The organism is Dyadobacter sp., assembly GCF_017744695.1.
Taxonomy (GTDB): Bacteria; Bacteroidota; Bacteroidia; order Cytophagales; family Spirosomataceae; genus Dyadobacter.
The window spans coordinates 173,014-230,684 of the sequence record NZ_JAGIAS010000002.1 but is presented as its reverse complement, the minus strand read 5'-3'; the positions used below and the strand labels follow the sequence as shown (position 1 = coordinate 230,684).

The 57,671-nt window shown below is 50.0% G+C and carries 47 protein-coding genes and 1 tRNA gene (2 of these 48 only partly in view); 21 read left to right on the top strand and 27 right to left on the bottom strand.

The genetic code is table 11. The features are described from left to right. Together J7619_RS08500 and J7619_RS08495 are read left to right on the top strand one after the other, a co-directional pair. On the top strand, positions 1–43 hold the final stretch of the coding sequence (locus J7619_RS08500) for a SusC/RagA family TonB-linked outer membrane protein (protein WP_291196940.1). The gene continues 3,275 nt to the left of window position 1, outside the view; only the last 43 of its 3,318 coding nucleotides appear in the window; its start codon lies beyond the left edge, outside the window; its stop codon occupies positions 41–43. Between the two features lie 18 nt (positions 44–61). Then, on the top strand, positions 62–1,588 hold the full coding sequence (locus tag J7619_RS08495; RefSeq protein ID WP_291196938.1) for a SusD/RagB family nutrient-binding outer membrane lipoprotein: 1,527 nt from the start codon (positions 62–64) through the stop codon (positions 1,586–1,588). A 154-nt stretch (positions 1,589–1,742) separates the two neighbouring features. On the opposite strand, the gene polA is transcribed toward J7619_RS08495, so the two are convergent. After that, on the bottom strand, positions 1,743–4,649 hold the full coding sequence (gene polA, locus J7619_RS08490) for a DNA polymerase I (protein WP_291196936.1): 2,907 nt from the start codon (positions 4,647–4,649) through the stop codon (positions 1,743–1,745). 476 nt (positions 4,650–5,125) lie between these two features. Between polA and J7619_RS08485 the strand changes: the two genes are divergently transcribed. Next, a complete protein-coding gene (locus tag J7619_RS08485; RefSeq protein WP_409012715.1) occupies positions 5,126–7,270 on the top strand; it encodes a S9 family peptidase in 2,145 nt (714 codons plus the stop codon). A 417-nt stretch (positions 7,271–7,687) separates the two neighbouring features. Here J7619_RS08485 and J7619_RS08480 read toward each other — a convergent pair whose 3' ends face one another. The 6 genes from J7619_RS08480 to J7619_RS08455 form a co-directional block, all read right to left on the bottom strand. Continuing rightward, positions 7,688–8,971: an O-acetylhomoserine aminocarboxypropyltransferase/cysteine synthase family protein gene (locus J7619_RS08480; protein WP_291196934.1), complete on the bottom strand. Its 1,284-nt coding sequence runs from the start codon at positions 8,969–8,971 to the stop codon at positions 7,688–7,690. 117 nt (positions 8,972–9,088) lie between these two features. Then, a complete protein-coding gene (locus J7619_RS08475; protein WP_291196932.1) occupies positions 9,089–9,619 on the bottom strand; it encodes an NADPH-dependent FMN reductase in 531 nt (176 codons plus the stop codon). Positions 9,620–9,667: 48 nt separating this feature from the next. After that, a complete protein-coding gene (locus tag J7619_RS08470) occupies positions 9,668–10,192 on the bottom strand; it encodes a DinB family protein (protein ID WP_291196930.1) in 525 nt (174 codons plus the stop codon). A gap of 68 nt (positions 10,193–10,260) precedes the next feature. Further along, positions 10,261–11,208 (bottom strand): YafY family protein, encoded by a 948-nt coding sequence (locus J7619_RS08465; RefSeq protein ID WP_291196928.1) that lies wholly within the window; start codon positions 11,206–11,208, stop codon positions 10,261–10,263. Positions 11,209–11,244: 36 nt separating this feature from the next. Then, positions 11,245–12,258: an LLM class flavin-dependent oxidoreductase gene (locus J7619_RS08460; protein WP_291196926.1), complete on the bottom strand. Its 1,014-nt coding sequence runs from the start codon at positions 12,256–12,258 to the stop codon at positions 11,245–11,247. Positions 12,259–12,372: 114 nt separating this feature from the next. Next, a complete protein-coding gene (locus J7619_RS08455; protein WP_291196924.1) occupies positions 12,373–12,777 on the bottom strand; it encodes a DUF2147 domain-containing protein in 405 nt (134 codons plus the stop codon). A gap of 549 nt (positions 12,778–13,326) precedes the next feature. Here J7619_RS08455 and J7619_RS08450 point away from each other — a divergent pair. Together J7619_RS08450 and J7619_RS08445 are read left to right on the top strand one after the other, a co-directional pair. Next, positions 13,327–14,556, top strand: a complete 1,230-nt coding sequence (locus J7619_RS08450; RefSeq protein ID WP_291196922.1) for a GAF domain-containing sensor histidine kinase — start codon at positions 13,327–13,329, stop codon at positions 14,554–14,556. A gap of 84 nt (positions 14,557–14,640) precedes the next feature. Continuing rightward, positions 14,641–15,867, top strand: coding sequence for a methyltransferase domain-containing protein (locus J7619_RS08445; protein WP_291198289.1), 1,227 nt, complete (start codon positions 14,641–14,643; stop codon positions 15,865–15,867). A 2-nt stretch (positions 15,868–15,869) separates the two neighbouring features. Here J7619_RS08445 and J7619_RS08440 read toward each other — a convergent pair whose 3' ends face one another. From J7619_RS08440 to J7619_RS08425, 4 genes are all read right to left on the bottom strand, one after another. Continuing rightward, positions 15,870–16,328 (bottom strand): hypothetical protein, encoded by a 459-nt coding sequence (locus tag J7619_RS08440; RefSeq protein ID WP_291196920.1) that lies wholly within the window; start codon positions 16,326–16,328, stop codon positions 15,870–15,872. A gap of 64 nt (positions 16,329–16,392) precedes the next feature. Beyond that, positions 16,393–16,851: an SRPBCC domain-containing protein gene (locus J7619_RS08435; protein WP_291196918.1), complete on the bottom strand. Its 459-nt coding sequence runs from the start codon at positions 16,849–16,851 to the stop codon at positions 16,393–16,395. 314 nt (positions 16,852–17,165) lie between these two features. Continuing rightward, entirely contained in the window at positions 17,166–18,071 is a 906-nt protein-coding gene (locus J7619_RS08430; RefSeq protein WP_291196916.1) for an AraC family transcriptional regulator, read from the bottom strand. Between the two features lie 6 nt (positions 18,072–18,077). Continuing rightward, the gene (locus tag J7619_RS08425) at positions 18,078–18,920 is read right to left on the bottom strand and encodes a ThuA domain-containing protein (RefSeq protein WP_291196914.1); all 843 of its coding nucleotides are present in this window, start codon (positions 18,918–18,920) and stop codon (positions 18,078–18,080) included. 137 nt (positions 18,921–19,057) lie between these two features. Here J7619_RS08425 and J7619_RS08420 point away from each other — a divergent pair, with 137 nt between their 5' ends. Beyond that, on the top strand, positions 19,058–21,175 hold the full coding sequence (locus J7619_RS08420; protein WP_291196912.1) for a Tex family protein: 2,118 nt from the start codon (positions 19,058–19,060) through the stop codon (positions 21,173–21,175). 53 nt (positions 21,176–21,228) lie between these two features. Here the strand turns inward: J7619_RS08420 and J7619_RS08415 are convergent, their stop codons facing one another. From J7619_RS08415 to J7619_RS08380, 8 genes are all read right to left on the bottom strand, one after another. Continuing rightward, complete coding sequence (locus J7619_RS08415; protein WP_291196910.1) at positions 21,229–21,675, bottom strand: SRPBCC domain-containing protein; 447 nt, start codon at positions 21,673–21,675, stop codon at positions 21,229–21,231. A 181-nt stretch (positions 21,676–21,856) separates the two neighbouring features. Further along, positions 21,857–23,179 carry a porin gene (locus J7619_RS08410; RefSeq protein WP_291196908.1) on the bottom strand — a complete coding sequence of 441 codons (1,323 nt, stop codon included), beginning with the start codon at positions 23,177–23,179 and terminating at the stop codon, positions 21,857–21,859. Between the two features lie 43 nt (positions 23,180–23,222). Further along, on the bottom strand, positions 23,223–23,867 hold the full coding sequence (locus tag J7619_RS08405) for an SRPBCC domain-containing protein (RefSeq protein WP_291196906.1): 645 nt from the start codon (positions 23,865–23,867) through the stop codon (positions 23,223–23,225). A gap of 529 nt (positions 23,868–24,396) precedes the next feature. Beyond that, the gene (locus J7619_RS08400; protein ID WP_291196904.1) at positions 24,397–25,050 is read right to left on the bottom strand and encodes an NAD(P)-dependent oxidoreductase; all 654 of its coding nucleotides are present in this window, start codon (positions 25,048–25,050) and stop codon (positions 24,397–24,399) included. Positions 25,051–25,118: 68 nt separating this feature from the next. Next, a complete protein-coding gene (locus J7619_RS08395) occupies positions 25,119–25,529 on the bottom strand; it encodes an Rrf2 family transcriptional regulator (RefSeq protein WP_291196902.1) in 411 nt (136 codons plus the stop codon). 149 nt (positions 25,530–25,678) lie between these two features. Next, on the bottom strand, positions 25,679–27,364 hold the full coding sequence (locus tag J7619_RS08390) for a SusD/RagB family nutrient-binding outer membrane lipoprotein (RefSeq protein WP_291196900.1): 1,686 nt from the start codon (positions 27,362–27,364) through the stop codon (positions 25,679–25,681). 42 nt (positions 27,365–27,406) lie between these two features. Continuing rightward, positions 27,407–30,802, bottom strand: coding sequence for a SusC/RagA family TonB-linked outer membrane protein (locus J7619_RS08385; RefSeq protein WP_291196898.1), 3,396 nt, complete (start codon positions 30,800–30,802; stop codon positions 27,407–27,409). 447 nt (positions 30,803–31,249) lie between these two features. Beyond that, positions 31,250–33,457, bottom strand: a complete 2,208-nt coding sequence (locus J7619_RS08380; RefSeq protein WP_291196896.1) for a gliding motility-associated C-terminal domain-containing protein — start codon at positions 33,455–33,457, stop codon at positions 31,250–31,252. A gap of 64 nt (positions 33,458–33,521) precedes the next feature. Between J7619_RS08380 and rlmD the strand changes: the two genes are divergently transcribed. After that, a complete protein-coding gene (gene rlmD, locus J7619_RS08375; RefSeq protein WP_291196894.1) occupies positions 33,522–34,925 on the top strand; it encodes a 23S rRNA (uracil(1939)-C(5))-methyltransferase RlmD in 1,404 nt (467 codons plus the stop codon). Positions 34,926–35,023: 98 nt separating this feature from the next. Here the strand turns inward: rlmD and dnaB are convergent, their stop codons facing one another. Further along, entirely contained in the window at positions 35,024–36,643 is a 1,620-nt protein-coding gene (gene dnaB / locus J7619_RS08370; protein ID WP_291196892.1) for a replicative DNA helicase, read from the bottom strand. Between the two features lie 247 nt (positions 36,644–36,890). Between dnaB and J7619_RS08365 the strand changes: the two genes are divergently transcribed. The 3 genes from J7619_RS08365 to J7619_RS08355 are packed head-to-tail and all read left to right on the top strand — an operon-like array spanning position 36,891 to position 40,896. Next, positions 36,891–37,838, top strand: coding sequence for a PhoH family protein (locus tag J7619_RS08365; protein WP_291196890.1), 948 nt, complete (start codon positions 36,891–36,893; stop codon positions 37,836–37,838). Then, the gene (locus J7619_RS08360) at positions 37,819–39,096 is read left to right on the top strand and encodes a T9SS type A sorting domain-containing protein (protein ID WP_291196888.1); all 1,278 of its coding nucleotides are present in this window, start codon (positions 37,819–37,821) and stop codon (positions 39,094–39,096) included. Before J7619_RS08365 ends, J7619_RS08360 begins: the two co-directional genes overlap by 20 nt. A 6-nt stretch (positions 39,097–39,102) precedes the next feature. Next, entirely contained in the window at positions 39,103–40,896 is a 1,794-nt protein-coding gene (locus tag J7619_RS08355; protein ID WP_291196886.1) for a ComEC/Rec2 family competence protein, read from the top strand. A 2-nt stretch (positions 40,897–40,898) separates the two neighbouring features. On the opposite strand, the gene J7619_RS08350 is transcribed toward J7619_RS08355, so the two are convergent. Beyond that, positions 40,899–41,984: a hypothetical protein gene (locus tag J7619_RS08350; protein WP_291196885.1), complete on the bottom strand. Its 1,086-nt coding sequence runs from the start codon at positions 41,982–41,984 to the stop codon at positions 40,899–40,901. A 70-nt stretch (positions 41,985–42,054) separates the two neighbouring features. Here J7619_RS08350 and J7619_RS08345 point away from each other — a divergent pair, with 70 nt between their 5' ends. Further along, positions 42,055–42,537 carry a dCMP deaminase family protein gene (locus J7619_RS08345; RefSeq protein WP_291196884.1) on the top strand — a complete coding sequence of 161 codons (483 nt, stop codon included), beginning with the start codon at positions 42,055–42,057 and terminating at the stop codon, positions 42,535–42,537. 76 nt (positions 42,538–42,613) lie between these two features. On the opposite strand, the gene J7619_RS08340 is transcribed toward J7619_RS08345, so the two are convergent. Continuing rightward, on the bottom strand, positions 42,614–43,129 hold the full coding sequence (locus J7619_RS08340) for a peptidylprolyl isomerase (RefSeq protein ID WP_291196883.1): 516 nt from the start codon (positions 43,127–43,129) through the stop codon (positions 42,614–42,616). 97 nt (positions 43,130–43,226) lie between these two features. Between J7619_RS08340 and J7619_RS08335 the strand changes: the two genes are divergently transcribed. The 3 genes from J7619_RS08335 to J7619_RS08325 are packed head-to-tail and all read left to right on the top strand — an operon-like array spanning position 43,227 to position 45,869. Next, complete coding sequence (locus J7619_RS08335) at positions 43,227–43,829, top strand: acyl carrier protein phosphodiesterase (protein ID WP_291196881.1); 603 nt, start codon at positions 43,227–43,229, stop codon at positions 43,827–43,829. 59 nt (positions 43,830–43,888) lie between these two features. Then, positions 43,889–44,908, top strand: a complete 1,020-nt coding sequence (gene holA, locus J7619_RS08330) for a DNA polymerase III subunit delta (RefSeq protein ID WP_291196878.1) — start codon at positions 43,889–43,891, stop codon at positions 44,906–44,908. Between the two features lie 49 nt (positions 44,909–44,957). Continuing rightward, a complete protein-coding gene (locus J7619_RS08325) occupies positions 44,958–45,869 on the top strand; it encodes a DNA-3-methyladenine glycosylase (protein WP_291196874.1) in 912 nt (303 codons plus the stop codon). Here J7619_RS08325 and J7619_RS08320 read toward each other — a convergent pair. The 4 genes from J7619_RS08320 to J7619_RS08305 all read right to left on the bottom strand — a co-directional run bounded on the left by J7619_RS08320 (position 45,861) and on the right by J7619_RS08305 (position 49,065). Next, a complete protein-coding gene (locus tag J7619_RS08320) occupies positions 45,861–46,118 on the bottom strand; it encodes an Ada metal-binding domain-containing protein (RefSeq protein ID WP_291196871.1) in 258 nt (85 codons plus the stop codon). The genes J7619_RS08325 and J7619_RS08320 overlap by 9 nt on opposite strands. Further along, complete coding sequence (locus tag J7619_RS08315; RefSeq protein ID WP_291196868.1) at positions 46,118–46,819, bottom strand: 2OG-Fe(II) oxygenase; 702 nt, start codon at positions 46,817–46,819, stop codon at positions 46,118–46,120. Before J7619_RS08315 ends, J7619_RS08320 begins: the two co-directional genes overlap by 1 nt. A gap of 265 nt (positions 46,820–47,084) precedes the next feature. After that, positions 47,085–48,863, bottom strand: coding sequence for an ABC transporter ATP-binding protein (locus tag J7619_RS08310; RefSeq protein WP_291196865.1), 1,779 nt, complete (start codon positions 48,861–48,863; stop codon positions 47,085–47,087). Positions 48,864–48,991: 128 nt separating this feature from the next. Further along, positions 48,992–49,065: transfer RNA gene (locus J7619_RS08305), tRNA-Met, on the bottom strand. 199 nt (positions 49,066–49,264) lie between these two features. Here J7619_RS08305 and J7619_RS08300 point away from each other — a divergent pair. The 6 genes from J7619_RS08300 to menD all read left to right on the top strand — a co-directional run bounded on the left by J7619_RS08300 (position 49,265) and on the right by menD (position 56,510). Beyond that, entirely contained in the window at positions 49,265–49,657 is a 393-nt protein-coding gene (locus J7619_RS08300) for an START-like domain-containing protein (RefSeq protein ID WP_291196862.1), read from the top strand. Then, positions 49,657–51,153 carry an LptF/LptG family permease gene (locus J7619_RS08295; RefSeq protein WP_291196859.1) on the top strand — a complete coding sequence of 499 codons (1,497 nt, stop codon included), beginning with the start codon at positions 49,657–49,659 and terminating at the stop codon, positions 51,151–51,153. Before J7619_RS08300 ends, J7619_RS08295 begins: the two co-directional genes overlap by 1 nt. A gap of 103 nt (positions 51,154–51,256) precedes the next feature. Further along, positions 51,257–51,532, top strand: coding sequence for a 30S ribosomal protein S15 (rpsO, locus tag J7619_RS08290; protein ID WP_031527901.1), 276 nt, complete (start codon positions 51,257–51,259; stop codon positions 51,530–51,532). A 114-nt stretch (positions 51,533–51,646) separates the two neighbouring features. Then, complete coding sequence (pnp, locus tag J7619_RS08285; RefSeq protein WP_291196856.1) at positions 51,647–53,788, top strand: polyribonucleotide nucleotidyltransferase; 2,142 nt, start codon at positions 51,647–51,649, stop codon at positions 53,786–53,788. Positions 53,789–53,853: 65 nt separating this feature from the next. Continuing rightward, positions 53,854–54,717: an RNA polymerase sigma factor RpoD/SigA gene (locus J7619_RS08280; RefSeq protein WP_015810559.1), complete on the top strand. Its 864-nt coding sequence runs from the start codon at positions 53,854–53,856 to the stop codon at positions 54,715–54,717. Between the two features lie 83 nt (positions 54,718–54,800). After that, positions 54,801–56,510, top strand: a complete 1,710-nt coding sequence (gene menD, locus J7619_RS08275; RefSeq protein WP_291196853.1) for a 2-succinyl-5-enolpyruvyl-6-hydroxy-3-cyclohexene-1-carboxylic-acid synthase — start codon at positions 54,801–54,803, stop codon at positions 56,508–56,510. Here menD and J7619_RS08270 read toward each other — a convergent pair. After that, positions 56,507–57,541 carry a lipopolysaccharide assembly protein LapB gene (locus J7619_RS08270; protein WP_291196850.1) on the bottom strand — a complete coding sequence of 345 codons (1,035 nt, stop codon included), beginning with the start codon at positions 57,539–57,541 and terminating at the stop codon, positions 56,507–56,509. The genes menD and J7619_RS08270 overlap by 4 nt on opposite strands. 28 nt (positions 57,542–57,569) lie before the next feature. Here J7619_RS08270 and J7619_RS08265 point away from each other — a divergent pair, with 28 nt between their 5' ends. Then, a protein-coding gene (locus J7619_RS08265; protein WP_291196847.1) for a hypothetical protein crosses the window boundary here: on the top strand, positions 57,570–57,671 show its start. The gene runs 150 nt beyond the window's last position; only the first 102 of its 252 coding nucleotides appear in the window; its start codon is at positions 57,570–57,572; the stop codon falls past the right edge of the window.

Below are 57,671 nucleotides of genomic sequence, written 5' to 3'. Positions count from 1 at the left end.
TTCCAGCCGCAGCTATGGTTTCAATGTAAGTTTCAAACTGTAAAATCTCAATTGGAAGACAATGAAAAAGCTTATTCCGATATATATCATGGCAGCGCTGACCTTGTCGGCGGGGGCATGTACCAACGACTTTGAGGAAGTTAATACCAACAACAACGTTCCGAACGACGTCACGCCCGATCTGCTCCTGGCAGGCGTGATCCGGAACATGGTGAACAGCCAGGTCAACGACGCCTGGGGCATTGGAAATATCGTGGTGCAGCACCACGCCAAAATCCAGTTCGTAAACGAAGATCGCTACCTGTGGGGCCAGCAAAACAGCATCTGGGACAACGTGTATGGCAATATGCGTAATGTTAAAAACATCCTTGACCGGGTTGGTACCGACGATGCGAATGCCTACAAAGGCATCGCGCTGATCCTGAAATCGTGGATGTTCGCACTGGCAACCGACGCTTACGGCGATATCCCCTACACGGAAGCGACAAAGGGCAAGACCGATGGTGTTTACCTGCCCAAATACGACACGCAGGAAAGCGTTTACGCGGGTGTCCTGGCAGATCTCAAAACAGCCAACGATATTCTCGCTAACAGCTCAACGGCGGTCTCCGGGGACATTCTTTACGGAGGAGGCACCGGTTCATTGATCAAATGGCGGAAACTTGCGAATTCGCTTCGCCTGCGCTACCTGATGCGTATCTCGAAGCAGAAGGATGTGAAGGCCGACATGCAGGCTATCCTGGCAGACCCGGCGAAAAACCCGATTTTTGAAGGTATTCAGGATAATGCGGAACTGAAATACCTCGCCGCTGCCCCGAATCAATGGGCGTTGTATGGCGCACGCGTTGGTTCGTTCGACGAGTTCCGTGTGAGCAAGACGCTGAGCGACCGCCTCACCGCATTGAAAGACCCGCGACTGATGGTTTTTGGTCGTCCTTCGCAATCGTCTGTAACGGCTGGTAAACCGGTGATCGAGGGTGTTCCCAATGGCCTGGGCGATGTGCCTGCGCTGAACTACAATGGCGGCCCGCAAGGTGTTTCGCGTGTGGGTTACACCTTCGCATGCCTCGTGTGCAATGATCCCGGGCAGGCACCGCCGGATCCGGCAGCACCACGCGGAATTATCATGAATTATTCCGAATTGCAGTTCATTCTCGCTGAGGCGAGTGAAAAAGGCTGGATTACGACCGGTACCGCGGAAGGTTATTACACAAAAGGTGTCCAGAGCAATTTCGATTACTGGAAGAGTGTAGTACCGTCGTCGTACGGCATTAACGTAACGCCCGATCCGTCTTATTTTACGCAAACTGCTGTGGCTTACACAGGTACCAGCGCTGAAAAACTGGGCAAAATCGCATTGCAGAAATGGATTGCCTACTACTTCAATGGTCTGGAGGCTTGGTTCGACTGGCGCCGTACAGGCATGCCGGAGATTAAGCCGGGACCCGATAACCTCAATCAGAACCGCGTGCCGGTACGCTTCATTTACCCGCTCTCCGAACAATCGCTGAACGGTGCTAACCGCGAAGAAGCGGTAAAACGTCAGGGAACCGACGATTTGAATACGCGGACGTGGGTGGCTAAGTAAAGGAGAAAGGGAGGAAGGAGGAAAGGGAGTCATGTGTTGTCATGTGTTGTCAGGTGTTGTGCAATTGCTATTGCTTTTGACTGCTTAGAATCACACAATACCTGACCAAACCGGACTACACATGACTAAATCTCCCTTTCCTCCCCTAAAAAAATCAATGCGCTTCCAGCCAATTCGCGCCAACACCGATACCGGTTTCCATTCTCACGGCCATAGGGATCGCATTTCGCATTAATTCGTCTACTTTTTCTTTCAGCAGATCGATCTCGCTTTGGTGCGCGTCGAAGACCAATTCGTCATGCACTTGCAGGATCATGCGGGATTTGAGCTTTTCGCGGATCATCCAGTCGTGGATGTTAATCATCGCAACCTTAATCATATCGGCCGCCGAACCCTGGATCGGGGCGTTAATGGCGTTTCGTTCGGCATAACCGCGGTTGGTCTGGTTACGGGAATTGATATCCGGCAGGTACCGGCGGCGCCCCAGGATGGTTTCAACATACTCACGCTCGCGGGCATCGTTCACGACCTTGTCCATATAACCCTTTACGGCCGGGAATTCCTCGAAATAGGCGCGGATGATCTCGCTCGCTTCCCCGCGCGGGATGCCCAGGCGCTGCGCGAGACCGAATGCCGAAATGCCGTAAATAATACCAAAATTGACCATTTTAGACTTCCGGCGCATATCCGAGGTCACTTCTTCCAGCGGTACCTGAAACACCTTGCTGGCGGTCGTGGCGTGGATATCGCGGCCCTGGTTGAAGGCCTCCGTCATGCTCGCATCGCCGCTGAAAGCCGCCATAATGCGTAGCTCAATCTGCGAGTAATCCGCCGAAAGGATCTGGAAATCGCCCGAATCAGGTACGAATGCCTTGCGGATTTCCCGCCCGCGTGGTGTGCGGATCGGGATGTTTTGCAGGTTAGGGTTGGTGGAGCTCAAACGGCCGGTTGCTGCGACGGCCTGGTTGTAGGAGGTATGAATGCGACCGGTGCGGCTGCTTACCATCGCTGGCAACGCATCCACGTAAGTCGATTTGAGTTTCTGTAACTCGCGGTAATCTAATATCTTACGTGCAATGAGGTGATTTGCTTCCAGATCGGAAAGAATTTCTTCTCCTGTTGCGTACTGCCCGGTTTTGGTCTTTTTCGGCTTGTCGATCAGCTTCATTTTCTCGAACAGGACCTCGCCAAGCTGTTTCGGGGAGCTGATATTGAACGACTGTCCGGCGGCCTCGTAAATCTCCGATTCCGTCTGGCGAAGGTCGGATTCCAGTACGGCCGACATGTCTTTCAACGCATTGATATCCAGCCTTACACCGGTATTCTCCATGGATGCCAGCACTTTCGTCAGCGGCATTTCGACTTCATGGAAAAGTTTTGCTGCATTCACTTTCGGCAGCTCACGACTGAAAATTTCATTGAGCTGGAAGGTAATGTCAGCATCTTCCCCGGCATATTGGGTAATTTCCGGGATCGCCACATCGCGCATATTGCCCTGTTTTCCTCCTTTTTTGCCAATGAGCTCAGTGATCGACACCGGTTCGTAATTCAGGTAGGAGGCGGCCAGGATGTCCATTCCGTGTCGCTTATCCGGTTGCAGCAGGTAATGCGCAAGCATGGTATCGCTCAGTTTGCCACGCACTTCGATGCCGTAATTTTTCAGTACCAGCAGGTCATACTTGATGTTCTGGCCGATTTTTTCAATGTTTTCATTCTCAAAAACACCGCGGAAATACTCGACAATCTCCTGTGCTTTTGCCTGGTCGGCGGGTACGGGAATGTAAAATGCTTCGCCGGCGAGGTATGAGAACGAGAGGCCGACCAGTTGGGCATCGGTGGTATCGAGGGAGGTCGTTTCGGTATCGAAACAGAACGCCTTTTGTAAGCCCAGGTAATGCGCCAGGCTGGTCATGAGCTCGGGGGTGTCCACGGTGTGGTACCGGTGGAAGGTATTGGCAATCGTCTTTTTGGAAGTCGGAATACGGATACCCTCGGTGTCTTCGGTGAGTTCGCCATCTGCGAGGTCGCCGCTGACAACCGCCGGTTGCTGGCCGATTTCTTCTGTGGGATTGCCGAAAATATCGAGTTGGCCTTGGGCGCTCTTCTTCGGCGCGGGAGCCGCGCCGGTTCGTGTGGTCGGAGCAGTAGTTCCGCCCGAACCAACCGAGCCCCCGGTCGCGAAACCGCCCAAAACGCGTGTTTTCAGGGTTTTAAATTCCAATTCGTCGAAAAGTTCGGCGATAAGCTCTGCATTCGGCGCACAGATCGTCAGGTCCTCCGCGTCGAATGGCACAGGCACTTTGCAATCGATCGTCGCAAGCTGCTTGCTCAGAATAGCCTTATCGAAGTTCTCACGTACTTTTTCTCCGAGTTTTCCCTTAATTTCATCGGCGTGTGTGATCAGATTTTCGATCGTGTCGTATTCCTGGATGAGTTTCTGGGCCGTTTTTTCGCCCACGCCCGGAATGCCCGGGATATTATCGACGGCGTCGCCCATCAAACCGAGAATGTCGATAACCTGGTCGATGCGCTGGATTTGCCAGCGATCCAGTATCTCCTGCACGCCCAGTACTTCGGCACCCTTACCGAAGGATGCAGGCTTGTACATGTGTATGTACTGTTCGACCAATTGCCCGTAATCTTTATCGGGCGTCATCATGAAAACCTCGAAGCCTTCCCGTGATGCTTCTTTGGCGATGGTACCGATGATGTCGTCGGCCTCGTAGCCGTCCATTTCGAGAATAGGGATGCACATGCCTCTTAGCAGGCGCTTCACGAGCGGGATGGCCACGGTAATGTCCTCGGGCTGCGCCTCACGCTGGGCTTTGTAAGCCTCGAACTGCACGTGGCGGAAGGTAGGTGCCGCGGTGTCGAATGCAACGCCGATATGGGTAGGTTTCTCTTTTTGCAGTACTTCGAGCAGTGTGTTGGTGAAGCCGAAAACGGCACTGGTATTCAGTCCTTTTGAAGTGATGCGGGGCGCCTTGATGAACGCGAAATGCGCCCTGTAAATCAAGGCCATAGCGTCCAGAAGGAATAGCTTGTGAACGGGTTTTTCCATGAGGTAAGTTTATGATCGAAACTCAAATATAATGCAACTACCGCGACGGAAAGGGTTTGCCGGCGCTTTTTTGTGGATTTGCCTGAGAAGTATTGTTAGGGGATTACTATTGGTATTAATTAAAAGTTTTGAACAATTTAAAAGAATGATACTATTCGAGCAGCCCCGGGCTTCGAGGATGTATTGAAAGTTCAGTATTTCAGGTATTAATTTAAAATATAAAAAGTATTAAAAGGCTTATATCTAACATTATTATTTACTTATTAAAAGTATGATTAGATTAATATTTTAAATACTTTCTCAAAATATTATAAGTATTATATATTTTTCATCAAAATAAGTATAGAAATAATTGAAAGTGAGATACTTATAATAAGTTAAGGTTTATTAAAAGTATTGTACTAATAATACTAATTATAGTTCTGGTTAATAACTTAATGTATTGAAATACAGTCATCTATAACCCCGTCCTGCATATGAAGAAAAATTTCTTACTTTTAACTGTTATCATTTTTTCGTGTAACCAAAACAAACCCGTGAAACAAGCATATCAATGGCCGGGGGCCACACCTCCCGTAGCAGTAATGAAAGACCATGAAACCGGAATGCATGGCGACAAACGGAATGACGAATACTACTGGATGGGCGACTTCTTTCGGGAAGGGCCTGATAGCGATAAGGTCGTTGACTACCTGAAAGCCGAAAATGCCTACACCGATACGATGATGGCGGGCACCGCGAAGTTTCAGGAAGCACTTTTCTCCGAGATGAAGGGGCGGATCAAAGAGAAGGACGAGTCGGTGCCGGTGTTCAGCAATGGGTATTGGTACTACACCCGCAGCGAGGAAGGGGAGCAGTATTTTAAATATTGCCGCAAGAAAGGTTCGCTCGAAGCCAGCGAGGAGATCCTGCTCGACGTCGATAAAATGGCGGAAGGTCATGCATATTATTCCGCGGTGGGCTTTAATGTAAGCCCGGACAATAAGCTGCTGGCTTATGGGGTCGACACCGTTTCGAGACGGCAATACACCCTTTACATCAAAAACCTGGAAACCGGCGAGCATTTTGCCGACAAGATTTACCCGGCAAGCGGCGGTTCGGAGTGGGGGAATGATAACAAAACGCTTTTTTACACGGCTACCAACCCGAAGACGCTCCTGAGTGAGAAGATTAAGCGCCACACGCTTGGTACGGATTCGAAAAAGGACGTGGTGGTTTACAATGAAAAGGACAAGAGCAACTACATCGGGGTGGGGAAGACGAAATCGGACAAATACATTGTGATCGCATCTTCGGCCACGATGTCGTCGGAATACCTGATCCTCGACGCGGACAAGCCGGAGGGCAAGTTCGAAGTGTTTCAGCCCCGGATGAAGGATGTTTTGTACGACGTTGACCATCAGGGGGATAAGTTCCTGATCGTGACCAATAAAGACGCGCTGAATTTCAGGCTGATGGAAACACCGGTGACCCAAACGGGCGTCGAAAACTGGAAGGAAGTGATCCCCAACCGCGCGGATGTACTGCTCGAAGGTATCGATGTTTTCAAGGACCATCTGGTGATCACAGAGCGAAAAAACGGCCTGTTGCAGCTTCGTATCCGGAATATCCGTACGAATAAGGAGCATTATGTGGATTTTGGCGAGCCTGCTTATACCGCATACGCCGGCTCGAACCCGGAATACAACAGCTCGACGCTGCGCTACATTTACACCTCGCTCACAACGCCAAGCTCGGTGTATGACTACAACATGGAAACCCGTGACAAGGAGCTGAAAAAGCGCCAGGAAGTGGTAGGGGGCTATAATCCCGAGGAATATGTCACGGAACGTTTGTATGCCACCGCACGCGATGGCGTGAAGGTACCGATTTCAGTGGTGTATAAAAAAAGTACGCCGAAGAGCGCCGAAACGCCGCTTTTGCTCTACGCATATGGTTCATACGGGAACAGTATGGACGCGGCGTTCAGCAGCACGCGCCTGAGCCTGCTCAACCGCGGGTTCATATACGCGCTCGCACACATACGAGGTGGGCAGGAAATGGGCCGCCAATGGTACGAGGACGGCAAAATGTTCAAGAAAAAGAACACGTTCAACGATTTTATCGATTGCGCGGAATACCTCATCAAGGAAAATTACACTTCCAAAGGGCATTTGTTCGCTGAAGGCGGAAGCGCCGGCGGCCTGCTCATGGGGGCGATCAGCAATATGCGTCCCGACCTGTGGCGCGGCATCATCGCCGATGTGCCGTTCGTAGATGTGGTAACTACCATGCTCGACGAAAGTATTCCGCTCACTACCAATGAGTTCGATGAATGGGGTAACCCGAAAAACAAGGATTCGTACGACTATATGAAATCCTATTCTCCCTATGATAACGTGGAGAAAAAAGCATATCCGAATATGCTCATTACGACTGGTTTGCACGACAGCCAGGTACAGTATTTCGAGCCTGCCAAATGGGTAGCGCGCCTGAGGACCCATAAAACCGACCACAATGTGCTGCTGCTAAAAACGAACATGGAAGCCGGCCACGGCGGAGCATCGGGGCGGTTCGATTATTTGAAGGAGATCGCGCTGCAGTTCGCGTTTATGTTTGCGCTGGAAGGCATTAACGAATAAAGTTTGAACGCCGGGGGGCTAAATTTTGAATGAGTGAATGAGTGAATAAATTTTGAATGATTGAATGAATGATTAAATGAGCCGCCGTGGAACGGGGAATGAGTGAATAATTAAGGAAATGCGTGGTTGAAATGCCGTTAGGCATGTAATATTGGTAGTTAACCGTTATTAGTGATGTTCGGAAATGCCCTTGGGCATGTAACAACAGCGCACTGTAATCGCCAATGCGATGTTGTTACATCCCTGACGGGATTTTGAAACGTCTTGCCATTGGATTTACTACCAATATTGCATCGCTACGCGATTTTTACTGTCAATTCACTCATTCCCCGTTCCACGGCGGCTCATTCAATCATTCAATCATTCAATCATTCAATCATTCCCCGTTCCACGGCGGCTCATTCAATCATTCAATCATTACGCCCCAATCGCCTGCTCCACATCCGCAATGATATCGTCGATATGCTCGATACCTACGGAAATGCGCAGCTGGGTAGGGAGTACGCCTGCCGAAAGTTGCTCTTCGTCAGATAGTTGAGAGTGGGTAGTAGATGCCGGGTGGATGATGAGCGTTTTCGCATCGCCTACGTTGGCGAGGTTGCTGATCAGTTTCAGATTATCTACAAAATGCTCGGCGGTTTTCTTGTCACCTTTCAGTGAGAACGACAGAACGCCTCCAAAACCCCGTGTAAGGTACTTTTTGGCCAGCTGGTGGTACTTGTTCCCTTCCAGCCCGATGTAGTTTACGCTCTCCACTTTCGGGTGTTTTTCAAGCCATTGCGCGAGTTTTAATGCGTTTTCTGCAATGCGTTCTACCCTTAGCGACAGGGTTTCAAGCCCTTGCAGGAACAGGAACGAGTTGAATGGTGATAGAGACGGGCCCCAGTCGCGCAGGCCTTCCACGCGGGCGCGGATGATGAACTGGATATTGCCGAATGGCCCGCCAATACCGAAAACATCGTTCAGAACAAGCCCGTGGTAGCTCGGCGAAGGCTCGGTAAACTGCGGGAACTTGCCGTTGCCCCAGTTGTAGGTGCCGGCGTCGACGATCACGCCGCCGATGGAAGTACCATGTCCGCCAATCCACTTCGTAGCCGACTGCACCACCACGTGTGCCCCATGTTTGATAGGCTGAAAAATCGCCCCTGCCGCGCCGAATGTGTTATCGACGATCAACGGGAGGTCATACTTCTTTGCAAGCGCTGAGAATGCCTCAAAATCGGGTACGGAATAGCTGGGGTTACCGATTGTTTCGAGGTAGATGAACTTGGTCCGGTCGTCGATCAGCTTTTCGAAGCTGCTCACATCGTCGCCATCCGCGAACCGCGCTTCCACGCCGATGTTTTTGAAGGAGTTTTTGAACTGGTTATAGGAACCGCCGTAGAGAAAGGAGGTGGTTACGAAGTTATCGCCGACGGTCGTGATGTTATTGATCGCCAGAAATTGCGCCGAATGCCCCGAACCGGTTGCCAATGCCGCCACGCCTCCTTCCAATGCCGCCACACGTTTCTCGAAAACGTCGTTGGTCGGGTTCATAATGCGGGAATATATGTTGCCAAACTCTTTCAGTGCGAACAGGTTAGCAGCATGCTCGGCATTGTTGAACACGTAGGAAGTAGTTTGGTACAAAGGCACGGCCCGTGAATTGGTAACTGGGTCGGGCTGTTGTCCGGCATGAAGCTGCAAAGTCTCAAATTTCATTTGGTTAGAACGTTTAAGGTGGATAAACTCCAAATGTATCAAACTAAATGATATTACTCTATGAAATTTATAGTCTTTTGCTTGCCGGATAATAAATTGGATTTTGATAAGGAGACACTAGCCTCCGATCAAGCTGAGCAGATTGGCACATTGTACGCTAAGTTCGTTGAGCGTATGGGCGTCTGTTACGCGGCCTTCCGTGATTTTCGCTTTGACATTCGGAATGGACAGCGCGGAGGCGTCGTTCTTTTTGGTGCCCAGGGCAGTCAAAGTAAGCAACAACGAGGCCAACGCATTGTTTCCGCCCGAATTGAGCGGCGAGGCACTGATGGCCGACACGGGCTTATCGTTGAGGTCGCCTGTACCAACCGTCCAGTCCAGTGCGTTTTTGAGCGTCCCGGGTACTCCGAACGCATATTCCGGCGTACAGATCACCACCGCGTCGGCTTTTGCAATGGCAGTTTTGAATCGCGTTACTGCGCCGGTATCAGAAAGGCCCGGACTGAAATGGTCAATTTCGTCCAGGCCTTCGAAAATTTCAAAAGTGATGTCGGAAGCGAAAAGGCCTCCCAAGGTTTTTAGGATGATGGTGTTGGTGGAATCGGCGCGCAGGCTGCCCGAAATGCCCAGTATGTGAATGTGTTTCATAATCAGCATTACAAAAACCGTGCGCTGCGGGTTTCCGGTGCTGCCAATTTATTTAGCCATGACATTATAAAAATTGTAATCGGTCATAGGCGCGTCGGTGAAACCCAGGTTGCGGCCCATGGTGATGATCTGCCCGCGGTGGTAGGTGGTATGGTTCACGACATGCATGATGTATTCGAAGTTGGGAAAATTGCACTGGAACCACTGGCTCACCACAAGCGTCTCGTTTTGGATTTGCTCAACAGTGAGCGTTTCAACGTATTCCGCAAGCTCCTGAGATTGCGCTATAAGCGTATCAAATGTCGAGTCAAGATCTCCATCGAAATCCTGGCCGCTATAATTGCTCGCGGGATTAAGGATCGACAGCCAGTAACGCTGTGTTTCAAGAATATGGATGAGCGTCAGCCGGATGGTTGTAAAGCTTGATTTCAGCTCCGTTTCGAGGATTTCGGCCGGTTTTGTGCGTAGCCAGTTCACCAATGTGCAGTTGGCCCAGTGGTTGTAATCTGCGAAATTTTTCATCGCATAAGCCAAACTTTTTTCTGCGGTCGGAATTTCAATTGTAGCTGACATATCTTCTTTGTTTAAGTGCATTACAAAGAAAACAGATGCCTGTGACAGCCCTGTGTCAGTAGGAATCATCAGTGGTTCAAATTTTCCAGAATTTTTTCAGAAAGCTGTCGCACGATCGTTTTGAGCGCCTCCGGCTCCATGATGCATGCCTCGGGGGCGATCATCATGTACCACCGGGCAAACCCTTCGAGCGATGCACTGAGGAAGGTCATTTCAATGTAGTCGTCGTGCTCGATCTCCGAAGCGAAGCCATAATAGCTTCGTTGCTCGCGGATGTAACGCGCCACGCGCTTCTCCACGCGCACACGCACGAGGCGCATATTGTCGTTCTCCCAGCTGTCGTGCATGAAGTCTTTCAGCGGCGCATGCTTATGCTGGAACGGACGCTCGGTCATGTCGCATTGCAGGATCCGGTCGGAGCGGAAATTGCGGTAATCGTTACGGAGGTGGCAGAAGGCAATGGTGTACCAATAATTGTTTTCATGATAAATGCCTACCGGCTCGATAACGCGCTCCACCGGCTCGGTGGCGCTTAACGCTACATAGAGGATTTTAGCAATCTTGCGTTCCGAAATGCTATTGAGCAGGATATCGAGCGTATTGCTGTTGGGCTGGTGAAATGCCCGCGGGCGGCTCCGCACTTCAATGTGGTTTTCGAGGTTTTCCACCATCGATTTTTCGGTGCTTCTCAGCACGGCTTTGATTTTGTACATCGCCGCCTGGTAATGCGATTGCGTCGAAAAATCGGTGAACTTCTCCATCAGTTTTTCGGCTGTGATGAAGGTACGGGCTTCTTCCTTGGTGAACATAACAGGAGGCAGGCGGTAGCCATCCATAATGGAATAACCTACGCCTGCCTCGCCTATGATGGGAACGCCCGCTTCCGCGAGCGAGTTGATGTCACGGTACACCGTCCGCAGACTGATCTCGAAGCGTTCGGCCAGGTCCTGGGCTTTGACAATTTTGCGGGATTGAAGCTGGATCAGGATGGCTGTAATGCGGTCGAAACGGTTCATGAGTGTCGGTGAAGAAATGTCCGGCACAAATTAAGTTTAAAGAACCGGTTCTCTCAAATTAAATGCTTCCGAAATCAATTGAAAGGATTTGATACGGTTTTCAAACGTATCCGCCATGGTCGATACCATCACCTCGTCTGCTTCAAAATCCACCGCCAGTTTTGTCAGTTGCTCTTTCACCGACTCCGGCGTGCCCGAAACGATCCGTCCGCTGTTGTATTTGATCCGGTCCAGTTCGCCGAAATTGAACTGGTATTTCCGCACCGTTTCAGGGTCGGGGAACGGCCCGAATTTACCGCGTTCAAACTCCACCAGCACGTAATCCATCATCTTACGCATCAATGCTGCCTTTTCTTCTGTTTCGGCGCATAAGGTGAATGCGGAGATGATCACTTTGGGCTTTTCGAGCTGGTCCGACGGACGGAAATTGCGTTTGTATTCTTCCACCACATCAGGCTTCACAAAGCCGTTGATGAACTTTGCCACGGCCAGGCCCATTCCGAAACGGGCCGCGATATTGCTGCTGCCGCCGCTTGAGCTCAGTATCCATTGCTCCGGAATGGTCGTCGATTGCGGCGTGGCATAGATAAACCCGCGTTCGGTGCCGGCTGTATCCCTGAAAAAATGCTGTAAATGTTCGAGCTGGCGTAAGTAGCTGCTTTCGCTGAAATCGTTGGACGGGTTCAGGAGCGAGGAAGTAATGCGGTCGGTGCCGGGCGCGCGGCCCATGCCGAGGTCGATGCGGCCCGGGTAGAGCGTTTCGAGCATTCGGAAATTCTCCGCCACTTTCAATGCGCTGTGGTTAGGCAGCATGATCCCGCCCGATCCGACGCGGATATGGCTCGTGACATCAGCCAGTTTGACCATCAGGACTTCCGGTGCGGAGCCGGCAATAAAGGTAGAATTATGGTGCTCGGAAACCCAGAAGCGGCTGTAACCAAGTTCCTCGGCCAGCTTTGCGGTAGCAATGGTTTCCTGAATGGCCTCACTAACGGTCGATCCGTGTCTGACGACGGATTGGTCGAGGATACCCAGTTTGAAATGCTTCATACGATACATACGTGATTTGGAGCATAACACGGCCGGGCCCGTTTGTATTCATTCGGGAGGCTTTAAATGTCCTTTCTGCAAGTATAGTAACGTTCGCCGGCGGGGTAGGGGAGGCTAAGGTACGCGGTCCCAATAGGTACTTCTGCCCAGCAACGGTATGCCCACGTAGCTCCGTACTTCGAGTTTTTCCTTGCGTAATTTAATCAGGCAATTGTAGGTTTTGCCGCTCTTGGGGTCGTACATTTTGCCGTTGTCCCAAACGTCTTCGCTAAAGACGAAGTTATTTAGCAGGTTCACATGAAGCAGGTTCCGGGTGCGGAGTTTCTCATTCGAATTCCGGGAATCCTTCCGGGAAGTTTTGCCATCGGCTTCAAAGAGGTCTTCCGCCCAGAGCAGGCGGCCGAAATATTCCTCCCCGTTTTTATAGATCTCGATACGGGTATCTTTTTCTTCGTTGATCCACTCGCCAACGATCTTATCCGCGATGATAATTTGTGATCCGGCTGGGTTGAAACTCACGAAAAAAAATATAGTAAAAAGTATTTTATACATTCTAGTGACGTCCGTCGGGCTGGTTGATGGTGTTTTGAGAATCTTGAAAATATGCAAGTTTTTTATTTCTAAAACTTTACAGTGTTAATTATTGTAAAAATGGAAACAGCGATATTTGGCCAAAATCGACGATATTTATCAATGGTTTTATATTTAACAATGATAGATTTCATACTTAACGTTGTTAACTCAACTCCGTTGGCTACCATGTGCTTTGTTCAGTCCAATTATTTTGGATCGTTGGTGTGACAATATACGACAGTTCATTCAATTACGAAACAGAATTATTCCAAGATGCGCCTCGCAGGTATATTGTACCGTCGGCTGCCCGGCTGCTTGTGGAGCGCTGTTTCTCATCCAATACAGCAAAAGTTATTCCGCATAAGAATTTGTATCCAGCGGTGATTTTGTTCTTCTCCATGGAAAGGTACCGGCGATTTGCGGCATTGTTTTTTATAGAACTAGTTCTCTTTTTGCATGAATGTTTGTAGAATTGGATATAAACTACACTTGCCTATGCGTAATGTCCAAGCGCCTGTGCCTGACAATGAAATGGAGCGTCTGCTTGCGCTCTCTGAGTTGGATATCGACTATTCGGATCATCAGATCACATTTCAGGACTTGGCCAAGCTGGCCGCCAAAGTAACAGGTACCAGGATCTCGCTCGTGAATCTCCTCGATTCGCTTACTCAATGGACCATCTCGAACTACGGTTTCGATATCGAGCAAATGCTTCGGGAAGATTCCGTTTGCCAGTATACCATTATGGAGTCCGATCATTTTGAAGTCGGCGATTTGAGCGAGGACGAGCGCTTTAAGGACAAGGTGTATGTCGCCGGTGAGCCTAATGTGAAATATTATTACGGCATACCGCTCAAAACGGGCGACGGATTGCATATAGGTGCGTTGTGTGTGCTCGACCAGGAGCGCAGGACGCTCGAACCCGAGAAAATAGAGCTTCTGAAAATCATTGCCGACGAGATTGTCGCCCGTCTGAAAACGCACAGGGTATTGGAAAGTTTGAAGTCCAGGCTTCTGCAAGCCGGGCAGGCGCAGAAAAAGGTAGCGCATGACATCCGGGGCCCGCTGGGCGGGATCGTAGGGCTTGCGCAAATTATTCGTGACCAGGGTGAGCAAAACCGGATGGACGAAGTACTTGAGTTTATTAACCTGATCCATAAAAGCGGTAATTCCATCCTGGATCTGGCCGAAGAAATCCTGGATTCTCACAGGGAAAAGCCAACGGGCACCAGTGCACCGGGGGCGTCGAATGGCCAGGGTTTCACGCTGATGATCTTCAAGGATAAGCTCGAAAAGCTTTATGGTCCGCAAGGCAAGCACAAAAACATCCGCTTCACGGTGCAAACAAGCCCATTGACCGAGAATATCCACTTTTCGAAAAACAAATTGCTCCAAATTACAGGCAACCTGATTTCGAATTCGATGAAATTTACGCCTCCCGGTGGTGAGGTGGCCGTCGAACTGAACTTGCTGATCGACCAGGCGAGGCCTGTGCTGCAAATTTCAGTACGCGATACAGGTGTAGGGATGAGCGAGGAGAATATACGGGCGATTCTCTCGGGGAATGCGTCGTCAACCAACGGAACTGGCGGCGAACAAGGTTTTGGGTTCGGGCTGGCATTAGTGAAACACCTGGTCGACAGCCTGGGCGGAAGGATCAACATTACTTCGGAGCCTGGTATCGGCACCAATTTTGAGATCAGTCTTCCGCAGAATATCTATTAACCCCGGTCAGTGGTTCCCGCGCATTTGCATTCCAGCCGATCCCTTGCCAATTTTGTCCTCTTGTTTTACCTGGAAATTGAAATTTTGAAACTCTATAAAGGACTCGTTGCCGCTACTGTTGAGGCATTGCAGGATGTTTTTATCAAAAACCGGCAGGCCGACCGCGTCGTTGAGCAATTGCTGAAATCCAATAAAAAATGGGGCGCTCGCGACCGCGCTTTCATCGCCGAAAACGTGTATGAAATGGTACGCTGGTGGCGGCTGGTGAAATACGTCGCCGAAGTAGAGAAGGCAACGGAGAGCGAAGATTTCTGGCGGCTGGCAGGCGCCTGGCAACTGATCAAACCTTTGCATTTGGACGGGCATGAGGCCTTGGATAGTTTACCGGAATGGCCAGAATTTGAGCATGTAGATCCACAGTCGGTCATGGAACGGTATCGGGAGGCGCTGAAAACCCGCAAGATCGCCCAATCGATACCGGATTGGATCGACCAGATCGGTGAATCGGAAGTCGGGGAGGAGTGGCCTGCCGAGCTGGCGGCACTTAACAAAACCGCTCCGGTGGTTTTGCGTGTCAACTCACTGAAAACGGATATTGCCGCAGTGCGGGAACAGCTGGGTTTCGAGATCACCGAGACTATCGCCGGCGTTCCGGAGGCATTGGTACTTAAGAAGCGGATGAACGTATCGGGGCTGGATAGTTTCAAAAACGGCTTTTTTGAGGTTCAGGACGCCGGTTCGCAACTCATCGCGCCCTACCTGGATGTACACCCGGGCATGTCCGTGATCGATGCCTGCGCGGGGGCAGGAGGGAAAAGCCTGCACCTGGCCGCATTGCTTGGCAACACCGGCTCGATCCTTTCTATGGACATCGAACACCATAAATTGCAGGAACTGGAACGCAGGGCCTCACGAAATGGCGTCACCAATCTGACGACCATGCTCATCAGCTCCGAGAAAATCATTACTAACCTTGCGGAAACTACCGACCGCCTGCTGCTCGATGTCCCGTGTTCGGGATTGGGCGTTTTGAGAAGAAACCCGGACAGCAAATGGAAGCTTAAACCCGAGTTTCTGGATAAGATCCGTAAAGTGCAGGCAGATATCCTGGAAAACTATTCTAAAATGGTCAAGAAAGGCGGAAAAATGGTGTATGCGACGTGCAGTATCCTGCCTTCGGAATCGGAGGAGCAAGTACGGGCATTTACGAAGCGCCACAAGGCCGAATGGCGGTTTGTTTCGGAACACCGTACCTCGCCGGCGCGCGAAGGTTTCGACGGATTCTATATGGCGCTACTGGAACGGAAATAGCATTATGCCGCCGGTTGAACGGCAAAATACCATACCCAGGCGATCAGGAAGAGCTGCATCGGAATGCGAAACCATAAATAGGCCGGGCCTTTGCCGTCATAGGTGCCTTTCTGGTAATCGAGGTGGCGATTGGCGGCGTAAATGTTAGCGGGAAGCAATGCGACGAAGAACAGGATCAGAAAGATACCTGTCGCGTATCGTGCAGCCGGGAAAAGCAAAGCGATCCCCGCCGCGATTTCCATCAACCCGGTCAGCAGCACCATGGCTTTTTTGAATGGAACAAATGGCGGGATCATCATCGCCATCCCTTCCGGGAATTTGAAATGGCCTAATGCGGTGAACAGGAGCATGGCACACATGGCGATATTCCCGCTTAAAATGTAGGCCGGTTCGCCCGAACCGGCCCAGGTAATGCCGAGGCTTGCCAAAAATGTGGCGATCAGAATAATGAGTACTGGCATAGTTGATGAATGTGTTTTCCCGTGAAAGCGAGAAACACATTCAACTAGTTCCCCGGCAGGTCACTTATGCACGCTGTGCTTCCACCAGTTTCTTGATTTCGACAAGGATCGGGTTCCAGCCTTCGCCATTGTTGTAGGAATCCTGGTACCGTTTCTCGCCTTCCGCCACGGTGCTGTAATCGCCCTGCGTGACCTTCAAAACAGTCTTTTCTCCTTGCGGAACGAGGTCGTAGGTGACCTGAAGATAGTTTTCGGAGATGTCGTCGATGTTCGAATGCGGATCGATGGTGGTGTAGCGGAGGAATTTCCCGGGGGTTATTTCCAGAACTTCCCCTTTGACCCAGATAATCTCTTTGCCTTCGTGCTCGCCTTTCCAAAGCAATTCGCTACCGACATTCCAGTCGGAAAGTGCCTCACAGCCAAACATATACTGTTTTGTCTGTTCAGGATTTACAAGCGCGTCCCAGACGTGTGCTGCGGGCGCATCGATGGTAATTTCGTTTTGTATGATTAATGGTTCCATTTGTTTGAATGAACCGCCGTGGAGCGGGAATGGGTGAATAAATTTGAATAAGTGAATGTCAGGGGCGGTCAGGTGTTGTCAGGTGTGGTCAGGTGTAATCAGGTATTGTCAGCTATTGTTTTGGAAATAGCTGGTGACGGTCCTGACGATGTCCGGCCAGGCTGTGCTATCCTTGACTACACCTGACTATCCTTGACTACACCTGACTATACTTGACCACACCTGACCACCCTGACCACCCTGACCACCCTGACCACCCTGACTAAATTCCCGACGGCAATATTACGCCCCGCCAGCCAGTACCGGATTGCGTTTTACGGATTATTTCTAACCGAAAAGGGAGTGATGCCGAATTTCTTTTTGAAGGCATTGTTGAAATGCTGAGGCGTTGCGTAGCCCAGCTGCGTGGATATTTCGGCGGCTGTTTGCTGGGTGTCCAGCAGGTATTGTTTGGCGAGTTGCAGGCGCTGGTCGGTGAGATACCCGAAAATGGTATTGTTGAATGTCTCCTTGAAACCCTTTTTCAGTTTATACTCATTCAAACCTACATGATGCGCGATTTCCGAAAGATTGGGCGGACAATGTACGCGTTCGTTGATCAGGTCGCGGACGGCGATAATTTTCTCCTTGTCGGTCTTGGTTTTGATGAAGGGATCTGTTTTCCGCTCAGAGGCCTCGCAGGCGTCGGCGCACAGCACGAGGAGCTCTATGCTTTTCGAAAGGAGAAACAGCTTTTTTAGGCTTTCGGAATACCTGCAATGAATAATCTGCTGAATTACCTGCTGTATCGGCGAATCGATTGTGCCCCAACTGTCGGTCAGAATGGCACTTTTACCAAGTATAACAGCCTCCGAAAAGCGTTTGAGCGCGTCGCTGGCATTTTGGGTAAACTGGATGAAGATATCCTTGGGAAACTGAATGCCGAAGGTCTCGATTTCGAGGGTCTTCGCCTGAACAGTCATTTCAAACTCCCTGGAATACATGATGTTATGATGCCCGCCGACGAGGTCGAATGTTTTTCCGAGCTGATTATAGGTAAACATATAATCGCCTTTCAACCCAAAATGCATGCGTACCACGTCGATATTGGCGCTTTTGGAATGGAAACCAGACAATTCCGTGAACCGCGAAACCGCATGCCCGAGCAGGATGCCGTCGCATTGCCAGGTGGTGCCGGTCATATGGCCCTTGTCGAAACTGCGGGTCTGCCTGTCTTCCATGGTCGGTTACTTTTTTCGGTTGGCGAGCCAGACGATCGAGTTCACCAGGAACTGGTTCTGTGCGTCGTTATCAAAGGTAAATGATAATTCCTTGTTCGTTTTATTCTCGTAATCGATATCGTTATGCCCCATATTCATATAAACCATTTTATACTTTTTATTGGTCCACGCGACGGGATAGTAGCCGCTGTGCCAGATCTCATGCTGTTTGGGGCCGGTACCCAGCGGGAAGCTTGACGGATCAATCGATAGAAGAATTTGAATATCAGGATTTTGGGTTAAATCTCTTTCCCAGCGGTACCATTCGTTGGGCGAAGCCTTGAAAGTACTGCCCAACCCCTTGGTAGCCGGGCTTTGGGCATTTTCCACTTTCAAAACCGCCGAAGTGGGGCGCCAGGTATTGCTTTTGTACTGTCCCGAGCTCAGGAATTGCTCATGATACCAGTCCCAGTTTTGGGGGTAGGCCGAGGGCGTTAATGCGAATGCGGCGAAATGAAATCCGATCCATCCTCCGCCATTCTCCATATACTTCTGAAATGCAGCACGCTGTTCCGGTTTTTCCGGGCGCGTGTCGAGGAAAAGCACGACCTGGTATTTAGACAGGAACTCGGCATTCAGATTGTCCCAATTGCTGGTGGAATCATAGGTGAACCCGTTTTTGGCACCTAGTTCGGGTAAACGTTTGTGGGCTTCACCGACAAAACTGATGTGCGCCTGGTCGTTTTTGCCGGTGAAAAAGGCAACCACTTTAAATTTGGGCTTCTGCTGGGCGGATGCCTGATGCGGGGCGGATAACACGGCGAGCACAAGGGCCAGGACGGCCAGTGGCTTTCCGAACAGGTACTTCATGGGATAAGGGGCTAGGTATGAGGATTAAATTACACCAAATATAAACGGTAAAATGCGTACGTGGCTTCGTCGCTAATTTTAGTTTTGAAAACCGTGAATATCCGCTTTATTTGCCGTTTCCAATTTCATTAGTAATCATGAACTACACCCTTATTGCACAACAGGCGGGCGTCAGCGACAAGCAGGCGAGAAATACCATTGCGTTATTCGAGGAAGGCGCCACGGTGCCCTTTATAGCGCGGTACCGCAAGGAAGCGACGGGCGGACTGGATGAGGTCCAGATCGGCAGCGTCAAAGAGGCATGGCAGAAGCAGCAGGAAGTCGAGAAACGCCGGGAGGCCATTTTGAAAAGCATTGAAGAGCAAGGTAAGCTCACGCCTGAACTGAAAAAGAAGATAGAAGGCGTGTTTTCGATGACCGAACTCGAAGACCTTTACCTTCCGTATAAACAAAAGAGAAAGACCCGGGCGACCATCGCCATCGAAAAAGGTCTGGAACCGCTTGCCAAACTGATTTTTGAAGGCAAAGAACGCGATCCGGAAGGTAAGGCAGCCGCATTCCTGAACGAACAGGTAGCGAATGCCGGCGACGCGTTGCAAGGCGCGAGAGATATTATTGCGGAATGGATCAACGAAAACCAGGAAGCACGGACGAAAGTCCGGTACACATTTCAGCGCGGGGCCATCATCACTTCTAAAGTCAAGAAGAAGAAAGAGGAAGAAGGGGCCAAATACCGCGATTATTTCGAGTTTTCGGAGCCTTTGGCTAAAATACCTTCACACAGGTTGCTCGCGCTGCGCAGGGGCGAGGAAGAAGGCATTCTGAGCGTCGACATTTCGCCTGATGAAGACTTGGCGCTTGAAGCGTTGGATAGGTTGTTTATGTTTGGCACAGAAGCCTGCAAAGACCAGCTCGAACTGGCGATCGGCGACAGCTACAAACGGTTGTTGAAGCCGTCGATCGAAACGGAATTTGCCAATTTATCCAAAGAAAAAGCGGATGTGGCGGCGATCCAGGTGTTCACTGAAAACCTCCGGCAATTGCTGCTGGCTTCGCCGCTGGGCCAGAAAACGGTGCTGGCCATCGACCCGGGCTACCGCACGGGTTGTAAAGTGGTCGTGCTGGATGGCCAGGGCAATCTCATGGCAGACCATGTCATTTATCCGTTCGACAAACCTTCGGAAGCGGGTGCTCGGATCAGCGAGCTGATCCGGAAATTCAAAATCGAGGCGATTGCCGTGGGTAATGGTACTGCCGGACGCGAGACAGAAGACTTTGTGAAGAAGCTGCTGGACGGCTCCGGGCAGTCGGCGGAAATCGGGCTGTTTATGGTGAGCGAGCAGGGTGCGTCTATTTATTCGGCTTCGGAGGTCGCGCGTGAGGAGTTCCCGGATAAAGACGTGACGGTCCGTGGTTCGGTATCGATCGGTCGAAGGTTGATGGACCCGCTGGCCGAGCTGGTGAAAATCGATCCGAAGTCGATTGGAGTGGGACAGTACCAGCACGATGTGGACCAGAATTCATTGCGAAATGCTTTGGACGTAGTCGTAGAAAGCTGCGTGAATTCCGTAGGGGTAAATCTCAACACGTCGAGCAAGCATTTGTTGCGCTATGTTTCGGGTCTCGGACCCGCTCTGGCGCAAAATATCGTGGATTTTCGGGCCAAAAACGGAAATTTCAAATCGAGGCAGCAATTATTGAAAGTTCCCCGCCTCGGAGCGAAGGCGTTTGAACAGGCTGCGGGCTTTTTACGCATAGAAAACGGTAGCAACCCATTGGATAACAGTGCGGTACATCCGGAGCGTTACGAGCTGGTGGAGCAAATGGCCAAAGATGCCGGCGCTACGGTGAAGGATTTGATGCAGAAACCCGATTTGCGCCGTCAGATTAAAATTGAAAAGTATGTGTCGACAGCAGTAGGCCTTCCTACTTTGAAGGATATTCTGGCCGAGCTCGAAAAGCCCTCGCGTGACCCGCGCGCGGAAATGAAGAAGTTCGAGTTCGACGCCTCGGTGCGGAAGCCGGAAGATCTCAAGGTCGGGATGATCCTCCCCGGGATCGTGACGAACATCACGGCGTTCGGAGCGTTCGTGGACGTCGGCGTGAAACAGGACGGGCTCGTCCACGTTTCGCAAATGGCAGACAAATTTATAAAGGACCCGAACGAAGTGGTGAAGTTGCAACAGCACGTTACGGTCAAAGTGACCGAGGTTGATCTCGGCAGGAAGCGGATCGCGCTGTCAATGAAACTTTGAAAAATACAAAACCCGTTGGAGTCGGTTCCAACGGGTTTTGTATTTAAATACCGTTAAAGGACGTGCAGCCTTTCTTCCTCCACAACCCTTTTCAGATCGTGCAGCACGTTCAACCAGTTGCCCTCCGCTTTCACGACGGCATCCTCGTCTTCCAGGTTGTCCTGGGTCACTACCAGCGTCGTATTCTCATGATAGTCCGACAGGTGGAAAGTCACATGCGTATAATTATCCTCAAAATCCTCAGTGCCCGACAGCGGACTCCAGAATGAGTAGCTCAACTCGCGTTCAGGCGTGATCCTCAGGATTTCGCCCTTATCGACATAATGCTGGCCATGCCATTCGCCTTCAAAGGTAATGGGGCTTCCGATTTCAAAATCCGAGCGCATTTCGGTACCGTGAAAATACTTTTTGACGAGTTCGGGTTCTACCAATGCCTTCCAAACCGCAGAAGGGCTTGCATGGATAGAGATGGTTGTGGTTGCAAGCTGTTTTCTGTTCATGTTATTCGGAGTTAGTACTGTGATAAATGCTGAGAAAACTATGCCAAAAGACTCGGGCGCAACACAAACCACGCCCGGATTTTGATCGTTGGTTACACATTTAACGTATATCTGGCCAAATGAGTTGATCTGCGCGAGCTATATTTTACACAATAGATGTCCTTCTCCAACATTTTGAGACTTAGAAGTTGTACTGTACGCGGGCGGTGAAAACGTCGTCTGAAACATCACTTTCATACCCAGCCAGCGCCGATTTCTCATTCCGCACGAATTCATAATAGAATACGAATTTCAGCGACTCGTTGGCCATGTACACATAGCCCATTCCCAGGGTATTATAGCGAAGATCGGCCCTGCCGAACCCCTTATCGGCCGATATTTGCTTGCCCGAAACCTTCGTATTCGGGTCGTACCAGTCATATTTCAATACAAACTGGTGATCCAGGCTGCCGAGGTGTTGCAGGAAGTAAAAATACGCGCCGTCGAAACTGCGGGTATAGAGCGGGTCTTTAATGCCATTTGTAACGGGATATGTACCCGGCGTCTCGCTCGTTCCGAAAGTGGCGGTCTGCTTACCTTTGATATATTCTGCCCGGAACTCAGTTTCACCTTTCCGGTTGGGAAATGAGAGCTGGAAGTCCGCACCGGCGTAATTACGCGGTCTGGTCTTGTGCAAATTGACGGCCGCTGAATCGCGTACTGCCTGATATTCGCCTCCGAGGCGCACCGTTTTATACAGAACCTCGGACTGGCTCACAATACCGCCGGCATAGCCCGACACCGCCGCCGACAACGTGGCGTTGCCCAGCGCGCGGATGTTCGTCGGTTTAAGGCTGAACCGGCTGATCACGTCTTTGTGGCTGTCGTAATCCATCGGGCCCGACATCCCCTGGCCGTTGAAAACGCCGACGTCGAATTTGAGCTTCTGGTGCCATTCCTGCGTTTTACGACTGGTAACGGTAAGCATTACACCGATGTCGCGCTCGGTCTTCATCAGGATCTGCGACATGCGCCCGCGCTCGGGCGACTCGCGGTTAGCGGACGAAAGGTTCACTTCATGCCCGAAAGGGCGTGCGAACATCCCGGTAGTCAATGCGAATATTTTGAACTTGTTCTCGTAAAACCGGCCCCAGAAGTCGCGGATGGCCACACCGCGTTCGGTACCGTCAAACTGGAACACGAAATACGAGGTAGGATCATTATTTTTGTTCAAGTGCGCGTAGTCTACACGCAGGCGCCCACGGCGGAGCATAAAGCGGTTGTTTGAAAGGCCGGAAAAGTTTCCACCCGCGTAGGTTTCGGCACCTTCTTTGGAGATGACCTGGAACTGGGGTTGAATATATCCACTGATTCTCACGCGGTTATAGCGCTCGTAAATGGAGAGCATGCCTTTTCCCATCTGGTTTGTGGTATCCACAAGGTCCATAAGGAAGCGCTGGGCAAAAAGGTTGGAATGGCTTAAAAGTATAAAAAGTAATAATAGGCCGGCAACACGGAACTTCATCAGGTATATAATTGGTGGCTGTAAAATAGGGCTACAAAGAACCTTATTTTCCCTTAATTATTTCAGCCAGATCCGATAGTTTTTCTTGCCAGTGCCTTTTCATCGCGTCACGGTCGGCCGCCCTTGGCAGTTTTTCATGGTGAAAGCTGATGACGCTTTTGCCTGCGCTCTTGCTTCTGCTGCCTATCACGCGGACCTGTAATGTGGAATTGTAACGCCAATACTCGGGTTTCCACGTCATACGGAAATGCGAGCCCGGGTCGAGGACGGTAATGGTACCGCTAATCCCGTCCTGCGTCTTGAACGATTCGCCCATACCAACGCGGCCATCGACGAGCAGGCCGAGCCAGGTCGACAGCCCCTCTTCCGAGGCAATCAGTTCCCAGGCTTTTTGCACTGGGATGGGGAAGGTCCTGGAAACTCCCGCCTCATAACCGGACAGGAGCTCCCCCAGCTGCCGTTGCCCGGTCACTTCCCGGTAACCGAGCGCGATTTTTTGCCGGTACCAGGCATTTTCGACGTGGTCTCCCAGCAATGCAACAATGTCCTTATGGGTCCTTCCGTCGGATTTGAGATTATCGAGCCATTCAATCCATTCCGACCAATCGCGTCCGGTTTTCTCTTTTAATGTGTGTGATGACAGCTTGGCAAGTTCATTTGCCGCTGACAATGTTTCATTTGTAGCCATGGTTTTGACAGGTTTTAGGAAGGCAAAATTAGTCAAAAATCAGTCTCAATGCGGTGCGCGATCAACTGGCGGGCGACTAAGGTGAAAAAATGAGTAGCAGCAGGCACAGCGGCTATAAGCGGTTGGCACTAATTATTTTCCGGTTTAAATAATTGTAAATCAATGAATTTTGATTGTATATATATTGTACTTTAAGTACTTTTTCACTTATATGAAATATAATAAGTATTTAAAGTTTTAAAAGTATAATACTGCCAAGGATCATGAAAGTATAATATGTTTAATACTTTTTAAAATATAGAATGAATTAAAAGTATTAAACGGGATGTGAACAAGCGACTAATCATAAGAATAAAAAGCCTGATACTATGCATAAATATGAAAAGTATCAGGCTTTTTATAATATTTTATACACATTATAAGTATACTATTAATATTACTGTTAATACTTAAAATATGTATAAAAAGTAATATTAGTAGGATACTGGCAGGATATATTGTATGCGAGCACCCTATGATAAGTATGCTCCTAATATGCGGCGGTAAATCGCTTCCGGATGAAGTTACCTTGTTCGATTTCATCGACGATCGCGACAGCCGTATCGTCTACCGACAACCTGCTGTGATGATGCTCGTCGAACACCGGTGTGTCGAGTGCGGTGCGGTATTTGCCTGTACGTTCACCCGGATGCGCGGGGGACATCTCAATGGCAGGGCTTAGAAAAGTCCAATCGAGATCTGTTTCCGTTTTGAGGAAATTAAGGTAGTCGCGGGCAGCTGTGGCACCGGCTTTGTATGCCTCCGGGAAAGTGGGGGTATCCACGAGCTGCAATCCCGGCTTGATTTCCAGACTTCCCGCGCCGCCTACCGTGAGGAAACGTTTGACACCTGCCTGCTTCACACCTGCCTGAATGGCCTTGGCACCGGCAAGGAAATCATGGTAAATGTTGGGATTCGTCCAGCCTGCGTTGAACGTGCTGATCACCGCGTCGTGGCCCTTTACGGCGGCGGCAACCTCGTCTGCATTTGCCACGTCAGCGGCTTTGGTGGTAACGAGCGCGTTGCTGGTGTCGATTTTGTCGGTATTGCGGGCAATCGCAGTAACCTGGTGGCCGCGCGAAACAAGTTCTTTCAAAACGTGGGTGCCTACAAACCCAGTGGCGCCGATCAATGCAATTTTCATAAGTATTTGTTTTTGAGATGGATATTCTTATCTGAAATAATAAATGTTACAGTTTTGGTTAAAAAAGATTAGTCGAACTTTTTACAAAACTCTGCCAGTGATACTTTTCCCAGGCTGGCGAGCAAGGTCTTTTCCGCATCGTCATAAAGGCTGTCGAGGTGGTCGTTGATCTTACGCCCAACAGGGCAGGCCGGGTTAGGGGAGTTGATTCCTTTTCCGAGCAGATCCTTCTGTTTTACAGCTTCATACACCTCCGACATGAAGATATGGTCGGCAGGCCTGGCTAGCTGGCTTCCGCCCGATTTTCCTTCCTTGCTGCGAACGAGGCCACGCTCACGCAGGTTACTGAGTTCTTTCCGGACGAGCACAGGGTTGATATTGATGCTCCCCGCCAGGTATTCCGACGACGTCCATTCGTCCTCCGAGAAGGTCAATAATGTCAGAATATGCACCGAAATGGCAAAGCGACCGCTGTTCATACTGTAACTTTTATTATTACAGTACAAAGGTGCGGAACGTTTGGGAGAAATGCAAGCGGTGGGGGAATTTTTTGGAGAAAAGGGAGGGACGGGGAGGAAAGTGTCCCGTCCTCCTTCCTCCATCTTCCTTCTTCCCTTTTCCCTTCCTCTTAATTTCCCTGCCCGAAAGCCGGATTATTCTTGTCAAACCACAACCGTTGGCTGTTCAGTGTGGCGGCGGTGCGATCGTTGGGTGTAAATCCTTGCTCTGTCTGCGCTTTGAGCCAGTTGGCGTTGTTGGTGCCCAGTGGCGGTTCGTCGACCCAGTAGCGGCGCGGAATGGCCTCGTTAAACGCGTCCCTGGGGTAATAGGTGGAGTTGTTTTTGGGATAGCCGGTCCTGCGCACGAATGTGAACGCCTCCGTGGGCAGGCGCATGAAGTTCAGGTATTCCTGGATGTAAATGCGTTCGAGGTTATTGATACCGTTCAACTTTACCTGCGGCAGCGCCAGGTAAGCCGCGATTTCCGCGTCGGCATTGGCCGATAATCCGGTGGTAGACAGCGCGGCCTGGGCAATGGAGTTCATCGTGCGCATAGACGACGTAATGCCTTTTTTGTACCAATCCTCGGCGGTCCCTGTGATTTTGGAGCCGGTTCCGTAGCCTTTCTGGATCAGTTCGGCAATGTAGAAGCAGCTTTCTGCGCTCGTAATCATGTAATCCTGGAACGTACCCTTGCCGCCGTTGCGGGTAGGCGCGAAGAACACTTTGTTGATCGTCGACATCACCACGTACTTGTTGCTGCCCGCATTCAGCGGGTTTTTGTAATACTGCGCGATGGTCGGATTGGTGGTCCAGTCGGCCGGGCCTCCCTGGAACCGGATTTGCGGATCGGCCGGGTCTATGAATGCGGGTAATGCCTGGTTGTACTTTTTGAGTGTATCCAATGCATTCTTGGTCAGGTCATTCGGACTGAAATAGATCGCCAGCCGTGGATCTCTGGTCTGTTTCAGGAATGTCATAATAGACTTTGTAGCGAAACGCGTGCTGCGGTAGTCGACATCGCCGCCAACCGGGCCCCAATCCGGATCGAGATAGGCAAACTGGTCGGTATCCTCGACAATGGGACCTATGGCATTGTCGGCCACTTCTTTGTAAATCTGCTGCGTTTTGGCCTTATCCTGACCTTCGTAACGTAATGCAATACGCAATTTGAGCGTGTTGGCCGCTTTCACCCATTTCACCCAGTCGCTGTGGTAGATAATGTCGGCATTGCCAAAGCCTTCCTGGTCCTCCGAGGTAGCGCTCAGGACAGTAATCGCCTCGTTCAATTCTGCGAGCCAAGTGTCGTAAAGGGTCTTTTGCGTATCGTATTCAGGCGTGTAGTTCTGTTCATCACGCGCTTTAATGGCTTGGGTATAAGGGATTGAGCCATTCATGTCCGTCACGCGCAATCCATGCAGTACGCCCACGATGTAAGTGGCGGCGCGCATTTTCTGAAAGCGTTCCTTATTGGGTTTCTGATCTATTTGTTTGCGGATTTCGACCAGGTTAGGCAGGATGTTCGAATAATAGGCGGAATACCGGGAGTTAATGTTGGTCGAAAGTTCATAGGGATCGGTGGTCAGGTGTTGCGAAAAGCGCAGGAGCTGTTCGAGGTTTTCCCATATCCATTCGGTACCCTGGTAGGATTCGAGGCTGTTGAGCGAGTAGGTGAAAAGGAATTTGGGATCGGGCGTGATCACAATGCTCGGGTCGGTATTGATATCGCCGAAATCCTTCTCGCAGGAGGTCGCCCACAGGAGGCCGGTGGCGAGAACGGTACCGGCGGCGCATTTGGTTAGTATGTTTTTCATTTGAAATGTCTTTTGAAAATGACTGAACAAGAAGCGTTTATATCAGAATGCCGCCCGCAGCGTGACACCCAGGGCGCGGGTCATCGGCGGAATAAAGCCGACTTCCTTCTGTACCGCAGTACTGTTCGAGAAGTTTGACGCTGGGTTGAAGTTCAGCGGCAATGTGTTGTACAGGTAAAGCAAATCGCGTCCTACCAGGTTGATCGACAATGCATTGAGCTTGATTTTCTCGCAAATCGACTGGGGGACCTGGTAACTCAGCGAAACCTGGCGCAGCGAAATCCACGAGTTTTCCGAAATCCAGTAATCGCCCACGGCAGTCGAAAACGAACCGTAGCGATAATTGTATTGCGGTAAATGCGTGGGTTCGACCAGCCCTTTGTCGTAAGCTTCTTTGAAGGTCATACCACCGACATTCACGTTCGTGCCGTCTGGCTGCGTAATAGTTTGTCCTGTTGCGAAAACGCCTTCCGGCAGAATGCCGTCGTCATAAGTTTTGCCATCGAATTGGCTCTTGAACACGATTCCGCCATGATCTGCGTCGCGGCCTTGCAGCGAGTTTTTGAAAACACCCGTGTGCGTTCCGTAGCGGAGCGAAGTAATAATCATATCGCCGCCAATCTTGGCATCGAACAATACATTGAGGGATAACCGTTTGTAGGTGAATGTATTATCCCATCCGCCGCGGAATTTGGCATTGATATCGCCCACATCTTTCCATTCGTTGCTGCGAGCGGGGAAGGCGGCACGTGCGTCGCCACGCCATGAGAGGATCGGCAATCCGTTACGCGGATCATTCGCATCGGTACCCTGAAAGCGCGCCGCGGCGATTTTCGTGCGGATCACGCCGTAGGTACCGCCCACTTTCGCATAAGGGACCAGGTCGTTGCCGCCTGCCGATTCGTCGCCCAGTGCGTAGTATTCGCGGTCGCCGTACAACTCGATGATTTTGTTCCGGTTACGCGAGAAAGTAACCGTGCTGTTCCAGGAAAAGGCACCGATTTTAATCGGCGTTGCATCGAGCGCGATCTCGATACCGGTGTTCTGGATATTTCCTGCGTTGATCAGAATGCTGTTCACGCCGGTCTCGATGGCCGCGGAAATAGGGATCGGCTGGTTACGGGAATTATCCCGGTATACCGACAAATCGAGCCCCAGGCGGTTGTTCAGGACTTTCACTTCGAGGCCGATTTCCTTGGCGATCTTCCGCAATGGCTTGATATTGGTCTGCAAGGTCGATTGAGCGCTGAATGTCGACAATGCCTGGTCGCCGAAGCCACCCGCATTGGTATATCCGCCGAATTTGAAGCCCGGGTTGAGCAGGAAGGGCTCGATATCACCTCCCAGTGCAGCGAGATTTCCTCTCAACTTTCCATAACTGAGCCAGTTGGGCAGTGAAGCGTGGAAGGATTGGGTAAAAATCCAGGATAAACTGGCGGAAGGGTAATTGTAAAAGTTGTTTCCGGAGCCATTGGAATAGGTCAGTGCCGACGACCAGTCGCCACGCCAGGTAGTTTGCAGGAAAAGCTGGTCACGCCAAGCGAAATCGGCGCTGGCGTACAGCGATTTATAAGAACGACGTGTTTTGATCCCGCCGGTCGAAATCTGCGATTGTACCGAGTTGGCCAGGAAGAAGTTACCGGGGTAAGAAAGCCCGCCCTGCGTTTCAGCGTTGTTAAACGACAGGCTGTATTGCTGCGATTCCCCGCCCACGTAGCCGCTGAAATCCAGGTCTTTGGTAATGGGTTTGTTAAAAATCGCGAGCCATTTCATGAAATTCGTTTGTTTCGTAGAGTGCCCAAGCGCATAACGGCCACCGGTGAAGTTCACACCCTGGCCGAGTTCCTTGATTTCGCTTTTGGTATACAGGTTGTTGAAATTGCCTTCTATCTGTAATTTGAGCCAGTCGGTGATAGTGGCTGTGAGGGCGAGGCGCCCGCGCACCATTTGCTCGCGCTGGCTGTAATTGTTTTCGAAGATATTGAACCAGTAATCGGCGCCAGGGACGAGGTTTGGCTCGTTCACGTCACTCACGTTCCGCAGGCCGCCCTTGTAGCCCAGGTAATTCTGGCGCTGCATCCAGTATCGGGTGTCGTAATTGCGCGGGAATGTCCAGATGTAGTTATTCAGGCTGAGTGACGGCGGGTTGGTGCCCTCGGTGGTAGTGTAGTCGGCAGTGACGTCGGCTACAAGAAATTTGTTCAGGTTTTGCGTCGCACGCAGGTTGAATGCATTTTTGCCGAGGTTGTTTTTGAAATTGATCCCGCGGCTGTCGACGCGGTTGTAGGAGAACCGGAAGGTCGACCTTTCATTGCCCCCGTCGATCGCGACGTTTGTTAGGCTCCCTTTTCCGGTCTGGAATGCATCCAGGTAATTGTTCGGATAGGCCTGGTAGGTCGTCATTTTGCCATCATAGTCAACCACTTGCTGATTGGCGAACCGCGGTCCCCAGTTTTCGAGTTCGCGGTTCATTTGGCGGTCGATGTAGGGCTGGCCCTGCGCGTTGGTAGGGAATACCTTGGTGGTCCAGCTTTCGTCAGGTTTGTAATTCGGGTCACGGGTGTCAGTGAAGAATGCGCCGACGGTACCGCCGCCGTATTCGTTCTGGAAATCGGGTCCACGATAGGGCTTCTGCATATTGAAAGTTTGCGAAACGCTTACGCCGATACCTTTACGCTGGGCTCCCTTTTTGGTGGTGATCAAAATCACCCCGTTGATTGCCCGGGTGCCATACAACGCCGCCGCCGCCGAGCCTTTCAGCACCGAAACGCTTTCAAAATCCTCCATATTGAGGTTTTTGAGCGAGTTTCCGAAGTCGCGCGTGCCGCTGCTACCATCGTACACGTCGTTATCGAGGATTACACCGTCGACCACGAAAATGGGTTGGTTATTGACGCCAAGCGTGGAATTACCCCGGATCAGGATCTTGGTGTTACCCATCAACCCGCCTGCGCCCTGGTCTATCTGCACACCGGGAATGCGTCCCTGCAATGCGCTAATGGGGCTCAATTCGTTCGTGGCAGCCATTTTCGCACCGGCGATCTCGGAAACCGTATAGCCCAGCTGCTTTTTCTCACGCTTAACACCCAACGCAGTTACGACGACTTCGTTGAGTTGCTGGTTGTCTTCTTTCAGCACGACGTTGATCACGCTCTGGTTATTGACTTGTACTTCCTGTTTTTCAAAACCGACGAACGAGAAAACAAGCGTTCCGCCGGAAGGCGCGTTGATGACATATTCGCCCGTTGCATTGGACGTGGTGCCATTATTGGTGCCTTTTACGAGGACGGATATCCCCACAAGCGCCGAGTTGTCGGAAGCGGAAACGACTGTGCCGGTAACCCTCACATTTTGGGCGTGGAGCGTAAAACAACTTCCAAAGATCAGGCACAGCAAGTGTATTAAGTACTTGCCGTGCAGAAGGTACATTTTCTTCATACAAAAGAGATTTAGAGGTACGAGCAGTTATTGTAATTGTGTAGAAAAGCTTAGTAGGTTGATAGAAATACTACGCCGTAAAATAGCAGATAAATTAATAAGATTTTTTATTAATGTCCTGGTATTTATTTATCTTTTTAAAAGACGTAAAGGGGCTATCAACGTTGCATTCTGCGGGGAATAGTTTTAAAAGGAGGAAATGTGTGGTATGAACTGTCAATATATTACTTATTAAAAGTATTATATGTTTAATATTATTTATTATTATGATAAGTATTAAAAGATATAACAAATATACTCTATGTCTTATCTTAATAGTATGTATTAAAAGTATATAGATATTAATACATATTATTTGTATAAAAAGTGTAAATAATATGCTACATATAAGCCAAATACCCCATAACATTCATATTAAATGTTATGGGGTATTTGGCTTATTATCAATTATTTAAGAACGGTGAGTCCGCCTTTGTAGGAGCGCATGGTGTATTGAATGAGGAAATAGTAATAGCCACCCGAGATCTTATCGGGGCACCAATCCTTTGGTCTTATCTTGGAGTAGTAGATTTGCTTACCCCACCGGTTGAAGACGGTGATGTCTTTGAAGTAGTCCCCGCAATTGTCGGCCGGCAGTTCGTCGAACACGAGGCAGTCGTTCTTGCCGTCGCCGTTAGGTGTGATGACGTTCGGGAATTCGGGGAATGGGGTAGAGCCATTGTCCTTGATCGTTACCTTCACCGTGGTGGTATCGGTGGCCGCAGCACAGCTCTTGTCCTGGGTGACGAAGTCGACCAGGAAGGTTTGTTCGGGTTGGCCGTTCAGCACGGCGCATTCAGGATTCCAGGCGTAGGGAGAAGTGACCGATTTTACGCCCGTTTTGGCTTCGAAAATCATACCGGCGTCCTTCATGTCAAATCCACGCCCCGCGGCCGTCAGAACGATCATATTCGTGTCCGGATCAGTTGCCAGCACATCGAACGTAATGCCGGATGAGCTGCCGATCTGATAAGTGATTTCCTGAACGGGCAGGGATGTCTTCACCGACGGGGCCCGGTTGGGCGATTCATCGATGATAAAATACACGGGTTTTGAAACAGGCATTGGATTGCCCTCGCAGCGCATATCCTCCACTTTGAAATCCACAGCGAGTGTATCGCCCTTTTTGGCATTACATGGAGGGATCCAGGTAAACTTCTGCTGCACGGTGGCCTGCCCGCTGGCAGGTTTAAAATCCATCCCCATATCGGCCATATTGAAATCCTGACCGCGGCCCGAAAGTGCCAGGTTATCCTTGTCAGGATCTTTCCCGAAGACATCGAACGTCACAGGTACGCCCGCGGTCACGTGTACATAGTCGCTCGCGAGCGAAGTCGTAACGGTGGGGGCGTTGTTGCCGCTGCTCTCGCGCCTTATAAAGATATTCAGCGTGTCGGTAAGCGGGAAGGGGCAGCTTCCGTCCTGCGCGATAAGCTGGATTTTGATGGGGCGGTTATCGTAGGTGACGAAACAATCTTCGAGACAGATCTGGAATTTGAGGGTATCGTTCGGGACCTTGGTGGTGAATTGGGCGGGTAGTAGTGTGAAATAGTCTTTGGAATTGTTGATAGCGTGCCCATCGACGGAAACGACCTGGTTTACGGTGGGGTCGGTAACCATTACTTCAAAACAGTTCGGATCGCCTTTTTTGACTGTAATGATCTCGTTCTCGGTATAATAGGTGTTCTTTCCTTTGGGTTTGAACAACAGCTTAGGCGGGTCCATTTTAGGACAGTCGACCACTTTGAGCTGAAAATCACGCGTGAGCATCCCGATTTTAACGCCGTTGCGGTATTCTTCTACCTGCACGGCAAAGACATACAATCCGACTGAGCCGGCCGTGACCGACAGCATCCCCGTCGATTTGTTCACTTTCAGCGGATCAGGGCCGGGGATCATATTACTGACCGAAATGCCGTCGACCCACGTCAGGCGCGGGTAATTGGATGACCCACGGGCAGGAGCGCTTGGATTGGCCTTGTCGGCATAACCCTGCATCGGCGTAATCAATGAATACACCAGGCTGTCGCCGTCGGCATCCGTACCTCCGAAATCGAACAGAAATGGCGAATTGACGCAGGCATAGTCGCCTTTGATTTCCGGAAAAACAGGGGAAGAGTTTTTAAAATTGGCATTATTCTTGAAAAGCGGCGGAAATTCGAGATAGAAAAGACTACCGGCATCCCCGGGTGCCTGAATGTTCGTGATCGTTCCGTTGCGGCAACACCGGTCCCACACCATATAATAGCCCTGGGCGTCGGCAAAATCGGTGGGCGGAAGGCGTACAGCGGCGCCGTAAGTGATCTGCCAGGTCTGAAGGGTTGAGATTCCACAGAGCGGGTTTGCGTAGTTGACCGATTTTCGTTCTATTTTTGGGGCTTCAAGAGAACCGATGAGGACATTGTCGCGCTTTCTGAATACATAAATCGTGACAAACGGATCTTCTGCGCCGGGATTACCATTGAGGGCGTCGAAGTACATCGTAAGGCCCATATTGTAGTTATAGTAGGTGTCCTGGTTTTGCGTGATGAATAACTGCCCGCCGACGATATGCGTAGCACTGGCTTCGCAAATGGCAAACAGCATCAGAATAAATAAGATGAACCGTTTTTTCATGGAATAATGCGGCAGTAAAATTGATCCGATAGGATATTGGGATTAGTAATTAAAACAGGAAATAATGTCTAAGAGTAACAAGTACGAGTACGTTGAAATTACCGATTTTGCGGCAGAAGGCAAATGTATATTTAAATCGGAAGACGGCGTAATCTTTGTAGAAGGTAATGTGGCTCCTGGTGACATCGTAGACCTCCAGGTCGTGCGGACCAAGAAAAAGTTGAAGGAAGCCATCGTTACCAAAATCCATTCACAATCGGCTTTACGTACGGAACCCTATTGCGAGCATTTCGGGGTTTGTGGAGGCTGTAAGTGGCAGCACATCAGCTACGAGCATCAGCTGAGGTTCAAAAGGCAGCATGTAGTGGATCATTTTGAAAGGATAGGAAAGATCAGGAATGTTGAGATTAACGAGATTATCGCTGCCCCTAAGACCGAATACTATCGCAATAAGTTGGAATTCACCTTCTCGAATTGGCGCTGGCTGACGAAAGAGCAGCTCGACTCGGGACAGCCATTTGCCAAAACCGCATTAGGCTTTCACGTGCCGAAGCGTTTTGACAAGATATTCACCGTGGATCACTGCCACCTCCAGCCGGATCCGTCGAACGCGATCCGCAATGCGTTGCACCGTTTTTCAGAGGAAAAAGGGTACCCTTATTACGACGTACGTTTTAATGTAGGCGTCATGCGCAATGTGATCATCCGTACAGCCAATTCTGGCGACGTGATGGTGATCGTGCAATTCGGTGAGCAAAACGATGAAATTATCGCGGAAGTGATGGAATTTTTGCATCAAAACCATCCGGAAATCACTTCGCTGAATTATATCGTAAACCTGAAAGGAAACGATTCCTACCAGGACCAGGAAGTGATCCATTACGCCGGTGATAAGGTGATTCGTGAGACTATGGAAGACCTCACGTTCCTGGTAGGGCCGAAATCGTTTTATCAGACCAATTCGGAGCAGGCTTACAAACTGTTCAGCGTGGCGCGCGAGTATGCGCAGCTCACAGGCAACGAATCGGTTTACGATCTCTACACGGGAACTGGTACCATTGCCAACTTTGTGGCCCGCAGCGCGAAGAAAGTAGTAGGAGTGGAGTATGTGGAAGCCGCTGTGCAGGACGCCCGCATTAACTCCGAGCTGAACGGCATTACCAATACTTCGTTCTTCGCAGGCGATATGCGCGCGATCATGAACGAAAGCTTCCTGCATACGCACGGGCGCCCGGACGTAATCATTACCGACCCACCCCGCGCCGGAATGGACGTTCCGGTCATCGAAACGATCCTGAAAGCCGCGCCCGACCGCGTCGTGTATGTGAGCTGCAACACGGCTACACAGGCGCGCGACCTGGCATTAATGGCCGAAGATTACGAAGTAACACGGGTACAGCCCGTAGATATGTTCCCTAATACGCACCATGTGGAGAATGTGGCGTTGCTGGTGAAGAAGGGGCAATAAGGAATTGGCTATAAGCGATAGGCTGTAAGCTATAAGCATTAAGCTGTGAGTTCTTGAGGCTTATAGCCTATTGCATACAGCTTACAGCCCATTGCCATTTAAAACGGTGGCTCCGAATCTGGCCCTTTGTAATCAAAATTACTGAGGTCGTTGGCGCGGCTGCGGAGTGTTCCGCCCATGGCAGGTGCCGTCGGTTTGGCCTGGCTTTCGAAAGATGATATTGGGTTTGAAGTCTGGATCGGGCGGTCGATCGAGAATGGCGCAGGGGTGAACCCCGAATCGAGGTCGGCGAATTTGGTGTATTTACCAATGAAGCGAAGCTGGATCGTGTCCAGTGAACCCGCACGGTTTTTAGCCAGGATTACTTCACCCACGCCCGCTACCGAGTTACCTGCTTCGTCTTCTGTTATGCCGTAATATTCAGGGCGGTAGAGGAATATTACCATATCCGCATCCTGCTCGATTGACCCGGATTCCCTCAAATCGGAAAGCTGCGGACGTTTTTCTCCGCCACGTGTTTCAACGGCCCGGCTCAGCTGGGAAAGGGCGATTACCGGTACGTCGAGTTCTTTGGCGAGGTTTTTCAACGATCGTGAGATCATCGCAATCTCCTGTTCACGGTTACCGGGGCTCTTGCCGCCTGTATCGCCGGTCATCAGCTGCAAGTAGTCGATTACGATCATCTGAATGTCGTGTTGCGCTTTCAGACGGCGACATTTCGCACGCAATTCGAGTACGGAAAGGGCAGGGGTGTCGTCGATGTAAATAGGGGCGTTGGTAAGCCGGTGAATGCGGTGGTGCAGCTGCTCCCATTCGTGCGGCGCGAGGCTTCCTTTACGGATTTTCTCACTATCGATCTCTGCCTCGGCGGAGATCAAACGATTGACCAGCTGTACCGAGGACATCTCAAGGGAGAAGATCGCCACGGGGATATTGAAATCCACAGCCGCGTTCCGCAGTGAGGAAACGACGAATGCCGTTTTACCCATACCGGGACGTGCCGCTAGGATCATCAATTCCGTCTTCTGCCAGCCGGAAGTCAGCCTGTCGAGGGCGCTGAAACCGGATGGTACGCCGGTGAGACCGTCTTTATTATTCTTTTTCTGGTCGAGTTCGGCCAGCGCCTGGCGCATTAGCGCGCCCATGTCGGCGTAGTTTTTCTTGATATTGGATTCTGAAATCGCGAAAAGCGACTGTTCCGTTTTGTCGAGCAGGCGAAATACGTCGGTCGTGTCTTCATAGGCCTCCCGCTGAATCTCGGAGGATACTTTGATAAGCTCCCGTTTGATATAGGCCTGCGAGATAATGCGGGCGTGGAATTCGATGTTGGCCGCGGAGTTGACCTTGCTTGTCAGCTCCATGATATACGACGCTCCACCGACCAGTTCAAGTTCTCCGGTGCTGCGCAATTTGGCCGTGACCGTCAGCATATCAATAGGCTCCGAGTCGGCGAAGAGCGTGACGATCGCGCTGTAAATGCGGACGTGCGACTCTTTGTAGAAACTATCCGGACGGAGGATATCCGCTACCGCCGTGAGGGCATCCTTTTCGATCATCAGAGCGCCCAAAACCGCCTCTTCCAGGTCGATAGCCTGAGGGGGTAATTTGCTGAAATTCTGATCGTTGGATGGCGTTCTGGGAGGAAAGGCCCGTTTGGTACCGTTACCGGTTTTGGAGCCGCTCCTGGGGTAGCTGTTAGATGCCTTTTCGTTTTCCATATTAAGACAAAGTTAATCATTGGAGGCCTTCAACGAAAGCGGCGGCAGGGAGTTTGGCGCAATAATTTTTTTTCTGCCACACGACTTTTTTGTGCGTGTCTGATAATGAAAGACTTGGTCGGGAAAGACTAATTTTTTGGCTCGGGATTTGAGGGGATAATTGTTTTTTCGACGATTATGTTTTACAAATCTTGGTTATTATTACTAAATTTTACAAACAATAGAGAAACATTAAACACTGATTCATTTGCTGGAAAAAATCATCACACTCGAAGACGTATCCATGGTCGATTTTCTGGGCATTCACAATTCGAATATCAAGGAAGTTGCCGCCGCTTTTCCCGAAAGTAAAATCATTTCACGCGGAAACGAGATCCGCATCCAGGGGACTGCCCCCGAAATTATCCGAATCACAGATGTAATCGACTCACTTCTGGCGCATTACCAGAAGTATGGAAAAATAACCAACGACAACGTTAAGGGCTACCTGAACGGCATTACCAAAATGCCGGTGGCTACCGGAGAGGACGATGATGACGTGATCCTCTATGGAAACAAGGGGCTCGTCGTGAAAGCCAAAACGCCGAATCAGAAGCTGCTGGTAGAACAGGCAGGCAAATACGACCTCGTGTTCGCGATAGGTCCTGCCGGTACAGGAAAGACCTACACCGCGGTGGCCATTGCTGTAAGGGCCTTGAAAAACAAGGAAGTAAGAAAAATTATCATTACCCGTCCGGCCGTAGAGGCGGGCGAGAACCTGGGCTTTTTGCCGGGCGACCTGAAAGAGAAGATCGACCCGTACCTGCGCCCGATCTACGATGCGCTCGACGATATGATCGCGCCGGAAAAACTGAAATTATACCTGGAGAGCCGGGTTATCGAAATCGCGCCGCTTGCCTACATGCGGGGGCGTACGCTGAACAACGCATTCATCCTGCTCGACGAGGCGCAGAATACCACGCCGATGCAAATGAAAATGTTCCTGACCCGGATGGGCCCGAGCTCGAAAGCGATCATTACCGGCGATAAATCGCAGATCGACCTTCCGAAGAATCTTAAATCGGGGTTAATCGATTCCCTGACGGTTTTGAAGGGCATTAAAGGGATCAGTTTCGTAGAACTGGATGGTTCTGACGTTGTACGGCACCGTTTGGTAAAGGACATTCTCGCTGCCTATGAAAAATCGGAGAAGTAGCTTGTTGCTGGCCGGCCTGTTGCTGGTTTCTGCGCTCGGAAGGGCGCAGGATTCGCTCGTTACGCGCTGCGCCAGCACGGAACGTGACTCCGTCCGGCTGCTGAAAAACCCGGCCCTGCGGAACCTGCGGATTCAATCGGAGCAGGCGATCCAGCACTACGTGCGCTCCCTCTCGTCCGCACGCACGAGCGCGGGTGAGGTGATCACGATACCGGTGGTGGTGCATGTGGTTCATAACCGGGCCGACAATGTGATTGGGGGGCCAGGGAACGGGAATATCTCCGATGCGCAGATCCATAGCCAGATCGAGGTGCTGAACGAAGATTATGGCAATACGTCGGGTTACAAAGGCTTTTACACCGATTCACTGGGTGTCGATACCGGCATTCGTTTCAGGCTGGTGTCGGTCGTCAGGACCTATAATGCGACTTCGCAGTTCAGTCCGATTACCGATGCCGACGATCTGGCGAATATTTCGCCCGCCTGGTTCACGAATCGTTATTTGAATATCTGGGTAACGCGGCTGAACGACCGCTACCTGGGAACTTCGCAATTTCCCGTTGTAACGGAGCTCAACGATCGTACCGCAGGCCTCGCTACCTCTGAAAACACAGAGGCTGATGCATTAACAGACGGCGTTATCATCGATTTCCGTTATTTCGGGCGCAATTCCGACGCGATTACGAGCCGGATTTATAACCTGGGGCGGACTACTACGCACGAAGTGGGACATTGGCTGGGCCTGATCCACATTTGGGGCGATTCTACCTGCGGAACCGATTACTGCGATGACACCCCTACGGCCAACACGAAAAACGAAACCACCGACCTTTCGTGCTCGCCGGTATATTCGCAATGCCGACCGGGCGTGACCACGCGGAATATGATCGAAAATTATATGGATTATTCGCCGGACGTGTGCATGAGCATTTTTACGAATGATCAGAAGTTGCGGATGCACGCGGTACTGGCGCTGAGCCCCAGACGAGCGAAATTGGTGGAGTATTCCAAGGTTTCAACCAATGAATTGCTGGTTGAACTTTATCCGAATCCCGTGCGGGAAACACTAACTACCAATATATTTACCCCGAATTTCGAAAACTATACCGTGTCCGTTTACAATCAAAAGGGACAAAAAGTGACGGAGGATACCGTCAACCGTACTTATCTCAACGTTAAAAACTTTCCTAGCGGTTTGTACTATTACAAGGTGACGACTGCTAGCAAGACAATCACGAAACGTTTTGTTGTACGATAAACATCCATGCTATCACGCGCTCCATTTGTCGGCGTAGTAATATTCCTGGCAACCGGCATATTGGCGGGCGACGCATTACGTACGACCGGCAGTATGCCGGTTGTTTTTGTTTTAATGGTTTGGGTACTGGTAACGATCGGATGCGGTCTGTTGCACAGGTTTGGGCGTCCGACGGCCTTTGCGGTCGGGCTGGCCGGATGGATGTTTTTGCTGGGCGCGGGCATTAAAATGGCGGCGGAAACGGAAAAGGACGCCCAAATTGCCACGCTTCAAGCATTGGAATACAACGCCTATACGGCGGAAGTTACCTCGATACCCGAAAAACGAAGCAATTCCATTCGTTTTGAAGTACTTAGCAGGCAATTCAATACCGCAAATCAATGGACCAGCTATTCTGCGAAGGCGTTGGTTTATCTGCCGGACAGCCTTTCCGATGTTCCGCAACCCGGAGACTTGTTGCTGATCAAAGGACGCCTGGAACGCCCCGCTCCGCCGGCAAATCCCGAACAGTTTGATTATGCGCAATATTTGCGTGATAAGGGCATTCTCTTCACAGCATTTGTGAATGAGCATTCGTACAAGGTGATTTCCATTGATTCGGGAAAAAGCCCTTCCTATTGGCCGGAAGCAGTATCAGAATGGGCGGATGGTCGATTTCTGGCATATGTAGCCGATTCGGGTGCGAGTGGCGCTGCGTACGGGCTCGTGAAAGCCATGTTATTGGGCAGGCGCGACGACCTTGGCGCGGAGCAGGTAGGCGATTATGTGATCTCCGGGGCCGTGCATATCCTTTCCGTTTCCGGAATGCACGTGGCAATTATTTTCCTGGCCATCAGTATGGCCTTCGGCTGGGTAAGGCGCTGGCCGTTTGGCAAGTGGGTTTATTTGTTTTTGATGGCTGCATTACTGGGCTTTTATGCGCTGGTAACGGGCCTGCCGCCTTCGGTCCAGCGTGCCGCATTGATGTGCATGGTGTTGGTGGTTGCAGAAATGGCCGAAAGAAAGCATAGCCCGATGAACACGCTCGCATTTTCGGCGTTGGTCATCTTGCTGGTGGACCCTTGCGCATTGTATGATGTCGGCTTTCAGTTGTCATATCTCGCAATGGCCGGAATTTTTCTGTTTTACGAGCCTCTGTACAGCATACTGAAACCTGCAAACCGTGTTTTGAAATTTGCCTGGCAGGTCACCGCATTGGCATTCGCGGCGCAGCTGGCCACATTTCCGCTCAGTCTTTATTATTTTCATCAATTCCCAACCTATTTCTGGCTTGTAAATCCGCTGGTCGTCACGTTTACGAATATCCTGCTGCCCGCGTCCCTGGTGTTGCTGCTCGTTAGCCTCTCAGGAATTTCGTGGCTGGGCTGGCTGGCTGGCCAGGTGGTGGCTTTTTCAGCTCGGCTAACCGATTGGTCGGCTTCGATTCCACGGTCACTGCCAGGGCATTTGCTGGAAAATTTGCATTTGAACAAGCCAGAACTGATTTTGCTGTACTCGATCCTCTTTACAGGCTGGTATGCGTGGCATGCGCGTTCGCTGGGCTGGCTGAAAGTATCGGTTGTGGGGGCAGTTGTTTTTGCAACAATTTCAATAACAGGTAGTTTGAATACATATTTAAATGCCGAGGAGGTCAGTTTTCAGGTTCCGAAACATCAGGTGCTCAGCTTTAAATCCGGAAATGTACTTTACCTGCTAAGCGATAAGGCATTCGCAAGAGACATCCGCACATTCGATTTTAATGTAAAGAGCTACGCCGTAAGTCGAGAAATTGAACAGATTATCCGCATTACCGCACCGTAGGCTTATTGTACTGAATAGAGCGTTTCGATCTGCTGAGCGATTTTTTTATCCCAAGTGGCTTGTGCGCCGGCATTCAGGCCATGGCCGGTCTCGCCGTCGTATTGTTCCTGGTCGCGGTTCATTTCCCGGAATGCTTCAAGAAACTGGTACTGGATCTCGCTGTCATAGTCTTCAATGGTTAATTCAGCCTTTCTGAGGCGTTCCTTAAATTTTTCGACAACCAGCCTCGTGATATCGAAATGGAGCTGTTCATGGCGTAATGTACCTGCATTACGCGATTCCGGTCGGCCCCACGACATGCTTTTGACCATGAATATCTTCAACCCGATTTCGACCACCAGATCATCGTCTTTCGGGTAGGAGTGTCCCTCGTACCCGAAACTTGTAAATACCGCCGCGGCATACCGGCTACCGGGTTTGGCACTTCTTACCTTGAAATCGTCCCATACCAACGGCCGTTTGGGCGAGTAAAAAACCGTATCCTCAGACGCCGTATTGTTAATTTCCTTGAATGTAAGGACCAGATTACGTGCCAATGCGGGCGTTTTACCCGCATTGGAGGTCATCCATTTTTGAAAATGGCCCAATGCCTGGTCTACAAGTTGTTTGATCAATTTGTCGTGGGTGAATGCTGTCTCCGGCCGCGTATAGTTAGCTGCCGTTTGATAACCGGTAAGTTCCACCGGTTGCATATCCCGGTACCATCTGAACCGCACGTTCAGGCGAACCTCCCCTGTGACCTTGTTGGGTCCAACACGCTTTTCGCTCACAGAAAGCTCCTTGATCGAAATGTAAAGTGGTAAATAGGTTTGCTCCTTTTTCGGGGCCAGATAAGACCAGTAACTGAACAACTCATTTTCAGCTTTCCCGGGCAGTACTGCGGGAATTTCTTTGCCCAGAGCGATTACCTTACCCAGTGTGGCGCCCGGCTGCGGACGTTGGTCTTCGACATTCTGAATGAAGAATTTATAGGATTTGAAAAGCCCGGAGGGATCTTTGGAAAGGGTAACAACCGACCTGTCCTGCTGCGCGAAAAGCGGGTTGAGGATCATGATCAGGAAAAAAAGAAGCGGAATGCTCTTGGTCATACTTTTCAAACGCGTTGAATCCAGCCGTCATTTCCCTAAGTTTGTACCCTGAATTTGGATTGAAAAGAGAATGACAATACCTACAACGAATTTGCGGCCGGAATTTGATGACATTTATATGGACCTGGCAAAAAATCTTGCCAAGCGTTCGCATTGTATAAAAGCGCAGGTTGGTGCGGTGCTAACGAAGGATACGCGGATTATTTCGATCGGCTATAATGGTCCTCCCGCGGGTACGCACAACTGCGATGAAGAGTTTCCCGGGGTAGGATGCCCTCGCGACGCGAAAGGAAGCTGTTCCCTGGCATTGCACGCCGAGCAAAACGCCATTCTTTTTGCCGTAAAAAACGGCTCAAATATCGAAGGATCAACGCTTTTTGTAACGCTCGCGCCGTGCATCGCCTGCGCAAGGGTAATTTACACGATGAAGATCAAAAAGGTGATTTTCCTGCATTCCTATGCGGCTTATAAAGGCATTGCAGTCGAGGAAGGAGTGGAGTTTTTGCGGCGCTTTGGTGTGGAGGTGGAGCAGTATCAGGGAATGATTGAATGACCGAATGATTGAATGATTGAATAAATTTACGCTAACGCCCTATTCAGTCATTCAATCATTCAGTCATTCAAAATTATTAATGATGATGCACCCCGCCCGTACCGTGCACGTGTCCGTGGTCGAGTTCTTCGCGTGTAGCTGCACGTACGTTTAGGATTTTGCCTGCAAAATGCATTTCCTTGCCTGCGAGCGGGTGGTTGAAGTTCATGATCACCACGTCGTCGTGGATTTCGACGATCTGGCCGTGGAGACGCTCGCCTTCTTCGTTGGTCATCGGGATGATGTTACCTACTTGCAGTAACTCGTTCTGGTCTACTTCGCTGTTCTGGAAAACGGATTTGGGCAGGTCTACCACGGCTTCTTCATCGTATTCTCCGTAACCTTCCTCAGGAGCTACTGTGAATTCGAACGTATCACCGGCCGACAGGCCTTCGATCTTGTTTTCGAAACCTTCCGGAAGTCCGCTGATACCATGGATAAAGTACATCGGGTCGTTTTCAGTGACTACTTCCACCACGTCCGTTTCGCCGTCCGAGTCCGGAATGCTGAGGCTATATGTAAGCGCTACAACGCTATTTTTTTCGACTTTCATTTGCTAGTTTGATTAAAATAATGGTTGTTGTAAAAGAATTGTTCCCCGGAAGAGTATGGGAACAAACGTACGGGAATTTTGTCAAAATGTCATTTAGATGAATTTTTTAGCGCATATTTTGCTGTCTGGGGAAAATGAGGGGGTGATGATGGGCAATTATGTAGGGGATTTCATTAAAGGGCGTTTGAGTGCGGAGAAAACCGCCAGCTGGAATCCCGATTACGTGTTGGGATTGAAACTGCATCGTTTTATCGATTCGTTTACCGACACGCACCCGGATGTGTCGGATGCCAAAGATGTGGCTGCCGTTACCCAGGGAAAACTGGCTGGCATTGTAATGGACATTTACTTCGATTATTTCCTTGCAAAGAACTTCGATCATTACCACAACGAACCCCTCTTTGTATACGCCCACCGGGTATACTCGATTATCGAAAGGAACGAACACCTGATCCCGGAAACGATGGTGCCGATGGTGCGCTCCATGATCCGTCAGGACTGGCTCACAACCTATGCCACGCTGGACGGCATTGATATCACATTTAAGCGGCTTTCGCGCCGTGCCGGGTTTTTAGCGCCTATCTCCACGGCTGTGAGCGACTTGCAGGCAAACGAGGAGTTTTATTACATCAAATTCCTGTCTTTTTTTCCGGAATTACGTCGACAGGCCAGCCAATTTATCGCTGAAAACGCGGCATAAATCGGCGCGGACCGGTAAATTTGGTGTCCGGACCACATCAGGTCCCAATTAGCAAATCCATGGCACAAACACCCGATATTATCCTTAAAGAGCTTAAAAGCAAGAAGTTCAGGCCATTGTATTTCCTGCATGGCGACGAACCCTACTACATTGATTCAATTGCGGAAGAGCTTGAAAACAAGGTGGTTCCGGAATCGGAACGGGGTTTTAACCAGTTTGTACTATACGGGAAGGACACCGATGTGGCGGGCGTGCTCAGCTACGCGAGGCGGTTTCCGTTCATGGCCGAGCGACAGCTGGTGCTGGTGAAAGAAGCACATCGCCTGAACGGCATCGAGCAAAAGGAACAGCAGCAGCGCCTTGAAGACTACGCATTGAACCCTGTGCCGAGCACGGTGCTGGTATTTTGCTACCATGCCAATGCCGATGAGCGTAAATCCTACCTGAAAGCCTGCAATGCCAATGGGGTGGTGGTTCAATCCAAAAAGATGTACGACAACAAACTGCCGGATTGGGTAGCGTCATTTTGCCAGCATGAGGGTGTGAAAATCAGCCCTAAGGCGGTTCAAATGCTGGTCGACAATATTGGTAACGACCTGAAACGCCTTTCAAACGAGATCCGCAAGATCATGGTGAACCTTCGTGTGGATGAAGGCATCGATGCTGCGGCGATCGAAAAGTTTGTTGGGATCAGCAAAGAGTATAATGTTTTTGAATTCCAGAAGGCACTAATGCATCGCGATGTGCTGAAAGCGAATCAGATAGCTGCTTTTTTTGCTTCCAATTCGAAAGATAATCCGTTGGCCCCGGTGCTGATCATCCTGTTTGGCTTTTTCTCCAAATTGCTCCTTACGCATGCTGCACGTGACAAATCGGAGAAAGGGCTTGCTGTGGAGCTCGGGGTGAATCCATACTTTGTCAAAGATTACCTTTTGGCAGCACGTAATTATCCAATGGGTAAAGTCGTGAATATCATCCACTATCTGCGTGAGTGCGACGGACGTTTGAAAGGGCTTGACGGTACCAGTATCCCGGAAGGAGAGCTGCTGAGAGAGCTGGTTTTCAAGATTGCCCATTGATCCGCAAGATTCAGGTTTGCGGCAGGGAATCCGCGCGGTATTTTCATCTATGAATTCACAACAAACGATGCTCATTCCTGTTCCTCCGCTTTTCAGTTTTCAGGAATGCCTGTGGTTTTTGAACCGTAACTACGACGACTGTTTGCACGCGGTAGGCGAGAATGTTGTTCTGAAAGCCATTGCGACGCCGTTCGGCGACGTGCTTTTCCGCGTCAGCGAACACGGAGCGTTTCTGCGGGTGGACGTGCTGGAAGGGAATTCCAGTTCAGATTGTGGCGATTTTATTGCCGCCTATGTCCGTGAATGGTTTGATATGGACCGTGATCTCACTCCGTTTTATCTGCATTTGCAACGGGACAGCCGGTTGGCCTATATGGCGGACGATTTTTCAGGTCTTCGGCTAATGGGTATTTCTGATATGTTCGAAGCGCTTTGCTGGTCCATCATCGGTCAGCAGATCAACCTCACATTCGCGTACAAATTGAAACGGCGCCTGGTGGAGCGTTATGGGCGGCATATCGAATGGGAGAACCAGGTTTTCCATATTTTTCCCGAAGCGGAAGTGCTGGCTAACGCCGAGGTGAATGTATTGAGGGAAATGCAGTTTTCACAAAAAAAGGCGGAATATGTAATCGGTGTGGCCCGTGCATTTGTAGAAGGAACGCTAAGCCGGAGCTTGATTGGCGCCCTGCCGGATTTTGAGGCACGTCAAAAAGCATTGGTGGCCCACAAGGGAATCGGCATCTGGACTGCCAATTATGTGCTGATGAAGTCGTTCCGTGCGCCGGAGGGCATTCCACATGGCGATGTCGGTCTTTTGAATGCACTGGCTGGCCACGGTATCATCGTCGAACGTTCGGAAAAAGATAAAATCGCCGCCTTTTTTCAGGATTATGCAGGGTGGGAAACCTACATTACCTTCTATTTGTGGCGAAGCCTCGCCATGAAGCCGTTAACCTGACTTCCATTTCAAATAGGCCTCGCGCATGCAATGCCCGCAGGGGCGGTACCCGTGCGTGAGCGCGTCCCGCTCGTCTGCGAAGAATACCCGGTTGCTACGTTTCATCCGCTTGCCCGAGCCGCATGATAACAGTCCGTAGATTTTCAGCTTACGGTTTCCGCCAAACATAATTTCGCGGCTGTCGATCATCTGTTTTAGTTTCCGGCTGGTTGCGAAGCTTTCCGGCCCTATTTCTTTGTGGCTTTTCATTAGTTCAATGCATCATGGAAAATTATGCCCAGCGTGTACCGCTGGCCGTCATGCACCTCGCTGACACCGTGTTTCATATTGACGCGGTAGTAACCTTTGCTGCCTTTCACAGGCCTGAAATTGGTCGTGAAGAGCAACGCATCCCCTTTCCGAGGTTTCAAAACGATGGCTTTGGACTGTGCACGGGGGATTTGTTCGGTCATCACAAACTCGCCACCGGTATAATCCTGGTCCGGCTCATTGAGAAACAGTACCATTTGAATAGGGAAGAAAAGCTCGCCGTAGAGGTCCTGGTGAAGGGTATTGTGGCCGCCCTGGCCATATTTCAGGATTAACACTGTCGGTTTTACTTGCCCCTGGGCGCGGCAGAGTTCCTGAAAATCTTCAAAATCAGCGGGATAGGGACGCCCGGTTTTCAATACCTCCATCCATTGATTAGCTACCGGAACCAGTTTGGGGAATATGCTTTCCCGAAGCCGCTGGATAATGGGCGGCAGTGGATAAGAGAAGTATTTGTATTCGCCCAGGCCAAAGCGATAGCGTTCCATGACGATCGTCTTGCGGTAATGCGCCGGATCGCCATATTGCGCGATCAGCTCGTCGCATTCGTCAGTATTCAGTACCTGGGTAAGTTGCGCGTAGCCGCGCTGGTGGAGGTTTTCGCGAACGGAGGGCCAGTCGAGGTTTTCGATGTTGATCATTGCAAGGGATATTTTGATTTATTTAAACCAAAATTACCCTGCCAAAAAGCCAATAGAAACCCGATTCTTGCGTAGATGAATGATTGAATGAGTGAATGAGTGAATGATTGAATGAGTGAGTGAATAAATAGTCATGTTTTGTCAGATGTTGTCAACTATTGCTTTAATTATTTTATCAAACAACTCCTGACCACTAATGACCACCTGACTAATTTCATTCACTCATTCAGTCATTCACTCATTCGGTCATTCACTCATTCAAATTTCACGCCGACAACACCTGTTCATCCTTCCGTTCCCCAATCTGCTGGCGCCACATGGCGTAATAGAGGCCTTTTTCTTCCAGCAATGCATGGTGACTGCCGGTTTCGACGATGCGGCCTTTTTCGAGCACATAAATGCGGTCGGCGTACATGATGGTCGACAGGCGGTGGGCGATCATGACGGTAATGTGCTGGCGCTGATCGGTAATGTCGCGGATCGTGTTCGAAATCTCTTCTTCCGTAAGCGAATCCAGCGCAGAAGTAGCTTCGTCGAAAATAATCAGGTGCGGGTTACGCAGGAGCGCACGGGCGATCGAGAGGCGCTGGCGCTCACCGCCTGATAATTTCAATCCGCCTTCGCCGATTACCGTGTCGATACCATTCTCTGCGCGCGCGAGCAGGTTATAGCAGGCGGCTTTCATTAACACGTCGTTGATCATCTCATCGGTTGCTTCCGGATTTACGAAAAGCAGGTTTTCCTTGATCGTACCGGAGAAAAGTTGTGTGTCCTGTGTCACAAAGCCGATTTTGTGCCGTATCTCGTCAAAGTCAATCTCTTTGCCATTCACACCATTATAAAGTACATGGCCTTCGATGGGCTGATAAAGGCCGACGAGTAGCTTCACCAAAGTGGTTTTGCCGGAACCCGACGGACCGACGAATGCAATGGTTTCGCCTCGCTTCACTCCAAATGAAATGTCCTCCAATGCCGGGCGTTTCGCCGTTTGGTGCTGGAACTTCACATGATCGAACTGCAATTCCTTAATGTCGGTAATGCTCTCAGGGTTAGCAGGTTTGTGCTCTACCGGGCGAGCCAGCAACGTTTGCAGGTTGTTCAGCGATGCTTCGGCTTCGCGGTAGGAGAGAATTACATTACCCAATTCCTGCAACGGCCCGAAGATGAAGAAGGAATAAAACTGCATCATCATCATCTGCCCTACGGTAATCTTATCCCGGAACACGAAAAACAGCAACGCGAACATCACGCATTGTTGTAGAAAGTTGACGAACGTTCCCTGGATGAAACTTACCGAACGGATGCTTTTGACTTTTTTCAGTTCGAGTTTCAGGATTTTGTACGTGGTGGTATTGAGCCGGCCGATTTCCTGTTGGGTCAAACCAAGGCTTTTCACCAGCTCGATATTGCGCAGCGACTCGGTGGTGGAGCCGGCCAATGCGGTGGTTTCCTTGACGATGTTTTTTTGGATCGTTTTGATTTTTCGGCTCAAAACACTCGTCAGGAACGCCAGAATGATCGAACCGATGAGGTAGATCAGCGGCAGCCACGGACTAAGCCTGAATGCGACGATTACCACGAAGACGATCCCAACTGATGTAAAAAACAGAACATTTACGAAGTTCAGGATGAACTTCTCGCAATCGGCGCGGACTTTCAAAAGCACCGAGAGCGTTTCGCCGGAGCGTTGGTCTTCGAAGTCCTGGAAAGGAAGTCTTAATGCATGGCGCAGGCCGTCCGTATACAGTGCTGCGCCAAATTTCTGGATCACGACATTCACCAGGTAGTCCTGGAATGCCTTAGCAATGCGCGATACCATCGCTACGCCGATAATCATGAGCAAGCCCATTAATACCCCCTTGAAGAACTCGTTGTCAAGTCCTTTGGTACGAAACTCGACGGCCTTGTTGGCGTATGGGTCGATGAGGTAGTTACCGAGGATGTAAGGGTTGAGAAGGGAGAAGGTTTGGTTGATGGCGGCCATGAGCAAGGCCAGGAAAATGAGTCCCTTGTACCTGCTCAGGTATTGGAATAATAATTTCATACAGTTCTGACGTGATTCGGTGGTGTTACCAATTACTGTAAACCCAAACGCGCTGATTTTAATTCTCGGAGAACGCGCAAAATGTGCGGAAATAAAAAAGACATCCGGGAGGGATGTCTTTTACAATGTAGCGGGGAGCAGGATCGAACTGCCGACCTTAGGGTTATGAATCCTACGCTCTAACCATCTGAGCTACCCCGCCGTCGTAATTGTGGTGCAAAAGTATGTTAAAGAATATTACGATGCAACCCATTTGCCCATTTTTCACGTAAATTTCGCATATTTTTGAAACAACAAATTTAAATTTGCACGCTTTTATTGTCGATTTATGTTATATTACAACTTTTAAATCAGCACATAAGGGTAAGCACTAACGAGGCTGTCCTTTAATTTCAGCACATATGGAAAAATATAAATTTGTTAAAGAATTTGAATTGCGATCCTCCCCAAAAGTTCTCTTTCCATATATTTCCACGCCCTCGGGCCTTGAACAATGGTTCGCCGAGAGAGTTACTGTGCTGCCCGACCACCGCTTCGATTTCCAATGGGACGGCGACAGCCACATAGCCCGGCAAACAGGATTGAGAATTAATAAAGCAGTGCGTTTCGATTTTGAGGATACCAGCGAAGATAATCTGGACAACAACCATCTGGAACTAAAATTAGAAGTAAGCGAGTTAACCCAGACAACCTTTTTGCGGATCATCGACTACTCGTCGAACAAGGATAAGGACGAGCTGACTTCGTTGTGGGAGGGATTTATTGATAATTTAAGAGAAATAGTAGGTAGTTGATGAAAAAGCTGGACAAGCTTATTTTAACGTCCTTTTGGGGACCTTTTGTGATTACAATGTCGGTCGTGGTGTTCGTCTTCCTGATGCGGATCATGATCTTTTATATAGATGACTTCGTGTCGAAGGATCTGAATGTCACGGACTATGCACAACTATTCTTCTTTTTCAGCCTCATTACGGTGCCTACGGCGTTGCCGCTGGCGATGCTGCTCTCCTCGCTGATGGCATTTGGTAACCTGGGCGAATTCTTCGAATTGACTGCCATTAAAAGCGCGGGTATCTCCGTCGTGCGGGCCATGCTGCCCATGTTCATCGTCGCGATCGGCATCAGCGTTTTCTCCTTCTTTTTCAACGACCGTGTTTCGCCCTGGGCTAATCTGAAAGGGTACAGTCTACTGTATGATATCAAGACAACCAAGGCTACCTTGAAGATCAAGGAAGGCATTTTTTATAATGACCTGCCGGGTTACAGTATCAAGGTGGATGAAAAAATGGAGAATGGCAAGATGATCGGCATGGTGATCTACAAGCACAACAGCCGGTCGTATGAGCTGGGGAACACGGAGATTATCCTTGCGGACTCAGGCAGGATGTATGCCATTAATGAGAACCGTTACCTGGTGATTGAATTGTACAACGGTACGCGGTATACCGATGAGCAGGGTTCCGGCAGTTCGCGGCCGGTGTATATATCTACGCCAGCGGGAGCGCAGACGCCCTACACCAATTTCAACCGCCAATCGTTCAGGCATTACCGCCTTACGGAAAGTCTTGCGTCGTTTGGTATGAAGCGTACGGACGAGGGGCAGTTTAAATACCACGAGTTTATGAAGAACATCAATGACCTGACGGCGACGGCGGATTCATTGCGCAATTCATACCAGGAGACCAAGAAGAACCTCGTTGCAGGGAGCCAGCAATATTATTCCTACAATTACCGGGAGGGCACCGATAAAACGATCAAACCCGGGAAATGGATTGACTCGCTGCTGACGAAGCCGGTCTCGGATAGTTTGAAGAAGGATATTCTGATGAATACCAAGGCGGCGTCGAATGGCATGCTGAGCTACATCAAGTCGCAGCAGGACTATTTGCAAATGAAATTGAAAGACGCCAGCAAATACGAACTTGAACGGCATCACAAGTACACCCAGGCGCTTTCCTGCCTGATCATGTTCCTGATCGGTGCGCCGCTGGGGGCCATTATCAAGAAGGGCGGATTCGGGGTGCCGGTGCTGGTTTCGATACTTTTCTTTATCCTGTTGTATGTATTGACCAACCAGGGCGATAAATGGGTGAAGGAAGGGCTGGTAGCGGTTCCGGTAGGAGCGTGGATGGCGAATACAATCCTGCTATCGGCCGGGATTTACTTTATCGATCGCGCACGGAGCGACTCACGCCTGTTCGATAAGGACGTTTACCAGATGTTCTTCAAAAGAATTAAGTCGAAATGGGCAAGTAGATTTGGGAAAAGGGAGCTTATCACTGATATTTAATTTAAATTATTTTAAAAACCGGTTTAAAAAGCCTACTTTTGCAACCTTATTTGCGGCAAGGTGCCGTAATTACTACATATCACTTTAATCTGTTGTTACAATCATGTATTTAACCGCGGAAAAGAAGAGCGAGATCTTCGAATCGAAAGGTTTTAAAAAGGAGAGCGGTGACACCGGCTCTGCTGAATCACAAATTGCTTTATTTACGTACCGTATCAATTATCTGAACGAGCACCTCAAAACGCACAAGAAAGATAATGATACACGTCTGGGCCTCCTCAAAATGGTAGGAAAGCGCAGAAGATTGTTGGATTATCTTTACAAAAAAGACATCAATCGCTACCGTGCGATCATCGCCGAATTGAACATACGTAAGTAATTTTAAAATCAGGGAACTTGACATATGTGAAAGTTCCCTGATTTTTTGCGGAAAAAACAAGAACTTACCGGGACGTCAGGAAGGCGTTTCACAGCTACAAAAATCAAATATTCTATGCTCTTTAATATAGTTACCAAGACTATAACCTTACCGGACGGCAGGGAAATCACAATTGAAACAGGAAAATTAGCCAAACAAGCCGACGGATCGGTAGTAGTAAGACTGGGTAACACCATGTTGCTGGCTACGGTTGTTGCTAACAAGGATATTAAGGAAGGTCTCGACTTTCTTCCGTTATCAGTTGATTATCAGGAAAAATTCGCTTCTGCCGGACGTATTCCCGGAAGCTTCCAGCGCCGCGAGGGCAAGCTGTCCGACCACGAGGTACTGATCAGCCGCCTGGTTGACCGCGTATTGCGCCCCTTGTTCCCGGACGACTACCACGCAGAAGTACAGGTAAACATTCTTTTGATCTCTGCCGACGCAGAAGCATTGCCTGACGCACTCGCTGCATTGGCGGCATCTGCTGCATTGGCGGCATCGGATATTCCTTTCGGCGGACCGGTTTCAGAAGTTCGCGTTGCGAAAATCAATGGCGAATATGTGATTAACCCGGGCGTTACCGCATTGCAGGATGCCACCCTCGATCTGATGGTAGGCGCGACGTATAATGATATCGCGATGGTGGAAGGCGAGATGAGCGAAGTTTCCGAAGAGGAAGTGATCGAAGCACTGAAAGTCGCACACGCAGCTATTAAAGACCAATGCGTTGCTTTGAAAGAGTTTGAAGCGGCTGTTGGTAAAACTGAAAAAAGAGAATACGTAGGTGATCCTGCGGACGAAGCGCTTGAAGCACGCGTTCGTGCGTTCGCTTATCCTAAAATATACGCTGTTGCACAGCAAGGTTCTACCAACAAAAACGTCAGAAAAGACGGTTTCAAAGCTGTTTGGGAAGAATTCAAAACCACTATCACCGAGGAAGAGGCAGCGGAATTCAACGAAGGCCTTGCGAAACGCTATTTCAACGACCTCGTTTGGGAAGGCTCACGTCGTTTGGTATTGGATGAAAGAATCCGTCTCGACGGCCGCAAACTCGATCAGGTAAGACCGATCGCTTCCGAAGTGGACTACCTGCCGAATGCACACGGTTCTGCATTATTCACGCGTGGTGAAACACAATCATTGACCACCGTAACGCTGGGTACCAAACAGGACGAGCAGATCGTTGATACCCCATTGAAATATGGTTACAGCAAATTCCTTTTGCATTATAACTTCCCGGGTTTCTCAACCGGCGAAGTGAAGCCTAACCGCGGTCCCGGCCGTCGAGAAGTAGGCCACGGTAACCTCGCATTGCGCGCATTGAAAAAAGTGCTTCCTCCCGAGGCTGACAATCCTTACACCATCCGTATCGTTTCCGATATCCTCGAATCGAATGGTTCGTCGTCTATGGCAACCGTCTGCGCCGGATCACTTGCATTGATGGACTCAGGTCTGAAAATCAAAGCGCCGGTATCGGGTATCGCCATGGGACTTATCTCGGACGAGGCAACCGGCAAATACGCGGTGCTTTCCGATATCCTCGGCGATGAAGATCACCTGGGTGATATGGACTTCAAAGTAACCGGAACTTCAGAAGGTATCACTGCCTGCCAGATGGACATGAAAGTAAATGGTCTTTCGTTCGAAGTGCTAACAGAAGCATTGATGCAAGCCAAAGCGGGCCGTCTGCATATCCTCGGTGAAATGAATAAAACCATCACCGAAAGCCGTCCTGACCTGAAACCGCATACACCACGTGCGATCGTGATCAAAATCGATCGTGAGATGATCGGTGCGGTGATCGGACCAGGCGGAAAAGTGGTTCAGGACATTCAAAAAGAGTCAGGCGCAACGATTTCTATCGAAGAGAAAGATGGCGCAGGCTTTGTAAGTATATTCTCTGCCGATAAGTCTTCCATGGATAAGGCAGTTGCACGGGTTAAAGGCATCATTCTGGTCCCTGAAATCGGTGAAATCTATACCGGTAAAGTTAAGTCGATCATGCCTTTCGGAGCGTTCGTAGAATTCCTCCCGGGCAAAGACGGTTTGTTGCACATTTCCGAGATCAAGTGGGAGCGTCTCGAAAAAATGGACGGCGTTCTGGAAGTAGGAGAAGAAGTGCAGGTGAAGCTCGTCGAAATCGACAAGAAAACCGGCAAATACCGCCTTTCACGCAAAGTATTGTTACCAAAGCCTGAGAACAAAAAAGAATAATTAAGTGTTCTTCTAGGCAGGAACGGTAAAAACGTCGTTATATAACATACTTAATAAAGACATAGATGAGACAGCTAAAGATCAGTAAGCAAATTACCAACCGTGAAAGTCAATCGTTAGACAAGTATTTGCAGGAGATCGGTAAGGTGGATTTGCTAACGCCGGATGAGGAGGTGACGTTAGCTCAGAAAATCAGGGACGGGGATCAGCTTGCTTTGGAACGTTTGACCAAAGCGAACCTTCGTTTCGTGGTGTCCGTTGCAAAGCAATATCAAAATCAAGGCTTGTCGTTGGGTGACCTGATCAACGAGGGTAACCTCGGTCTGATCAAGGCAGCACAGCGTTTTGACGAAACAAGGGGTTTTAAATTCATTTCATACGCGGTTTGGTGGATTCGCCAGTCGATCCTGCAAGCGTTGGCGGAGCAATCACGTATCGTACGTTTACCCCTCAACCGTGTAGGTTCACTGAACAAAATTTCGAAAACTTTCTCCGAGCTGGAACAGCGTTTCGAACGCGAACCATCGCCTGAGGAGTTGGCGGAAGTCCTGGAAATCTCTTCTTCCGAAGTAGTGGATACCATGAAAATCTCCGGTCGTCACGTTTCTATGGATGCGCCATTCGTACAAGGCGAAGAAAACAGCCTTTTGGACGTTCTGGAAAATGACCTGGAAGACAAACCGGACTCGGGACTGGTGAACGAATCGCTCCGCAAGGAAGTACAGCGCGCATTGTGCACGCTTACCCAGCGCGAAGCGGACGTAATCGCCCTGTATTTCGGTCTGAATGGTGAGCATGCGATGACCTTGGAAGAGATCGGGGAGAAGTTTAACCTTACCCGTGAGCGCGTGCGTCAGATCAAGGAAAAAGCGATCCGCAGATTGCGCCACGTTTCCAGAAGCAAAGCTTTGAAAACCTATTTGGGTTAATGCATATTTCAATGCAAACCTTCTAATTACTTTAATAGCCTCTTTCGGGAGGCTATTTTCATTTTCAGACAAGGAAGTTTTTCATGGCTATTTTACAACCTTTGATCGACATGGCCGAGATCTGCTACCGGCAGGGCATTCGGCATGTGGTTATTTCACCCGGCTCGCGCAGCGCCGCGCTAACGCTCGCATTTGCGCGGCACGGCGGCTTTCAGGCGCACGTGTGTATAGACGAGCGCTCGGCCGGGTTCATTGCCCTCGGAATGGCCCAGCAAATCGATTCTCCCGTGGTTTTGATATGCACATCGGGCAGTGCGGCCTACAACTTCGCTCCGGCCGTTTCTGAGGCATTTTTTCAGCAAATTCCGTTGCTTGTTCTTACGGCCGACCGACCTAAGGAATGGCAGCATCAATACGACGGTCAAACAATCTATCAGACGGGCATTTTTGGGCCGCATGTAAAGCGTTCTTTCGAAATTTCACCGGACTACCAGCATCCGGATGTGCAATGGGCAATCAACCGGGTTACGAACGAGGCGATTAATTTGACGTCGGTTGTGCCGAATGGGCCTGTGCATATTAATGTGCCGATCCGCGAGCCGTTTTACCCGTCTGGCACTGAGGATTTCAATGCTTCGGGCGCAGTCAGGATCGTCAAAAAGCAGGAAAGCGAAGTGGTATGGCCGCAGGCGGTCTGGGAAGAATTGCTAGATGAGTGGGAAGATGCTTCCAAAATCCTGATAGCAGGGGGCCAGGGCAAACCTGACGAGGCGTTGAACGCGGTCCTGGGACGCATTATGGAAGAATGGCAGATCCCGGTATTGGGCGACTGCTTGGCCAACCTGTCGGGAAAGGAAGTCATACGCCATCACGACCTGTTCCTGGGGACAAAGGAAGCCGAAAATCTTCGGCCCGATTTGCTGATTACATTCGGAATGTCGTTCCTTTCGAAGGAGTTCAAGCAATTTATTCGTAAAAATCCCCCCAAATACCATTGGAACATCAGCAGGGATGCTTTTCTGGCCGATCCTTTTCAGTCGGTAACAAGGGACATTTCCGGAAATGCTGCTTCACTATTTGAAAAGTTATTCGAAAAGCTTGATTATCAGTCCTTCGTGGAGAATTCTGACCTAGGCCATGACACCTCGTTTCACAGTTTGTGGCTGCAAATTGAACGAAATGCCCGGCAAAGGAAGCACGAAACACTTAAAAATCTATCAACGTTCAGTGATTTAACCTTGTTAGATTCAATATTTAGGTATGTAGATAGTCAATATCAGTTACATGTAGCCAACAGTATGTCCGTTCGGTATGCCAATGTACTGGCGACAGAAAATGAATGGACGGGTGTGTATGCGAACCGTGGAACGAGCGGGATCGATGGCTGTGTAAGCACCGCGATCGGAGCAGCCAGGGTGAACGGAAAACCGACCCTGCTGATCACAGGCGATGTCGCTTTCCTCTATGACCGGAACGGCCTTTTGATCGACAATCTACCGCAGAATCTGAAAATTATGGTGCTGAATAATGCAGGAGGAAATATATTCCGGATGATCGATGGCCCGGGAAGTTTGCCGGAACTGGAAACTTTCTTTGAAACCCGGCACTCGTTTTCAGCGCGGCGGACCTGCGAGGATTCGGGGATTGCCTATTTTCGGGTTTCCGGCCATGGAGAGGCGGAAAGTATTGTGAAGGAATTTCTGAATTTCGACGGGATCGCCTTGCTGGAAGGCTTCACCGATCCCGTCGAAAATACAAAGGCCTGGAAAGCGCTCAAACGTGCCGCGTATTAGCGGCAATATTTGGCGGCCTCGGCCGTCGCCAGGGAGTCTTTCAGCACGACTCCCTGCTTCCATATTTTACACGCCTCTGAGGTGTTTTTTTGTGCAAAGTAAGCCTGTCCGGCCAATCCGTAGAGCAATTCCACAGGCTCGGCGATTTCGATGGCCTTATTGAAGGCGCTCAGCGCTTCGGAAATGTTTCCCTTCTGCTGATAGTAGATCCCCAGGTTTCGCAGCGCATAGCCGTTTTTGGGCAGCTTGTCCAGCGATTTTTCGATCAAGGTGCGGGCCTCTTCTCCCTTTCGCGTTTGCAGTAATGCATAGGCCTTATTATTGAGTGAATACGGTTCGGCGGGATCACGGCTCAAAACCTGATCGAAGTATCCGATAGCTTGCGGCCACTGCTTGTTTTTTGAGGCAATGAGTCCTAGGTTATTCAATGCCTGGGGTTGCGCGGGGTCGAGTGCCACGGCGGTTTCAAAATCCAATTTGGCCTCTGCGTACGAACCCATTCTGTAATAGACGGCACCGCGGTTTACATAAGCTTCCACGTTTGTTTTGCTTAGTCGTAGCGCCGCATCATACTCCGGAATGGCGAGCGACGGGTTGCCTTCTGCGTCGAGCAAATTGCCTTTCACTAAATGGAAGCGGGTAGAGTCCTGATATTGTTTTTCAATTTGAAGCAGATCCTCCCGCGCTTCCTTCAAGCGGCCCAGATAGAGCGCAGATTCCGACCGCACGAGATTTGCCTGTGTCAATGTAGGGTCGATGCGGATCGCCTCTGTCAAAACCTCGTAGGCATCTTCAACCCGGCCCAATTTCAACAAAGTTATCCCCTTGTTGAGATAGGCGTCTGAAAAATCTGCATTTTTGGCAATCGCTTCGTCGTACAGCCGCAATGCTTCGGCATAGTTCTTTTGACCGAGAGCCTGATTGCCTTTCAGGAAAAAATCGGCCGCATCTTTGTTGCTCTGGCTCGTGCAGTTTAGTAATATTAGTACTAAAAAAAGTAGCTGAATTAATGTATTGAATTTGAATAACATATAATTAGTAATAGTAAGAACACCAGTTATGAGGTACATCAAGGACATCCCTAACCCTCGCTACAAAATCGGTCTTTACCAATGGAACAGCAAGTACATTATTAAGATTGAATCGGGAATGTATGAGCAA

What these genes read in the sequence shown, in the direction of transcription:
- J7619_RS08390 (WP_291196900.1), bottom strand. Translation starts at nt 27,364, where the DNA reads ATGAAAAACATACTAACCAAATGCGCCGCCGGTACCGTTCTCGCCACC.
- J7619_RS08270 (WP_291196850.1), bottom strand. Translation starts at nt 57,541, where the DNA reads ATGTTATTCAAATTCAATACATTAATTCAGCTACTTTTTTTAGTACTA.
- J7619_RS08470 (WP_291196930.1), bottom strand. Translation starts at nt 10,192, where the DNA reads ATGTCAGCTACAATTGAAATTCCGACCGCAGAAAAAAGTTTGGCTTAT.
- J7619_RS08395 (WP_291196902.1), bottom strand. Translation starts at nt 25,529, where the DNA reads ATGAACAGCGGTCGCTTTGCCATTTCGGTGCATATTCTGACATTATTG.
- J7619_RS08480 (WP_291196934.1), bottom strand. Translation starts at nt 8,971, where the DNA reads ATGAAATTTGAGACTTTGCAGCTTCATGCCGGACAACAGCCCGACCCA.
- menD (WP_291196853.1), top strand. Translation starts at nt 54,801, where the DNA reads ATGGCTATTTTACAACCTTTGATCGACATGGCCGAGATCTGCTACCGG.
- holA (WP_291196878.1), top strand. Translation starts at nt 43,889, where the DNA reads ATGGCACAAACACCCGATATTATCCTTAAAGAGCTTAAAAGCAAGAAG.
- J7619_RS08485 (WP_409012715.1), top strand. Translation starts at nt 5,126, where the DNA reads ATGAAGAAAAATTTCTTACTTTTAACTGTTATCATTTTTTCGTGTAAC.
- J7619_RS08420 (WP_291196912.1), top strand. Translation starts at nt 19,058, where the DNA reads ATGAACTACACCCTTATTGCACAACAGGCGGGCGTCAGCGACAAGCAG.
- J7619_RS08425 (WP_291196914.1), bottom strand. Translation starts at nt 18,920, where the DNA reads ATGAAGTACCTGTTCGGAAAGCCACTGGCCGTCCTGGCCCTTGTGCTC.
- J7619_RS08400 (WP_291196904.1), bottom strand. Translation starts at nt 25,050, where the DNA reads ATGAAAATTGCATTGATCGGCGCCACTGGGTTTGTAGGCACCCACGTT.
- J7619_RS08310 (WP_291196865.1), bottom strand. Translation starts at nt 48,863, where the DNA reads ATGAAATTATTATTCCAATACCTGAGCAGGTACAAGGGACTCATTTTC.
- rpsO (WP_031527901.1), top strand. Translation starts at nt 51,257, where the DNA reads ATGTATTTAACCGCGGAAAAGAAGAGCGAGATCTTCGAATCGAAAGGT.
- rlmD (WP_291196894.1), top strand. Translation starts at nt 33,522, where the DNA reads ATGTCTAAGAGTAACAAGTACGAGTACGTTGAAATTACCGATTTTGCG.
- J7619_RS08280 (WP_015810559.1), top strand. Translation starts at nt 53,854, where the DNA reads ATGAGACAGCTAAAGATCAGTAAGCAAATTACCAACCGTGAAAGTCAA.
- J7619_RS08345 (WP_291196884.1), top strand. Translation starts at nt 42,055, where the DNA reads ATGACAATACCTACAACGAATTTGCGGCCGGAATTTGATGACATTTAT.
- J7619_RS08410 (WP_291196908.1), bottom strand. Translation starts at nt 23,179, where the DNA reads ATGAAGTTCCGTGTTGCCGGCCTATTATTACTTTTTATACTTTTAAGC.
- J7619_RS08430 (WP_291196916.1), bottom strand. Translation starts at nt 18,071, where the DNA reads ATGGAAGACAGGCAGACCCGCAGTTTCGACAAGGGCCATATGACCGGC.
- J7619_RS08415 (WP_291196910.1), bottom strand. Translation starts at nt 21,675, where the DNA reads ATGAACAGAAAACAGCTTGCAACCACAACCATCTCTATCCATGCAAGC.
- J7619_RS08295 (WP_291196859.1), top strand. Translation starts at nt 49,657, where the DNA reads ATGAAAAAGCTGGACAAGCTTATTTTAACGTCCTTTTGGGGACCTTTT.
- J7619_RS08350 (WP_291196885.1), bottom strand. Translation starts at nt 41,984, where the DNA reads ATGACCAAGAGCATTCCGCTTCTTTTTTTCCTGATCATGATCCTCAAC.
- J7619_RS08385 (WP_291196898.1), bottom strand. Translation starts at nt 30,802, where the DNA reads ATGAAGAAAATGTACCTTCTGCACGGCAAGTACTTAATACACTTGCTG.
- J7619_RS08380 (WP_291196896.1), bottom strand. Translation starts at nt 33,457, where the DNA reads ATGAAAAAACGGTTCATCTTATTTATTCTGATGCTGTTTGCCATTTGC.
- J7619_RS08440 (WP_291196920.1), bottom strand. Translation starts at nt 16,328, where the DNA reads ATGCCAGTACTCATTATTCTGATCGCCACATTTTTGGCAAGCCTCGGC.
- J7619_RS08435 (WP_291196918.1), bottom strand. Translation starts at nt 16,851, where the DNA reads ATGGAACCATTAATCATACAAAACGAAATTACCATCGATGCGCCCGCA.
- J7619_RS08325 (WP_291196874.1), top strand. Translation starts at nt 44,958, where the DNA reads ATGAATTCACAACAAACGATGCTCATTCCTGTTCCTCCGCTTTTCAGT.
- polA (WP_291196936.1), bottom strand. Translation starts at nt 4,649, where the DNA reads ATGGAAAAACCCGTTCACAAGCTATTCCTTCTGGACGCTATGGCCTTG.
- pnp (WP_291196856.1), top strand. Translation starts at nt 51,647, where the DNA reads ATGCTCTTTAATATAGTTACCAAGACTATAACCTTACCGGACGGCAGG.
- J7619_RS08360 (WP_291196888.1), top strand. Translation starts at nt 37,819, where the DNA reads ATGAAAAATCGGAGAAGTAGCTTGTTGCTGGCCGGCCTGTTGCTGGTT.
- J7619_RS08320 (WP_291196871.1), bottom strand. Translation starts at nt 46,118, where the DNA reads ATGAAAAGCCACAAAGAAATAGGGCCGGAAAGCTTCGCAACCAGCCGG.
- J7619_RS08315 (WP_291196868.1), bottom strand. Translation starts at nt 46,819, where the DNA reads ATGATCAACATCGAAAACCTCGACTGGCCCTCCGTTCGCGAAAACCTC.
- dnaB (WP_291196892.1), bottom strand. Translation starts at nt 36,643, where the DNA reads ATGGAAAACGAAAAGGCATCTAACAGCTACCCCAGGAGCGGCTCCAAA.
- J7619_RS08475 (WP_291196932.1), bottom strand. Translation starts at nt 9,619, where the DNA reads ATGAAACACATTCACATACTGGGCATTTCGGGCAGCCTGCGCGCCGAT.
- J7619_RS08405 (WP_291196906.1), bottom strand. Translation starts at nt 23,867, where the DNA reads ATGGCTACAAATGAAACATTGTCAGCGGCAAATGAACTTGCCAAGCTG.
- J7619_RS08465 (WP_291196928.1), bottom strand. Translation starts at nt 11,208, where the DNA reads ATGAACCGTTTCGACCGCATTACAGCCATCCTGATCCAGCTTCAATCC.
- J7619_RS08355 (WP_291196886.1), top strand. Translation starts at nt 39,103, where the DNA reads ATGCTATCACGCGCTCCATTTGTCGGCGTAGTAATATTCCTGGCAACC.
- J7619_RS08450 (WP_291196922.1), top strand. Translation starts at nt 13,327, where the DNA reads ATGCGTAATGTCCAAGCGCCTGTGCCTGACAATGAAATGGAGCGTCTG.
- J7619_RS08495 (WP_291196938.1), top strand. Translation starts at nt 62, where the DNA reads ATGAAAAAGCTTATTCCGATATATATCATGGCAGCGCTGACCTTGTCG.
- J7619_RS08460 (WP_291196926.1), bottom strand. Translation starts at nt 12,258, where the DNA reads ATGAAGCATTTCAAACTGGGTATCCTCGACCAATCCGTCGTCAGACAC.
- J7619_RS08340 (WP_291196883.1), bottom strand. Translation starts at nt 43,129, where the DNA reads ATGAAAGTCGAAAAAAATAGCGTTGTAGCGCTTACATATAGCCTCAGC.
- J7619_RS08335 (WP_291196881.1), top strand. Translation starts at nt 43,227, where the DNA reads ATGAATTTTTTAGCGCATATTTTGCTGTCTGGGGAAAATGAGGGGGTG.
- J7619_RS08300 (WP_291196862.1), top strand. Translation starts at nt 49,265, where the DNA reads ATGGAAAAATATAAATTTGTTAAAGAATTTGAATTGCGATCCTCCCCA.